This window comes from Streptomyces sp. TRM70350 (assembly GCF_019219825.1).
Classification (GTDB): Bacteria; Actinomycetota; Actinomycetes; order Streptomycetales; family Streptomycetaceae; genus Streptomyces.
Genome location: NZ_JAHUXH010000015.1, coordinates 1 through 56,824 on the forward strand (window position 1 = coordinate 1; position 56,824 = coordinate 56,824).

At 72.6% G+C, this 56,824-nt stretch carries 49 protein-coding genes and 4 pseudogenes (1 of these 53 cut by a window edge); 20 read left to right on the forward strand and 33 right to left on the reverse strand.

Going from position 1 to position 56,824, the window contains the following annotated elements; all coding sequences use genetic code 11:
• The coding region (locus KWI83_RS22370) for a maltotransferase domain-containing protein (RefSeq protein ID WP_218516158.1) at window positions 1-527 on the reverse strand (527 nt) is incomplete at its 3' end.
• A gap of 69 nt (window positions 528-596) precedes the next feature.
• Window positions 597-893, reverse strand: a complete 297-nt coding sequence (locus KWI83_RS22375; RefSeq protein ID WP_218516159.1) for a DUF5133 domain-containing protein — start codon at window positions 891-893, stop codon at window positions 597-599.
• A 300-nt stretch (window positions 894-1,193) separates the two neighbouring features.
• Here KWI83_RS22375 and KWI83_RS22380 point away from each other — a divergent pair, with 300 nt between their 5' ends.
• Together KWI83_RS22380 and glgX are read left to right on the forward strand one after the other, a co-directional pair.
• Window positions 1,194-1,706, forward strand: a complete 513-nt coding sequence (locus tag KWI83_RS22380; RefSeq protein ID WP_218516160.1) for a pep a2 — start codon at window positions 1,194-1,196, stop codon at window positions 1,704-1,706.
• Window positions 1,707-1,732: 26 nt separating this feature from the next.
• Window positions 1,733-3,856 (forward strand): glycogen debranching protein GlgX, encoded by a 2,124-nt coding sequence (gene glgX / locus KWI83_RS22385; protein ID WP_374106351.1) that lies wholly within the window; start codon window positions 1,733-1,735, stop codon window positions 3,854-3,856.
• A 30-nt stretch (window positions 3,857-3,886) separates the two neighbouring features.
• Here glgX and KWI83_RS22390 read toward each other — a convergent pair whose 3' ends face one another.
• On the reverse strand, window positions 3,887-4,690 hold the full coding sequence (locus tag KWI83_RS22390; protein WP_218516162.1) for a VOC family protein: 804 nt from the start codon (window positions 4,688-4,690) through the stop codon (window positions 3,887-3,889).
• 124 nt (window positions 4,691-4,814) lie between these two features.
• Between KWI83_RS22390 and KWI83_RS22395 the strand changes: the two genes are divergently transcribed.
• The gene (locus KWI83_RS22395; protein ID WP_308122135.1) at window positions 4,815-5,147 is read left to right on the forward strand and encodes an ANTAR domain-containing protein; all 333 of its coding nucleotides are present in this window, start codon (window positions 4,815-4,817) and stop codon (window positions 5,145-5,147) included.
• A gap of 30 nt (window positions 5,148-5,177) precedes the next feature.
• On the opposite strand, the gene KWI83_RS22400 is transcribed toward KWI83_RS22395, so the two are convergent.
• Window positions 5,178-5,972, reverse strand: a complete 795-nt coding sequence (locus KWI83_RS22400; RefSeq protein WP_218516163.1) for a SigB/SigF/SigG family RNA polymerase sigma factor — start codon at window positions 5,970-5,972, stop codon at window positions 5,178-5,180.
• A gap of 203 nt (window positions 5,973-6,175) precedes the next feature.
• On the opposite strand from KWI83_RS22400, the pseudogene KWI83_RS22405 reads away from it, so the two are divergent.
• Window positions 6,176-6,705: pseudogene (locus tag KWI83_RS22405) on the forward strand (ABC transporter permease); the annotation flags it as partial.
• Between the two features lie 178 nt (window positions 6,706-6,883).
• A complete protein-coding gene (locus KWI83_RS22410; RefSeq protein WP_218516164.1) occupies window positions 6,884-7,405 on the forward strand; it encodes a hypothetical protein in 522 nt (173 codons plus the stop codon).
• Between the two features lie 8 nt (window positions 7,406-7,413).
• On the opposite strand, the gene hemC is transcribed toward KWI83_RS22410, so the two are convergent.
• From hemC to KWI83_RS22430, 4 genes are all read right to left on the reverse strand, one after another.
• Window positions 7,414-8,346, reverse strand: a complete 933-nt coding sequence (hemC, locus tag KWI83_RS22415) for a hydroxymethylbilane synthase (protein WP_218516165.1) — start codon at window positions 8,344-8,346, stop codon at window positions 7,414-7,416.
• Window positions 8,347-8,390: 44 nt separating this feature from the next.
• Entirely contained in the window at window positions 8,391-9,167 is a 777-nt protein-coding gene (locus KWI83_RS22420; protein WP_218516166.1) for an NPP1 family protein, read from the reverse strand.
• Between the two features lie 145 nt (window positions 9,168-9,312).
• Window positions 9,313-10,296 carry an ATP-dependent DNA ligase gene (locus KWI83_RS22425; RefSeq protein ID WP_218516167.1) on the reverse strand — a complete coding sequence of 328 codons (984 nt, stop codon included), beginning with the start codon at window positions 10,294-10,296 and terminating at the stop codon, window positions 9,313-9,315.
• Between the two features lie 73 nt (window positions 10,297-10,369).
• Window positions 10,370-11,059, reverse strand: coding sequence for a response regulator transcription factor (locus tag KWI83_RS22430; protein WP_218516168.1), 690 nt, complete (start codon window positions 11,057-11,059; stop codon window positions 10,370-10,372).
• A gap of 188 nt (window positions 11,060-11,247) precedes the next feature.
• On the opposite strand from KWI83_RS22430, the pseudogene KWI83_RS22435 reads away from it, so the two are divergent.
• The 3 genes and pseudogenes from KWI83_RS22435 (at window position 11,248) to KWI83_RS22445 (ending at window position 13,199) form a co-directional block, all read left to right on the forward strand.
• Window positions 11,248-11,590: pseudogene (locus tag KWI83_RS22435) on the forward strand (MarR family transcriptional regulator).
• A gap of 67 nt (window positions 11,591-11,657) precedes the next feature.
• Window positions 11,658-12,143, forward strand: coding sequence for a peroxiredoxin (locus tag KWI83_RS22440; protein WP_308122136.1), 486 nt, complete (start codon window positions 11,658-11,660; stop codon window positions 12,141-12,143).
• Between the two features lie 27 nt (window positions 12,144-12,170).
• Window positions 12,171-13,199 carry a S9 family peptidase gene (locus KWI83_RS22445; protein ID WP_256362660.1) on the forward strand — a complete coding sequence of 343 codons (1,029 nt, stop codon included), beginning with the start codon at window positions 12,171-12,173 and terminating at the stop codon, window positions 13,197-13,199.
• 13 nt (window positions 13,200-13,212) lie between these two features.
• On the opposite strand, the gene KWI83_RS22450 is transcribed toward KWI83_RS22445, so the two are convergent.
• Window positions 13,213-13,818: a DNA polymerase ligase N-terminal domain-containing protein gene (locus KWI83_RS22450; RefSeq protein WP_218516169.1), complete on the reverse strand. Its 606-nt coding sequence runs from the start codon at window positions 13,816-13,818 to the stop codon at window positions 13,213-13,215.
• A gap of 52 nt (window positions 13,819-13,870) precedes the next feature.
• Window positions 13,871-14,701 (reverse strand): aldo/keto reductase, encoded by an 831-nt coding sequence (locus KWI83_RS22455; protein ID WP_218516170.1) that lies wholly within the window; start codon window positions 14,699-14,701, stop codon window positions 13,871-13,873.
• Between the two features lie 256 nt (window positions 14,702-14,957).
• Between KWI83_RS22455 and KWI83_RS22460 the strand changes: the two genes are divergently transcribed.
• The gene (locus tag KWI83_RS22460; RefSeq protein WP_218516171.1) at window positions 14,958-16,016 is read left to right on the forward strand and encodes a LacI family DNA-binding transcriptional regulator; all 1,059 of its coding nucleotides are present in this window, start codon (window positions 14,958-14,960) and stop codon (window positions 16,014-16,016) included.
• Here KWI83_RS22460 and KWI83_RS22465 read toward each other — a convergent pair.
• The 4 genes from KWI83_RS22465 to KWI83_RS22480 are packed head-to-tail and all read right to left on the reverse strand — an operon-like array spanning window position 15,979 to window position 20,552.
• The gene (locus KWI83_RS22465) at window positions 15,979-17,331 is read right to left on the reverse strand and encodes a glycoside hydrolase family 32 protein (protein WP_218516172.1); all 1,353 of its coding nucleotides are present in this window, start codon (window positions 17,329-17,331) and stop codon (window positions 15,979-15,981) included. The genes KWI83_RS22460 and KWI83_RS22465 overlap by 38 nt on opposite strands.
• On the reverse strand, window positions 17,328-18,182 hold the full coding sequence (locus tag KWI83_RS22470; RefSeq protein WP_218516173.1) for a carbohydrate ABC transporter permease: 855 nt from the start codon (window positions 18,180-18,182) through the stop codon (window positions 17,328-17,330). The genes KWI83_RS22465 and KWI83_RS22470 overlap by 4 nt, the downstream gene beginning before the upstream one ends.
• 13 nt (window positions 18,183-18,195) lie before the next feature.
• Window positions 18,196-19,146: a carbohydrate ABC transporter permease gene (locus KWI83_RS22475; RefSeq protein ID WP_218516174.1), complete on the reverse strand. Its 951-nt coding sequence runs from the start codon at window positions 19,144-19,146 to the stop codon at window positions 18,196-18,198.
• Window positions 19,143-20,552, reverse strand: a complete 1,410-nt coding sequence (locus KWI83_RS22480; RefSeq protein WP_218516175.1) for an extracellular solute-binding protein — start codon at window positions 20,550-20,552, stop codon at window positions 19,143-19,145. The genes KWI83_RS22475 and KWI83_RS22480 overlap by 4 nt, the downstream gene beginning before the upstream one ends.
• Before the next feature lie 157 nt (window positions 20,553-20,709).
• Between KWI83_RS22480 and KWI83_RS22485 the strand changes: the two genes are divergently transcribed.
• Together KWI83_RS22485 and KWI83_RS22490 are read left to right on the forward strand one after the other, a co-directional pair.
• Window positions 20,710-22,251: a glycoside hydrolase family 32 protein gene (locus KWI83_RS22485; RefSeq protein ID WP_218516176.1), complete on the forward strand. Its 1,542-nt coding sequence runs from the start codon at window positions 20,710-20,712 to the stop codon at window positions 22,249-22,251.
• Window positions 22,252-22,478: 227 nt separating this feature from the next.
• Window positions 22,479-23,164, forward strand: a pseudogene (locus KWI83_RS22490) (TauD/TfdA dioxygenase family protein).
• A 15-nt stretch (window positions 23,165-23,179) separates the two neighbouring features.
• Here KWI83_RS22490 and KWI83_RS22495 read toward each other — a convergent pair.
• The 3 genes from KWI83_RS22495 to KWI83_RS22505 form a co-directional block, all read right to left on the reverse strand.
• On the reverse strand, window positions 23,180-24,379 hold the full coding sequence (locus tag KWI83_RS22495) for a glycoside hydrolase family 64 protein (protein WP_218516177.1): 1,200 nt from the start codon (window positions 24,377-24,379) through the stop codon (window positions 23,180-23,182).
• Window positions 24,380-24,529: 150 nt separating this feature from the next.
• Entirely contained in the window at window positions 24,530-25,285 is a 756-nt protein-coding gene (locus tag KWI83_RS22500; protein WP_218516178.1) for a dienelactone hydrolase family protein, read from the reverse strand.
• 134 nt (window positions 25,286-25,419) lie between these two features.
• Window positions 25,420-26,040: an L-threonylcarbamoyladenylate synthase gene (locus tag KWI83_RS22505; protein WP_218516179.1), complete on the reverse strand. Its 621-nt coding sequence runs from the start codon at window positions 26,038-26,040 to the stop codon at window positions 25,420-25,422.
• A 304-nt stretch (window positions 26,041-26,344) separates the two neighbouring features.
• Here KWI83_RS22505 and KWI83_RS22510 point away from each other — a divergent pair, with 304 nt between their 5' ends.
• Complete coding sequence (locus tag KWI83_RS22510; RefSeq protein ID WP_218516180.1) at window positions 26,345-27,868, forward strand: helix-turn-helix domain-containing protein; 1,524 nt, start codon at window positions 26,345-26,347, stop codon at window positions 27,866-27,868.
• 127 nt (window positions 27,869-27,995) lie between these two features.
• On the opposite strand, the gene KWI83_RS22515 is transcribed toward KWI83_RS22510, so the two are convergent.
• The 7 genes from KWI83_RS22515 to KWI83_RS22545 all read right to left on the reverse strand — a co-directional run bounded on the left by KWI83_RS22515 (window position 27,996) and on the right by KWI83_RS22545 (window position 34,129).
• Window positions 27,996-29,231, reverse strand: a complete 1,236-nt coding sequence (locus tag KWI83_RS22515; RefSeq protein WP_218516181.1) for a cytochrome P450 — start codon at window positions 29,229-29,231, stop codon at window positions 27,996-27,998.
• Window positions 29,228-30,466 carry a cytochrome P450 gene (locus KWI83_RS22520; protein WP_218516182.1) on the reverse strand — a complete coding sequence of 413 codons (1,239 nt, stop codon included), beginning with the start codon at window positions 30,464-30,466 and terminating at the stop codon, window positions 29,228-29,230. Before KWI83_RS22520 ends, KWI83_RS22515 begins: the two co-directional genes overlap by 4 nt.
• Entirely contained in the window at window positions 30,463-31,065 is a 603-nt protein-coding gene (locus KWI83_RS22525) for an ATP/GTP-binding protein (protein WP_218516183.1), read from the reverse strand. The genes KWI83_RS22520 and KWI83_RS22525 overlap by 4 nt, the downstream gene beginning before the upstream one ends.
• Before the next feature lie 217 nt (window positions 31,066-31,282).
• Window positions 31,283-31,645, reverse strand: a complete 363-nt coding sequence (locus tag KWI83_RS22530) for a DUF742 domain-containing protein (RefSeq protein ID WP_218516184.1) — start codon at window positions 31,643-31,645, stop codon at window positions 31,283-31,285.
• Entirely contained in the window at window positions 31,642-32,064 is a 423-nt protein-coding gene (locus KWI83_RS22535) for a roadblock/LC7 domain-containing protein (RefSeq protein ID WP_218516185.1), read from the reverse strand. The genes KWI83_RS22530 and KWI83_RS22535 overlap by 4 nt, the downstream gene beginning before the upstream one ends.
• Window positions 32,061-33,458 (reverse strand): ATP-binding protein, encoded by a 1,398-nt coding sequence (locus KWI83_RS22540; RefSeq protein ID WP_218516186.1) that lies wholly within the window; start codon window positions 33,456-33,458, stop codon window positions 32,061-32,063. The genes KWI83_RS22535 and KWI83_RS22540 overlap by 4 nt, the downstream gene beginning before the upstream one ends.
• A gap of 203 nt (window positions 33,459-33,661) precedes the next feature.
• Window positions 33,662-34,129, reverse strand: a complete 468-nt coding sequence (locus KWI83_RS22545) for a hypothetical protein (RefSeq protein ID WP_218516187.1) — start codon at window positions 34,127-34,129, stop codon at window positions 33,662-33,664.
• A 253-nt stretch (window positions 34,130-34,382) separates the two neighbouring features.
• On the opposite strand from KWI83_RS22545, the gene KWI83_RS22550 reads away from it, so the two are divergent.
• The gene (locus KWI83_RS22550; RefSeq protein ID WP_218516188.1) at window positions 34,383-34,619 is read left to right on the forward strand and encodes a hypothetical protein; all 237 of its coding nucleotides are present in this window, start codon (window positions 34,383-34,385) and stop codon (window positions 34,617-34,619) included.
• Between the two features lie 146 nt (window positions 34,620-34,765).
• Here the strand turns inward: KWI83_RS22550 and KWI83_RS22555 are convergent, their stop codons facing one another.
• The 4 genes from KWI83_RS22555 to KWI83_RS22570 form a co-directional block, all read right to left on the reverse strand.
• Window positions 34,766-37,561 (reverse strand): SpoIIE family protein phosphatase, encoded by a 2,796-nt coding sequence (locus tag KWI83_RS22555; protein ID WP_218516189.1) that lies wholly within the window; start codon window positions 37,559-37,561, stop codon window positions 34,766-34,768.
• A 41-nt stretch (window positions 37,562-37,602) separates the two neighbouring features.
• Window positions 37,603-40,170: a SpoIIE family protein phosphatase gene (locus KWI83_RS22560; protein ID WP_218516190.1), complete on the reverse strand. Its 2,568-nt coding sequence runs from the start codon at window positions 40,168-40,170 to the stop codon at window positions 37,603-37,605.
• 520 nt (window positions 40,171-40,690) lie between these two features.
• Window positions 40,691-41,371, reverse strand: a complete 681-nt coding sequence (locus tag KWI83_RS22565; protein WP_218516191.1) for a lipoprotein — start codon at window positions 41,369-41,371, stop codon at window positions 40,691-40,693.
• 74 nt (window positions 41,372-41,445) lie between these two features.
• A complete protein-coding gene (locus KWI83_RS22570; protein ID WP_308122137.1) occupies window positions 41,446-42,312 on the reverse strand; it encodes a fructosamine kinase family protein in 867 nt (288 codons plus the stop codon).
• Window positions 42,313-42,442: 130 nt separating this feature from the next.
• On the opposite strand from KWI83_RS22570, the gene KWI83_RS22575 reads away from it, so the two are divergent.
• Together KWI83_RS22575 and KWI83_RS22580 are read left to right on the forward strand one after the other, a co-directional pair.
• Window positions 42,443-43,078 carry a bifunctional 2-polyprenyl-6-hydroxyphenol methylase/3-demethylubiquinol 3-O-methyltransferase UbiG gene (locus KWI83_RS22575; protein WP_218516193.1) on the forward strand — a complete coding sequence of 212 codons (636 nt, stop codon included), beginning with the start codon at window positions 42,443-42,445 and terminating at the stop codon, window positions 43,076-43,078.
• An 80-nt stretch (window positions 43,079-43,158) separates the two neighbouring features.
• The gene (locus KWI83_RS22580) at window positions 43,159-44,691 is read left to right on the forward strand and encodes an FAD-dependent oxidoreductase (RefSeq protein ID WP_218516194.1); all 1,533 of its coding nucleotides are present in this window, start codon (window positions 43,159-43,161) and stop codon (window positions 44,689-44,691) included.
• A gap of 56 nt (window positions 44,692-44,747) precedes the next feature.
• Here KWI83_RS22580 and KWI83_RS22585 read toward each other — a convergent pair whose 3' ends face one another.
• Entirely contained in the window at window positions 44,748-45,356 is a 609-nt protein-coding gene (locus KWI83_RS22585) for a TetR/AcrR family transcriptional regulator (protein WP_218516195.1), read from the reverse strand.
• A 269-nt stretch (window positions 45,357-45,625) separates the two neighbouring features.
• On the opposite strand from KWI83_RS22585, the pseudogene KWI83_RS22590 reads away from it, so the two are divergent.
• From KWI83_RS22590 to KWI83_RS22600, 3 genes and pseudogenes are all read left to right on the forward strand, one after another.
• Window positions 45,626-47,095, forward strand: a pseudogene (locus tag KWI83_RS22590) (APC family permease); the annotation flags it as partial.
• A 120-nt stretch (window positions 47,096-47,215) separates the two neighbouring features.
• On the forward strand, window positions 47,216-48,784 hold the full coding sequence (locus tag KWI83_RS22595; RefSeq protein WP_218516249.1) for an amidohydrolase: 1,569 nt from the start codon (window positions 47,216-47,218) through the stop codon (window positions 48,782-48,784).
• A gap of 79 nt (window positions 48,785-48,863) precedes the next feature.
• Window positions 48,864-49,037: a CsbD family protein gene (locus KWI83_RS22600; RefSeq protein ID WP_218516196.1), complete on the forward strand. Its 174-nt coding sequence runs from the start codon at window positions 48,864-48,866 to the stop codon at window positions 49,035-49,037.
• An 87-nt stretch (window positions 49,038-49,124) separates the two neighbouring features.
• Here the strand turns inward: KWI83_RS22600 and KWI83_RS22605 are convergent, their stop codons facing one another.
• On the reverse strand, window positions 49,125-49,862 hold the full coding sequence (locus tag KWI83_RS22605; protein ID WP_218516197.1) for a D-Ala-D-Ala carboxypeptidase family metallohydrolase: 738 nt from the start codon (window positions 49,860-49,862) through the stop codon (window positions 49,125-49,127).
• A 164-nt stretch (window positions 49,863-50,026) separates the two neighbouring features.
• Window positions 50,027-50,953 (reverse strand): peptidoglycan-binding protein, encoded by a 927-nt coding sequence (locus tag KWI83_RS22610; protein ID WP_218516198.1) that lies wholly within the window; start codon window positions 50,951-50,953, stop codon window positions 50,027-50,029.
• A 250-nt stretch (window positions 50,954-51,203) separates the two neighbouring features.
• On the opposite strand from KWI83_RS22610, the gene KWI83_RS22615 reads away from it, so the two are divergent.
• On the forward strand, window positions 51,204-51,914 hold the full coding sequence (locus KWI83_RS22615; RefSeq protein WP_256362661.1) for a tRNA-dependent cyclodipeptide synthase: 711 nt from the start codon (window positions 51,204-51,206) through the stop codon (window positions 51,912-51,914).
• Window positions 51,911-53,119, forward strand: coding sequence for a cytochrome P450 (locus KWI83_RS22620; RefSeq protein ID WP_218516199.1), 1,209 nt, complete (start codon window positions 51,911-51,913; stop codon window positions 53,117-53,119). Before KWI83_RS22615 ends, KWI83_RS22620 begins: the two co-directional genes overlap by 4 nt.
• A 50-nt stretch (window positions 53,120-53,169) precedes the next feature.
• Here the strand turns inward: KWI83_RS22620 and KWI83_RS22625 are convergent, their stop codons facing one another.
• Entirely contained in the window at window positions 53,170-54,726 is a 1,557-nt protein-coding gene (locus tag KWI83_RS22625; protein ID WP_218516200.1) for an APC family permease, read from the reverse strand.
• Between the two features lie 250 nt (window positions 54,727-54,976).
• Window positions 54,977-56,824, reverse strand: the 3' portion of a protein-coding gene (locus KWI83_RS22630; protein ID WP_218516201.1) for a catalase. The gene runs 429 nt beyond the window's last position; 1,848 of the gene's 2,277 nt are visible here — the last part of the coding sequence; the start codon falls outside the window, past its right edge — the gene reads right to left on this strand; it ends in the stop codon at window positions 54,977-54,979.

The window sequence follows — 56,824 nt, forward strand, 5'->3', positions numbered from 1 at the left end:
CGGGACAGCACCGCGTCCACCTCCGGCGTCAACGCCGCCGCGAGGCGGGTGGCGACCGGCAGCGAGTCGTCCCGGAGGGTCCGCGCGGCGGCCAGCACCACCGTGCGGGCCGCCCGGTCGGGCACGTCGGCGGCGGCCCGCTCGTACAGCCCGGCGCCCTCTTCGAGGACCAGGCCGGTGTCGATGCCCGCGGGCACCTTGATGGTGGCGATGTGCCGCCAGGTGGTGATCGGGTCGCTCCACGCCTCGACGGAGTACGTCCACAGGCCCACGGCGTCCGGCGTGACCTCGGCGCCCCAGCGGTCGGTGCCGGGGGCGAGTTCGCGCATCGGCGTCCAGGGGCCGGGGCGGCCCTGAGGATCCCTCAGCACGACATTGGCGGCGACCGCGTCATGGCCCTCACGGAACACGGTGGCCGTGACCTGGAACGTCTCTCCAGGGACGGCCTTCGCCGGACGCCTGCCGCACTCCACCGCGGGATGGACGTCCCGGACCGGAATGCGGCCGATGGCCTCAGTCGTACTCATGGGTCTCACCTCCGTCGTACTCAGAGCCGGGCCCCTCGGCCCGGCTCGGGATCCTGCACCAGAAGGGGGCTAGCGTCCCGCCCGGGAACGCCGGCCCGACGGGGGTCCCCGCCGGGGGACGCGGCCCGAACGTGGACGGCAGGACTCGTCCCGCAGGTAGGTGGCCAGCGTGGTGCGCAGATAGCGCTCGGCCGCCTCGGCGGCCTCGCGCGCGCAGCGCTTCCCCATCAGCACGCAGAGGGTGTAGCCCGAGTCCTCGAAGCCGGTCCGCACCGCGCTGTCGGCGGGGGCCGCGAGCATCGCGCGCTCCCAGGCCCGGTACCGCCGCAGCTGCCGGGTGACTTCGGCTCTGGCGGGTAGCAGCATGGCGCCGTTCACCTTCCGGGCGCTCGATGGGCACGTTCCCGACGGTCGGGCCGGTGGCCGTGCCGCGAGGGGGCACGGATCCGTTACGGCGATCGAGGCCTTCACTCATGGTGCACGTACTGCGACTCAGCGTCTTGTTAGAGCTTCAACCATCTCGGGCGGTTGCCTCGTGTTGCACGAATGGGCTAGCGCCCGCACTGTTGATGTGACTCAGAAGCGATCGGTATTCACGCTTCGTGTTCGGGGGGTCGGCCCGCTAGGGCGAGGGAGCGAGAGCCTCGCCGGTGAGGAGCCACGACGATGAAGACCGCAGTGCCCTGCTACTACCACCTCGATGTGGAAGTCAGCCCGGAACGCGTCGGACAGGTCAGCCGCATCCTCGCGGCCCACCTGAAGTACTGGGACCTCGAACCGCTCGTCAAGCCCGTCTGCCGCAGCGCCGAGCTGCTGCTGAAGGCCATCGACGAGCACGCGACGGACAAGCACACGTCGATCGAGATGTGGTGGAACGGCCAGCACCTGATCACCGCCGTCGGGGACAACGACCGGGAACTCCGCCCCGACCAGGACCTGCGGGCGTGCCTGGAGCACATCGCCGCGGTGAGCGACGGCTGGGGCTGCTGCGCCACCGACACCGGCAGCAAGGTCATCTGGTTCTCGCAGCGGGCCCGCGCCGGCCAGCGCGTCCCGCTGGTGCCGAAGGCGCCCGCGCCCAGCCTGCGCGAGGGGCTGCAGGTGCCCCGCGAGATCCCGGTCGCGGCCCTGGCCACCCCGGCGAAACCGGCCGACGGCGCCTTGGAGGACGCGCGGTGACGAAGCAGCCGAACCGGAAGGACGGGGTGCCCGCCTGGAGCGGGCACCCCTACCCCTTGGGCGCCGCCTACGACGGCAAGGGCACGAACTTCGCGCTGTTCAGCGAGGTCGCCGAACGCGTCGAACTCGTCCTGGTCGACGACCACGGCAGCCACCGTAACGTCCCCCTGACCGAGGTCGACGGATTCGTCTGGCACGGCTATCTGCCCGGCGTCGGGCCCGGCCAGCGCTACGGGTACCGGGTGCACGGCCCCTGGCACCCGGCCGCCGGCCAGCGCTGCAACCCCGCGAAGCTGCTGCTCGACCCGTACGCCACCGCCGTGGACGGGCAGATCGACAACCACCCCTCGCTGTACGAGCGCTCGGCGTCCGGCCCCGACCCGGCGGACAGCGCCGGGCACACCATGCTGGGCGTGGTCACCGACCCGGCGTTCGACTGGGGCGACGACCGCCCGATCGGGCGGCCGTACGCCGACACCGCGATCTACGAGGCGCACGTCCGCGGACTCAGCCGAACGCACCCCGACGTGCCGCCCGAACTGCGCGGCACCTACGCCGGACTCGCCCACCCCGCGATCGTCGACCACCTCACGTCGCTCGGCGTGACCGCCGTCGAGCTGATGCCGGTGCACCAGTTCGTGCAGGACGGCGTGCTCCAGGACCGCGGTCTGTCCAACTACTGGGGCTACAACACCATCGGCTTCTTCGCGCCGCACAACGCCTACGCCGCGCACGGCACCCGCGGCGGGCAGGTCGCCGAGTTCAAGTCGATGGTCAAGGCCCTGCACGCGGCCGGGCTCGAAGTGATCCTCGACGTGGTCTACAACCACACCGCCGAGGGCAACGAGAAGGGCCCCACGCTCTCCTTCCGGGGCATCGACAACTCCTCGTACTACCGTCTGGTCGACGGCGACTTCAGGCACTACTACGACACCACCGGCACCGGCAACAGCCTGCTCATGCGGCACCCCTACGTCCTGCAGCTGATCATGGACTCGCTGCGGTACTGGGTCACCGAGATGCACGTCGACGGCTTCCGCTTCGACCTCGCGGCCACGCTGGCCCGGCAGTTCCACGAGGTGGACCGGCTGTCGGCGTTCTTCGACCTGATCCAGCAGGATCCCGTCATCAGCAGGGTCAAGCTGATCGCCGAGCCCTGGGACGTCGGCGAGGGCGGCTACCAGGTGGGCAACTTCCCGCCGCTGTGGTCGGAGTGGAACGGCAAGTACCGCGACGCCGTACGGGACTTCTGGCGCGGCGAGGAACACACGCTCGGCGAGTTCGCCTCCCGGCTGACCGGCTCCTCCGACCTGTACCAGCACAGCCGGCGCCGGCCGCGCGCCAGCGTCAACTTCGTCACCGCGCACGACGGATTCACCCTGCGCGACCTCGTGTCGTACAACGACAAGCACAACGAGGCCAACGGCGAGGGCAACCGGGACGGCGAGAGCGACAACCGGTCCTGGAACTGCGGCGCCGAGGGCGAGACGGACGACCCGGCGGTACTGGAGCTGCGCGCCCGCCAGCAGCGCAACTTCCTCGCCACCCTGCTGCTGTCCCAGGGCATCCCGATGCTCTGCCACGGCGACGAGATCGGGCGCACCCAGGGCGGCAACAACAACGCCTACTGCCAGGACAACGAGGTCTCCTGGATCGACTGGCGGCTGACCGAGGAGCAGCGGGACCTGCGGGACTTCACGCGGTACGTCATCGCGCTGCGCGCCGCCCACCCGGTGCTGCGCCGCCGGCGGTTCTTCCGGGGCGAGACGGTCACGCACGCCGGGCAGCCGCTGCCCGACCTGGTGTGGCTGCAGCCGGACGCCACCGAGATGTCGGACGAGGACTGGCAGCGCTCCGACGCGCACTCCGTCGGCGTCTTCCTCAACGGCGACGCCATCGCCGAACCGGACGCCTACGGCCGCCGCGTGGTCGACGACTCCTTCCTGCTGCTCCTCAACAGCTACTGGGGGCCGGTGGACTTCCGACTGCCGGACCGCACGTACGGCGAGCGCTGGACCACCCTCATCGACACCGCCGACCCGCAGGGCCCGCCGGACGAGACCGAGCACAAGGCGGGGACCGGGCTCACGGTTCAGGCACGCAGCCTCGTCGTGCTGTCGCGGCCGTCGCGGAACGTCCCGCCCAGGTAGCCCGAACGGTGGAATGGGGGAGGCGTGTCCTCACCGCTTCCGGCGCGCCGTCACCGTGAACTGCGCGCCGTCGGGATCCCGCAGCACCGCCTCGTCGGCGTCCAGCCGCAGCACGCTGCCGCCGTGCTGCTCCGCCGCCCGGGCGCAGGCCGCCACATCGGCGACGGCGAAGTGGATCTGCCAGTGCGGCCGGATGGTCGGGTCGGGCGCAGCCCCCAGGGCGCCGGACTCGATGCGGGCCACCACCTCGCCACCGCTGCGCAGGACGACCTCCTCGCCCTCGTAGGTGACCTCGCAGCAGCCGGGGCTCGCCGACGCCCACTCCAGGACCTCGCCGTAGAAGATCGCGGCGTCGAACGCGTCCCGGGTGTGCAGCCGGATGAAGGCCGGCGAGGCGCGGCGCCAGGTCTCCCAGTCGGTGACCAGCTCGCCCTCCCAGATGCCGAAGGTGGCTCCGTCCCGGTCGGCGAGCAGTGCCGCCCGGCCGGGCGGCAGGGCGATCGGCCCGACCGCCGCCGTGCCGCCGCGCTCCTGCGCCCGGCCCACCGCCTCGTCCGCGCTGCGCACGGCGAAGTACGGCGTCCAGGCGACGGCCATGTGCCACATGGCGGCGACCGCGGCGATCCCGGCGACCGGCGCGCCGTTCGCCAGGGCGATCCGGAAGTGGTCGCCGAGCTTGGCCTTCCGCCACTCCCAGCCCAGTACGGCCGTGTAGAACTCCTCGGTGGCCCGCAGATCGCGGCTGGTGAGGCTCACCCAGCAGGGCGCACCGAAGACGGTGTGTGTGGAGACGACGTCCGTCGTACGGGTCGTGGGTGTCGTGTCACGTTGCATGGCAGTCGTCCTGGTCTCGTCGACCGGCAGCCACCGGTTCGACACCAGTGTCCAACCGGAACCGGTCATGGCGCCTGCCGAGTACCCCGGTGGCACGCGTCAGTCGCGGTGGGAGGATGTAAGGGTGGCACGAGGACCGCAGGAGCACGCCGGCGACACGGACCGCCTGCGCGCGCTGGAGGACGAGGTCGCCCAGCTCAAGGAGGCCATCAGTTCCCATGCCGTGGTCGACCAGGCCATCGGCATGATCGTGGCGCTCGGCAGGGTGACGCCGGACCAGGGGTGGGCGGTGCTGAAGGAGGTCTCCCAGCACACGAACATCAAGCTCCGCACGATCGCGGAGCTGATTCTGATCTGGGGCCGCGACGGGGAGATGCCCCCGGAGATCCGCGCCGAGCTGGAGGACGCCCTCGACCGGTACGGTCCGACGCAGATCCCCGGTGCACCTGTGGAGTGACTCCTCCTCGTGGCCGGATGCGGGCGGGCCTCAGCGGGCCGCCCCGGAGAGCAGTTCCTCGCGCAGCCGGGCGAAGCAGGCGCTGAGGAGCCGGGAGACGTGCATCTGCGAGATGCCCAGCTGCTCCGCGATGCAGCTCTGGGTCATGCCCCGGAAGAAGCGCAGGTAGAGGATGGTCCGCTCGCGCTCCGGCAGGGCCTGCAGGCAGGGGGCCACGGCGACCCGGTCGACGACCACGTCGTAGCGCGGGTCGAGCCCGCCGATCGCGTCCGCGAGGGCGTAGCCGTCGGTCCCCGGCATCTCCGCCTCCAGGGACAGCGCGGTGAAGCACTCCAGGGCCTCCATCCCGGTGCGCACCTCGCTCTCGCTGAGCTCCGCGTACTCGGCGATCTCGGCGACGGTGGGGGGCCGGCCGGGTGTCGTCTGCGCGAGTTCCTTCGCGGCGCGCCGCACCCGGTTGCGCAGGTCCTGGACGCGGCGCGGGACGTGCAGCGTCCACATGTGGTCACGGAAGTGGCGCTTGATCTCGCCGGTGACCGTCGGTACGGCGTACGCCTCGAAGGCGCGGCCGCGTGACGGGTCGTAGTGGTCGACGGCCTTGACCAGGCCGAGGGCGGCCACCTGGTAGAGGTCCTCCAGGGCCTCCCCGCGGCCCCGGAAGCGCACGGCGATCCGCTCCGCCATGGGCAGCCAGGCCCGCACCAGCTCGTCACGCAGGGCCTTGCGTTGCGGGCCGTCGGGGAGCTGCCGGAGACGTTCGAAGTCCGCGGCCGTGTCGGGGGCGTCGTCGTGGGGGTGTTGCTTCGCTCTGCTGGCGGTACGCATGATGCGCGCCTCCCTCAGCAGGTGCCGGGTGGACAGACACCGTGGGTGGCGCGCCCGGACCGCACGCAGGAGCCAGGCGGGTCGGCGTGCCGGGACCCACGGGCGTGCCTCCTGTCCGAAGCACTTGAATGTGGATTCCCTGGACAAACACGTACGAAACACACTTCAGGTCAACGGCGGAGATTCCTCGCCGGGTACAGCTCTCTGGCGGCGTCCGAGATGCCGATGCCGGGGCGGTCGGTGACCAGGCGCAGCAGTTCCACTGTGGCATTGCGATCTTCTACGGCATCCAGATCATCTGGGAGTGTGACGCCGATGTCCTCAACAAGCTGCTCGTCACCCCCACGCCACGCTCCGCCCTGATCACGGGCAAGGCGTTCGCGTCCGGGGTGAAGGCACTGATCCAGGCCGTGGTCGTGATCGTCATCGCGGCCGCCGTCGTCCTCGGCTCGTCGCGGGCATCGTGCTCAGCCGGGACCGGCTGATGGGCTTCGGTCAGGCGATCACCATGCCGCTGTTCCTCGGCTCCACCGCCCTCTACCCGCTGTCGGTCATGCCGGGCCGGCTCCAGGCGGTCAGCAAGGTGAACCCGCTCAGCTACCCGGTCGACGCGCTGCGGGGGCTGCTGCTCGGCACGCCCGCCCATCTCGCGACGGACTTCGCGGTGCCGGCCGTGGCCGCCGCGCTGGGCATCGCGGCCGCTTCCTCACTGCTGGGCCGACTGGCCCGCTGATCACGGGCCCGGACGTGATGTGCGGCACGCCCGGAAACCGACCGGTGCGGATTCTCCCTGCGCACGGCTTGATCACCGATCACGTCAGGGAAATCCCTGGCCACAGCCCATTCCGCTCATTTGACAGTGCGCTCGGCCCACGGATAGGAAGCACCTTCGAGAGGTCGAGAGGTGGAGCGTGTACGAGCCGAACGTGGTCGGGGACTGGCAGGAGTACGAGGAGCATGCCGGTCTGCGCGTTCGCGTCCACCGTCTCGAACGGGCCGACCCCCCGCGCGGACGCGACGACGCCGCCGAGGGGCTGACGTACTTCCGGCTGCGGGTGACCGTCGAGAACCGCGGTGACCGCTGCTTCGGCGTCCACCTGGAGGACGGCCAGATCGACGTACGGATCGGCCCCGACGGGGAGAGCGCGTTCCTGGACTGGCGCAACTCGCAGTTCATCGAGGGCTACGACGTCTACCCGCTGCGCCGGGCCACCGCCGTGCTGTACGCGGCCGGACCGGAGGCCGCCCTGGGACAGGTGGACGTCCAGATCCAGCTGCGGGTGGACGACGACTGGACCGACCGCCGACTGTGGGCGGGCGGCATCGGACTGCACGAGGCCACCGCCTGCGCCCCCGCCGGAGCCGGCCGGGAGAGCCTGGCCCACCAGGTGAGCAACTTCCTGCGGGACCAGGCCGAGGAGGGCACCGCCTGACCGGAGGGTCAGTGCGGGATGCCGTCGATGATCTCGCGGGCGCCCTGCCGCAGCAGCGCCACGGCGACCGACGTGCCCAGCGTGGCCGGATCGAGGCGGCCCGCCCACTCGTGGGCGTTGAGACGGATCTTGCCGTCCGGCGTGAACACACAGGCCCGCAGGGACAGTTCGCCGTGGTCCACCCGCGCGAACCCGGCGATCGGGCTGTTGCAGTGCCCCTGCAGCACATGCAGGAACATCCGCTCCGCCGTCGCCTCCCGATGCGTGTCCGGATCGCCGAGCTCGCTGACGGCGTCGATGAGGTCGGTGTCGCCCTCGCGGCACTGCAGGGCGAGGATGCCCGCGCCGATGGGCGGCATCATCACCTCGGGGGAGAGGACCTCGCTGATCACGTCCCGGCGGCCGATGCGCTCCAGACCGGAGACGGCCAGCAGCAGCGCGTCCGCCTCACCGGCGGCGAGCTTCGCCAGTCGGCGATTGGCGTTCCCGCGGAACGGCACGCACTCCAGATGCGGGTGGGTGGCGGCCAGCTGGGCGACCCGGCGCACCGAGGAGGTGCCGATCCTGGTACCGGCCGGAAGGGCGTCCAGGGTGAGCCCGCCCGGATGCACCAGGGCGTCGCGGATGTCGTCCCGCTTCAGGAACGCGGCGAACACCGTGCCCGCCGGAAGCGGCCGGTCGGCGGGCACGTCCTTGACGCAGTGCACCGCGAGATCGGCCGCACCGGCCAGCAGCGCCGCGTCGACCTCCTTGGTGAACGCGCCCTTGCCCTCGACCTCGGCGAGATCGCCCAGCCACTTGTCACCGGTGGTCTTCACCGGCACGACCTCGGTTCTCACCCCGGGGAAGCGGGCGTCCAACTCTGTCTGCACCCGCGCCACTTGGGCGAGCGCCATGGGGGAGTCACGGGAGACGATGCGGATCAGTTCGGGGACCGGCATGCGGACACGATAGACCGCCCCCGGCCCCCGCCGCTCAAGCGCGGTCAGGCGTTCGGGTCGAACGCGATGCCCGACGGCTTGGCCGAGGCCAGGTGGGAGGTGAAGCTGCCGTCCTTCAGACCGAAGTTGGCGCTGCCGAAGTTGTACGACGTCAGCTTGTCCCGCACGCCCGCCGGATAGCCGTTCCAGCCGACCAGCGGCGGGTACTGCCACGCTCCCCTGTGGTTCTCCGGCGGCTCGTCGTTGGCGTTCGCCGCACGGAAGCAGTGCGTGCTGATGCCGTCCTTGTGGTACACGATCTTCGCGTGGGTGCCGTCGAAGCGGATCGCCGAGGCGTTGTGCACCGTGAACGACCCGTGGTTCGAGGTCGAGACGTACTTGACCTGGCTGCTCTGCACCCACACCACGACGTGCTCCCAGTCGTGGCGGTGCCCGCCGATGCTGCTGCCCGGCAGGGCCTGGTCCTTCTCGAAGTACAGGCCGTACATGAAGGCGCACCAGCCGTTGTTGCACTTGTAGCGCGAGTAGCTGTTGGTGTTGTCCAGGTCCGAGGCGTCCCGGCAGCTGCCGTTGAGCGCCCCGGTCGGCTTGAGGCCGCCGTTGACGGTGCCGTCGGCGCTGATGGCGGGCGTCGAGTAGCAGCCGTCCGTGTCGTAGTCGAAGGCCGGCTGGTACGTCCGCTCCAGGCTGTCGGCGTTGGCGGGCAGTGCGGGCGGCGGGGCGGCGAAGGCGGTGGCGGGGAAGGCGACGACGAGCGCGACGGCTCCACCGAGGACGGTGAGCGATCTCCTGCGGTGCAGGGCGGACTTCTGCGACGACACTGCGTCCTCCTCATGGTTCCGGGACACAGCCCAACGGCCGTGGGGGAAAGGGAAGTTCAGCTTCCCCGGGATTCCCGTCCGGGCCAAGAGGTCACAGGCGTCCCGTTGGTGAAGGACAGCCCAATACTTGTCCGCTGATACGCCGTCAGGCGAGGTGGTCCGGCAGGTCGGCCGTGGACTCCTCGGGCGGGAGGTCGGGCCGCAGCCGCAGCCAGGACGGCTGACGCAGCAGCCCCGCCCTGGTGCGGGTGCTGTAGCGGACCTCGCCGACCAGCCGGGGCAGCACCCAGCGCGCGCCCGGCGCCGACGGCACCGGATCGAAGGGGCAGACGTCACTCGCGTGCTCCCGCAGCAGCGCCGCGAGTTCCGTGCGCTCCGTCTCGCTCCAGCCGGTGCCGACGCTACCGACGTACCGCAGCCGCCCGGCCGCGTCGCGCTGGCCGACCAGCACCGCGCCGGGCAGGCCGGTCAGCCGGCCCTTGCCGGGCTGCCAGCCGCCCACGACGACGTCCTCGCCGCGCATGTTGCGGATCTTGATCCAGGCGCGGGAGCGCACACCCGGCTCGTACACCGAGTCCAGCCGCTTGCAGACCAGGCCCTCCAGACCGTGGTCGAGGGTGGCCTGCAGGGCCTGGGCGCCGTGGCCCACCAGCGCGCCCGGCGTGGACCAGAACGGCCCGGCGAGGCCCAGCTCCTCCAACTGGGCGCGCCGACGGGCGTAGGACTGCCCGATCAGGGAGCGCCCCGCCAGGTGCATCACGTCGAACAGCACCAGGTGCACCGGCACCCGGGCCGCCCGCCGCGCCGCCCGCACCGGCGCGTGGGCGAGGCCCATCCGCGACTGGAGCAACTGGAAGTGGGCGCGTCCCTGTTCGTCCAGGGCCAGCACCTCCCCGTCCAGCACCGCGGGCGTGCCGCCGAGGGCGCCGCCGAGGGGCCGCAGTTCGGGGTAGGCGGCGGTGATCTCCTCACCGGACCTGGCGCGCAGCACCAGGCCGCCGTCGCCGGGGAGATACACCACCGCACGCTGGCCGTCCTGCTTGGTCTCGTACGCCCACCGCGCGTCCTGGGCGGCGGGCGGCAGGGTGCCGGGCGTGGCGAGCATGGGGGCGATCAGCGGCAGGGTCACGGCTTGAGGTGTCGACGGGGCGGGGCGGCGCCACGCTCCCCGCCCGCAGGTTTCCCCTGAACGGCGGGTGAGGTCAGAGCGCCCCGGACGGTGGCGGCGCGGCTCGCACCAGCCCGGACTGGTAGGCGATGACGACCAGTTGGGCCCGGTCCCGGGCGCCCAGCTTCGTCATCGCCTCGCACACGTGCGTGCGGACGGCCGACGTGCCGACGGAGAGTTTCTCCGCGATCTCCTCGTTGGAGTGACCCTCGGCCACCCGGCCCAGCACCTCGCGCTCCTGCGCGGTCAGCGCGGCGAGGTCCTCGGGAGCCGCGAGCCGGGAGCCCTCGGCGGGAGTGACCAGGAACCGTGTGATCAGGGCGCGGGTGGCGAGCGGGGAGAGCAGGGCCTCGCCGGCCGCCACGGTCCGGATGCCGTCGAGCAGCACATCGGCGGTGACCTCCTTGCCGAGGAGCCCGCTCGCCCCGGCCCGCAGCGCCTCGGCGACGTCCTCGTCGATCTCGGAGGCGGCGAGGACCAGCACGCGGGTCGCGGACAGCTCCGGGTCCGCGCAGATGGCGGTCGTGGCGGCCAGTCCGTCGCCGCCGGGCAGGCGGATGTCCATCAGGACGAGGTCGGGCCGGTGGGCGCGGGCGAGCTCGATCGCCCGGGCACCGTCGGTGGCCTCGCCCACCACCTCCATGTCGTCACAGGAGTCGATCATGATCCGGAAGGCGGCCCGCAGCAGGGCCTGGTCGTCGGCGAGCAGCACACGGATGGTCATGATGTGCGTTCTTCCCTTGCCTGGCAGGTGGTGTACGGCGGCAGTCGGGTGGTGACCTCTCACGGTGATCGTCGGGTGGTCGGGATCCCCGGTCGGGGGCCTGGTCCCATGGTGGGCGATCTGCACCGGGAGAGACCGGCGGTGGCGGCCCGTGTCACGGGACGGCGACCGCACCCTGCTCGCCGAAGCTGCCGTCGATCGGGCGCAGCAACTACTTGAGTCAGGTGCCGCTGGACCGCGCCGCCGTGGCGCTGCTGCGGCAGGTCGCGGACTCCGAGCCGCTGCGCCCGGGGTAGCTCGCCCACCGCCTCGGCGTGGAGGCCTCCCACGTCACGCGTACGGTGCAGCATCTGCAGCGCGCCGGGTACGTACGTCGGGGCCCGCGACATGCAGCTGGCCCTGGCCGACTGGTCGCCCGAGGAGCTGGGTCGGCTCGCGACGCTGTTCCACCGTATGGCCGACGACGTCCTCGCGATGGCGGTCGACGACGACTCCGGCCGGCGGGCCACCGCCCGGGCGGGCACCTCCTGAAGCACCGGGTGCCGCCCGCGATGTGCCGCCCAGTAGGATCGCGCGGCAGGCGACCCCAGGAGGAACCGTGCCCCCGTCCCAGCCGATCGTCGGCGACAAGATCGAGGACTTCGAGCTGCCGGACGAGACGGGAACACCCCGCCGCCTGTCCGAACTGCTCGCCGACGGACCGGTCGTGCTGTTCTTCTACCCCGCCGCCCTCACCCCCGGCTGCACCGCCGAGGCCTGCCACTTCCGAGATCTGGCCGCCGAGTTCGCCGCGGTCGGCGCACGGCCCGTCGGCATCAGCGGCGACCCGGTCGAGCGGCAGGCGGAGTTCGTCGGACGGCACACGCTCGGCATGCCGCTGCTGTCCGACGTGGACGGCGCGATCCGCGAACGCTTCGGGGTGAAGCGGGGCTTCCAGCTGGCCTCCACCAAGCGGGTCACCTTCGTCATCGCCCAGGACCGCACGGTCCTGGAGGTCGTCCGCAGCGAACTGCGCATGAGCGCTCACGCCGACCGGGCGCTGGCGGCGCTGCGCGCACACCGGGACCCGGAAGCCACTGACTGACGGAGCCGCGTCCGCGATACCGGCCCCATGCCGCTGCGAGGCAAGGCCTGCGTCACCGTCTGTCTGGTGCTGGCGGCCGCGGTCGGCTGCACGAGCGGCGACGGCGACGCCGCCCGCACCGACCCGCCCACCCCGGCCCCGACCAGCACCGAACGCCCGAGCACCGGCGCACCGACGTCGAAACCGCCCCACCCCGTGTCCCTCCCTGGCCTCATCGCCCGCGAGCACCGGGGCTCCGGCCTCCGCCTCGGCGCCGTACGCGCCCGAACCGACGCCTACATCCAGTACGCGGTCACCTACGAGGCCAACGGCCTGACCATCTCCGGCCTCATGAACGTGCCCGAGGGCAGGGGCCCCTTCCCGGCGCTGGTCCTCGCGCACGGCTACATCGACCCCGCCGTCTGCACCACCGGCCGCGGACTCGCCCGCGAACAGGACCTCCTCGCCCGGAGCGGCTACGTCGTCCTGCACACCGACTACCGCGACCACGCCGGTTCCGACGACGACCCCGACAACGACGTGAACCTCCGCCTCGGCTACACCGAGGACGTCATCGCCGCCGTCAAGGCCCTGCGCGACTCCGGCCGCCCGGAGGTCGACGGCGACCGGATCGGCCTGCTGGGCCGCTCGATGGGCGGCGGCGTCGTGTACAACACGCTGGTGGTGGCGCCGGGCCTGGTGGACGCGGCCGTGGTCCACGCCCCGGTCAGCTCGCGTCCCGAGGAGAACATCGACCAGTTCCAGCGCCGCAACGGCGACCCGGTCGTCGCCGAGATCGAGGCCCAGCACGGCAGCCCCGAGGAGAACCCCGCCTTCTGGCGGGAGGTCTCACCGATCACCTACGTCGACCGGGTGACCGAGCCGCTCCTCATCCGGCACGGCACCGCCGACGAGACCTGCCCCCTGGAGTGGTCCGAGCGGACCACGGCCGCGTTCGAGGCGGCGGGCAAAGATGTCCGGCTGGTGAAGCAGCCGGGGAAGGGGCACACGTTCTACGCCCGGTGGCGGACCTCCATGGACACCACCATGGGCTTCTTCGACCGCCGCCTGCGCTGACACCCGGCCGGGGTCAGTCCTGTCGGCCGCCCGCCGCGACCTGGGCGAGCGTACGGCCGCTGCGCACCGAGCGGGCCCGCCGCGGATCCGGCGTACCGCGGCCCGCGCGCCGGTGCCCGGCCTTCACCAGCAGCCACGCCTCGGCCTCGCCCTCACCACCACGGAACCGGGTGAGCGCGTACTCGCCGCGCAGCTTCGCCCCGGTGAGCCGGAACGTGGCGTGCCCGCGCCGAAGCGACTCCGCGAAGTCGACCGGCCGCCCCTTGCGGTCATGGCTCAGCGGCTCGTACGTGCCGCGATCCCAGACGATCACCGTGCCGCCGCCGTACTCGCCCGCCGGGATCACGCCCTCGAACTCCTCGTACTCCAGCGGATGGTCCTCCGTCGGCACGGCGAGCCGCTTGTCCTTCGGGTCGGCCGACGGCCCCCTCGGGACCGACCAGGACTTCAGGACGTCACCGACCTGCAGCCGGAAGTCGAAGTGCAGGGTGCTCGCGTCATGGATCTGCACCACGAAACGGGGTGCGTCGCCCGAGGTCCCCGCACGCCCCTCGGGCTCGGCGGTCCGCCCGAAATCGCGTCTGCCGCGGTAGGTCCGCAGCCGGTCGTCGTCACCCACCCCGCGACTCCTTCCGTGCGCCCGACGCACCGGGTACCCCGGGCCGCCGGGGTCAGAACTCCTCGTGGACCTCGGGGTCACCGCCGGTGCGCCGGGGCACGCGGTCGGCGATGGCCAGCATCTGGGCGGGGGCCAGCGTGAACCCGAAGAGGTCGAGGTTCTGCCGCTGCCGCTCGGCGTCGGCCGACTTGGGGATGGGCAGCGCGCCCAGCTGGGTGTGCCAGCGCAGCACGACCTGACCGGGTGTCACCCCGTGGGCCTCGGCGATGGTGACGACGACGGGGTCCTGGAGCAGCCCGGTGCCACGGCCGAGCGGCGTCCAGCTCTCGGTGACGATGTTCCTCTCGGCGTGGAAGGCCCGCAGCTCCTCCTGCGGGAGGTAGGGGTGCAGCTCGATCTGGTTCACGGCGGGCAGCGCGCCCGTCTCCTTCCCCAGCCGCTCGATGTGCTCGATGGTGAAGTTGGAGACCCCGATCGACCGGACCAGGCCCTCCTCGCGAAGTCTGATCATGGCCCGCCAGGAGTCGACGTACTTGCCGACGCGGGGGAGCGGCCAGTGGATCAGATACAGGTCGACCTGCTCCAGCCCCAGCCGGCGCCGGGACTCCTCGAAGGAGGCGAGGGTCTCCTCGTAGCCGTGGTGCCGGCCCGGGAGCTTCGTCGTCACCACGATCTCCTCGCGCGGGACACCGCTGCGGGCGATCGCCCGGCCCACGCCCGTCTCGTTGCGGTAGTTCGCCGCCGTGTCGATCAGGCGATAGCCCAGGTCCAGGGCGGTGCGCACCGCCCGCTCCGCCTGTGCGTCGTCCATCGGCCAGGTGCCCAGGCCGATGGCGGGGAGCGTCGCGCCGTCGTTGAGCGTGTGCGCCGGAATGCCGCTCACGGTCCACCCTTCCGCTCGACTGTGCCGTACCGACAGTATGGGCGGGCCCGGTCATGCCCGCCGCCGCGGTGGGCGTCCAGCTGCAAGGCGGAGGAGGGCGCCGATGCGGAGCATCGGCAACCGACGACAACGCCGCTGGGGTCCCCCCTCTGGGGGAGGGCGTGCCAGACCCCGCGTCTGGGGCATGATCCGCCGGACAGGCCCTAGGCTGAGGAGTGATCAACCGGACCGGCGGGGGAAGAGGGCAGCGGACGCCATGGCCAGGGCCGAGGACCAGCACACGACGGGACGTCCCACGTCACGGGACGTCGCCCGGCTCGCCGGTGTCTCGCACACCGCCGTCTCCTTCGTCTTCAACGGACGCGCCGAGGGCAACCTCTCGCCCGCCACCCAGGAACGCATCCGCCAGGCCGCCGCCCAGCTCGGCTACCGGCCCGACCCCGTCGCCCGCGGCCTGCGCCGCCGCCGGACCGCCGTCATCGGCCTGGTCACGGACGAGATCGCCTCCTCGCCGTTCGCGGGCCGACTGCTGCGCGGCGCCATGGAGACCGCCTGGGACCACGAGCACCTCGTCCTCACCGTCGACTCCGGCGGCGACCCGGCCAAGGAGGACGCCGCCGTCGCCGAACTCCTCGACCGGCGTGTCGACGGCATCATCTACGCCGCCATGTCCCTGCGCCGGGTCCGCGTCCCCGAAGGCCTGCACCGCACCCACTCCGTCCTCGCCAACTGCCTGCCCGAGGACGACTCCCTGCCCGCCGTCATCCCCGCCGAACGCGCCGGCGGCCGTACGGCGGCCCGGTTGCTCCTCGACCAGGGGCACCGCCGGGTCGCGCACATCGGCGGGATGGACGACATCGCGTCGGTCGAACGGCTGCGCGGCTTCCGCGACGCGCTGCGCGCCGAGGGGATCACCGTGCCCAAAGAGTGGGTGGTACGCGTAGGGGGCGAGATCTCCGGCGGTTACCAGGGTGCGCTGCGGCTGCTGGACGGCGTCGCCCCGGACCGCCGCCCCACCGGCATCTTCTGCTTCAACGACCGGGTCGCGGCGGGCGTCCTGCACGCCGCGACCCGGCTCGGCATCGCCGTACCCGGCGACCTGTCGGTGGTCGGCTACGACGACCAGGAGCACATGGCGGCCTTCCTCGCCCCGCCGCTCACCTCGGTCGCCCTGCCGCACCGCGCGATGGGTGAGGCCGCCGCCCGGCTGCTCCTGGACGCCATCGGCACCGGCCGCACCCCGGCGGCGACCACCAGGCGCCTGGCCTGCCCGGTCGTCAGCCGCGCGTCGGTGGGACCAGCTCCCACCCGGTGACGACCGCCCCGGCGCCCGTCACGACCAGCTCCGGAGCGTCCCCGGAACGCCGGTACACGCGCTGGGTCACCGTGGCCCGGTCGCCGACGAACACCTCGTACAGCGAGCCGTCGACGAGAACCCGGACGGTCGGCTCCTCGCTGTCCTGCAGGGGCACCACGACCGGCGCGGAATCCTCGTAGCGCACGGTCACCGCGCGGCCGTCCGGGTCCAGGCCGATCGTCAGCCGCTCGCCCGACACCCGCACGGTCGTCAGCCCCCGTGCCGCCGTGACCAGCAGGTCGTACGCCTGCGGCAGCGGCGTCCGGCCGGGTGCGGTGACGAACGGCTCGGGCCCGCGCAGGAGTTCGAGCTCGGGGGCGGGTACGACGCGCAGGGCCCCGTCGGGGCGGACGTCGACGACCCTCGGCGCGGTGAGGACACCGGCCCAGCCTGCCGGACGCGGGTCGCGTGCCTCCCAGGACCAGCCCCACATCAGCGTGCGGTCCGCCTCCTGGAGGAGGGCCGGAGCGTAGAAGTCGCGGCCGTGGTCCAGCCGACCGCCGACGCGGGCCTCGAACGCCAGGCCGTCGTCGACGGACAGCAGGCGACCCGTCAGATACCCCGTGGAACAGGGATCCCCGTCCCACAGCGACACCACCAGCATCCACTCCCCGCCCGGCGTCACAGACAGCTGCGGGCACTCCCAGCCCACCGCCTTGTCACCGAACGCCTCCGCCGCCACCGGGTCGTCGCCGTCCACGAGGACCCCGGCGAACCGCCAGTCGGCCAGGTCCCGGCAGTCGTACAGCAGCACCGACGGCGTACCGTTCGCATGCCCCGCGCCCACGAGCGCCCAGCGCCGGCCCACGTGCCGGAAGACGAACGGGTCGCGGAACATCGTCACGTCCTCACCGGCGGGCGGACCGGGCACCACCGGCGTGGGCAGCGGTTGCCACCCGATCAGGTCGGGGTCCGTGGCCCTGGCCAGGCAGATGCTCCCGAGGCCGGTGTGGTGGCGGTCGACGCCGGTGTACACGGCGGTCGGCACGCCGCCGTCGTCGACCACGCAGCCGGACCAGCACCCCGCCTCGTCCGGGCCGCCCGGCGTCGGCGTGAGCGCGATCGGATGGTGCTCCCAGTGGACGAGGTCGGGGCTGGAGACATGGCCCCAGTGGATGTTGGTGTGCACGGGCGCGTCGGGGTTGTGCTGGTAGAAGAGGTGGTAGCGGCCCCGCCAACGGAACGGGCCGTTGGGGTCGTTGATCCAGTGGGCGGGCGGACGGACCCGGAAGCGGGGGGCGTCGGGGTCCTGGACGGGAGCGGCGAGGCTCAACGGTTGACTCCTGCGGAGGTGATGCCCTCGCGGAGAGGACGCTGGCCGACGACGAACACGGCGACGGCGGGGAGCATGGACAGCACGACACCGGCGAGGACCACGGAGATGGAGCCGGTGCCGAGGTTGCCCTGGAGCGAGACCAGGCCCAGCGGCAGCGTGTAGTTCTGGCTGGAGGTTTCGAGGATCAGCGGGCGGAAGAACTCGTTCCAGTGGTAGTTGAAGGCCAGGACGCCGACGATCGCGAGCCCGGGCGCGGCCAGCGGGGCGTACACGGACCGGAAGATCCGCCACGGCCCGGCCCCGTCCAGCATCGCCGCCTCGCCCAGGTCCTTGGGCATGCCCAGGAAGTACTGGCGCATCAGGAAGGTGCCGAACGCGGTCGGGAACGCCGGGATGATCAGCCCGAGCAGGGTGTCGGTCAGGCCCATCGACTTCAGCACCAGGAACACCGGCACGATGGTGACCTGCAACGGCACCATCATGGTCGCCAGGACCAGCGCGAACAGCGGCTTCTTGAACCGGAACTCCAGGCGCGCGAAGGCGTACCCGGCCAGGCCCGCGGTGATCATCTGGCCGACCGCGATCAGCGCGGTCACCAGCGTCGAGTTCAGCGCGAGCAGCCATACGTCGATCTGGTCGAAGACCCCGCGGTACGCCTCGGCGGTCGGGTCCGTCGGGATGATCCTCGGCGGCAGCTCGAACGACTCGGCGGGGGTGCGCAGCGAGGTGGAGACCGTCCAGATGACCGGGCCGAGGGTCAGCAGGGCACAGACGGCCAGGGCGGTGATCCGCGCCCACGGTCCCAGGGAGTACCGCAGGCGGCTGGGGGAGAGGGTCGCTTGGCTCATGGGACTTCCCGGCTCACTGGTAGTGGACGAAACGCCGGCTGAGCCGGAACTGGAGGGCGGTGACCGCCATGATCAGCACGAACAGCAGCACACCCACCGCGGACGCCGTGCCGAAACGGAGCTGTTCGAACGCGGTCTCGTAGATGACCATCACGACCGTGCGGGTGGAGTCGCCGGGCCCGCCGTCGGTGAGGACGTACGGCTGCTCGAACACCTGGAGCGCGTTGATGATGCCGACCACCGACGCGACCAGCAGCGTGGGCGACAGCAGCGGCAGCGTGATGTGGAGGTGCTTGCGCAGGCCGGTGGCGCCGTCGAGGGCGGCGGCCTCGTGGACCTCCTTGGGGACGTTGTTCAGCCCGCCGACGAACAGCAGGAACGAGAAGCCGAACTGCTGCCAGACATAGACCAGGATCACCGTGGCCATCGCCCCGTTCTCCGAGGTCAGCCACGGCACCGGGGCGACACCGACCAGGCCGAGCAGCCAGTTCACCACCCCGAAGTCCTGGTTGAACAGGTACTTCATCACCACCGAGATGGACGCGGCGGAGAGCACCAGCGGGAAGAAGAACGCCGAGCGGAACACCGACCGCAGCCACACCGGCATCCGCCCGTTGACCGCGAGCGCCAGCACCAGGGCGACGAGCAGTTGCAGCGCGACCGCCACCACCATGAAGACCAGGGTGTTGCGGAAGGACACCAGGACGGTCGAATCCCCCGCCAGCTCACGGTAGTTGGCGGCCCCGGCGAAGCGCGGGGAGTCGATCACGTTCCAGTGGAACAGGCTCAGCACCACCGACCCGACGATCGGCACGACCGTGAACACGACGATGCCGACAACGGTCGGCGCCAGGAACAGGGCCGCCAGCAGCCGGGTGCCGCGGTCCCGCACGGAGGGCCGGGGAGCGGGCATGGGCGGCGGTGCGGGACGCGGTCGTACGGCGGGGATCTGGATGTTCGTCATACGTCACGCTCCATGGCCTTCTCCAGGTCGCCCTGCATCCGGCGCAGCGCGGGGCGCACCGAGCGCGGCGAGGACAGTGCGGTGCCGGTGTGCTTCAGCAGCACCTGCTCCACCTCGGCGACCTGCGGCGGCGCCGGGATCGGCGCGGTGTCGGGGAACCGGTCGAGGGTGTCGTAGAAGACCCGCCAGTGCGCCGGACCGGTCTCGGCGTAGCGGGCGGGGGTGAGCATCGAGCGGCGGGCCGGGGTCGTCTGGTTGGTCTCGAACAACCGGGTCAGGGTGTCCCGGCGGGCGGCGTACTTGATGAACTCCCAGGCCTCGTCCTGTCTCCTGGACGTGCGCAGCAGCGCGTAGCCCGCCGCGCCGAACTGCATGCGCTGGGTGCGCCAGCGCGGGAAGAACTGCACGTCGAACGAGCCGGGCCGCATGCCCGCCAGATGCAGACCGCCCGCCCAGAAGCCGCCCGCGGGGGTGACGCCGACCCGGCCGGTGGAGAACACGCCGATGAGGTTCTGCCCGTTGCCGCCCTCGGGTCGGGTGCACAGGCCCTCCTGGATGAGGGAGGCGAGATAGTCGTACGCCTCCTCCACGCGGGGCTCGCTCGCCTGCGGGGTGGTCCACCGGAAGCCGCCACCGCGTCCGGCCCGCTGGGCGGCCGGGTAGAAGGTGTCCCACAACCAGGAGCCGCCGGGCGCCTTGGACTCGGCGAGGAGATTGGTGTCGTTGGCGAACAGCCACGGCACCACACCGCCCCACAGCCGGTTGGTCCAGAAGTACGGCGTGAACCGGGACCCGCTCGATGTCTTCATGTCCCGCAGCAGCGCCGTGAAGTCGTCACGGGTCCAGTCGGCCGCGGGGAAGCCCGCGCCCGCCCGATCGAGCACCTGGTTGTTGAGGTAGATGTCGGCGGCGTTGAACTCGACCGGAAGCTGGTACAGGCTGCCCTCGTACATCATCGACTCCACCAGCGCCGGATGGACGTCGGCGAAGTACTCGCGCAGCTCGGCCGCGTCCCGCTTCACCCACCGGTCCAGCGGCACGCCGAGCCGCCGTGCGAACAACTGCACGCCCTCCGTGGCCACATAGACGAGGTCGGGGGCGGTGCCCGCCGCGATCTGGGTGAGGATCTTCGCGAAGAAGTCCGACCAGTCGACGGCCTGCACCGCGTTGATCCGGACCTTGATGTCGGGGTGCAGCCGCTGAAAGCCCTCGGTGAGGGTGCGTATGGCGGCGGGGCCGTAGGCGGGGCCGAGGGTGGCGACGACGAGGGAGCCGTCGTCACGGCCGGGGATGTCGGCTCCGGTGAGCCGGTCCCAGCTCGCGGCGGTACCGGCCAGCGCGGCGGCTCCCGCGCCGTAGGCGCCGTACCGCAACAGCGCGCGGCGGGTGAGGTGCGAGTCGGTCATCGACGGGCCTAACTCGTGTTAGATCAGGGTTGATGACCCAGATGATGGAAACCGCGTTTGTTCCCTGTCAAGGGTCGCGAAGCCTTGACCTTTAACGAGTTAGGTCTACAGTCCTGGTCCACATGAGCTGCCGTTCTCGCGAGAGGAACGATGTCTGATGCCTGGAATGTCCAGGAGAGCGCTGTTCGCCGGTACGGCCGTGGGGGCGACGGCCACGCTGCTGCCCGCGCCGCCCGCCGCCGCGCGGGCCGCGGCCTGCGCCCGCTACCGGGCGGCGTACCACTTCACGGTCCCCGACCAGTGGAAGAACGACCCGCAGCGCCCGGTCTGGATCGACGGCGAGTACCACTACTACTACCTGTACAACCCGGACTACTTCACCGGCGGCACCACCGCGGGCACCGCCTGGCGCCTGGCCACCAGCACCGACCTGGTTCGCTTCCGGGACCGGGGCATCGCCGTGCCGAAGGACACCACGCCGAACGGCGACGTCTGGTCGGGCTGCGCTGTCGTCGACACGGACGGCACGGCCGGGTTCGGCAGGGGCGCGGTCGTCGTGCTGGCCACCATGGAGCCGGTGGAGGGCGCCCACACCCAGGCCCAGTACCTGTACTACTCCACCGACGGCGGCCGCACCTTCACCCACCACGGCACCGACCCGGTGCTGCCCAACCCCGGCGTGCGGGACTTCCGCGACCCCAAGGTGATCCGCGACGAGGAACGCGGCCGATGGGTGATGGCGCTCGCCGAGAACAACAAGGTCGGCTTCTACCACTCCGCCGACCTCAGGTCCTGGACGTACGTGGGCGGTTTCGTCAAGGACGGCATCGGCGTGCTGGAGTGCCCCGACCTGTTCCGCATCAGGGCCGACGACGGGACCGTGAAGTGGGTGCTCGGGGTGAGCGCCAACGGCAAGGGCTCCGGACTGCCCCACACGTACGCGTACTGGACCGGCGCCTTCGACGGCACCACCTTCACGCCGGACGCGCCCGAGCCGCAGTGGCTGGACCACGGCTGGGACTGGTACGGGGCGGTGACCTTCGAGAAGCGGGACAGAGGCGGACGGCTCGACGAGGGGACGCGGTACGCGATCGGCTGGCTGAACAACTGGGACTATCCCAACACCACGCCCACGATCGACAGCGACGGCTTCAACGGCACCGACTCGATCGTCCGCGAGGTCACGCTGCAGCGGGCCGCATCAGGCACGTACCACCTCGCCTCACGGCCCGTCGCCGCCCTGGACTCGTACGTCTCCCGGACGGTGAACCTGGGTGACCTGGAAGTCGACGGCACCCGCCTCCTCGACTACCGGGGCCTGTCCTACGAGGTCAGCTGCGAGATCACCTGGGAGATGCTCACCGGCGCGGGCCTCCAGCTGCGCCGGTCCCCCGACGGGGTCCGTCACATCGACGCCGGTGTCTACGGCGACTACGCGTTCCTCAACCGCCGGACGACCGTGAATCCGGACGCCTCGGGCCGATGGCAGGAGAGCAAGAGCCCGTTCGACCCGTCCGCGCGGGGTGTGCGGCTGCGGATCCTGGTCGACCGGACCTCGGTGGAGATGTTCGTGGACGACGGCCGGTACGTGCACTCGTCGGAGGTGTTCCCGTATCTCATCGACGACCGGCTCGCGCTGTTCACGATCGGCGGGCGGGCGGTGTTCCGGAACACGGTGATCAGGGAGTTCACGCTCTGAGACCGGCGTTCCGGGAAGCGGGGCGAGGTGGACGCGGGCGACGCGTTCACCGCGCGCACGGCCCGCGGCGGGCAGGCCGGAGCCGTGCCGGTGGGGCCGATCCGCCCGTGCTCGTCGGCCCACAGCACGTCGTGCGGGCGGGGCGCTGTCGCCACGGCGGCGGATCGCTGTCACGAACGTTCGTGGAGCGGGCGGCGGAAGCGACCAGGGCGGCCATCGGAGCGCGCATGTCGACGGACAGGGCCATGGCGGGGGAGCGGGCCGCGGGTGTCGAGGTGAAACCCGTCGCCGGACACATCGGAGCCGAGATCACGGGTGTCGACGTGGCCGGTGAGCCGGACGACGCCATTCCGCGGGCAGCGGCTGGACCACGCCGCGCAGGTGGCGTTCGCACGGCGGTTCGGTGAGCCGGTGCTGCTGGGGCGGCGGGGCGGCGGGGCGGCGCCTCCCCGGCCGACTTCCCGGAGGTCGAGACGACCGCCGACCGGCTGGAGCTGGGCGGGCGGTTTCGGCATGGAGCACGAGGAGTGGCTGCGGCGCCGTCGGCACACGTTGCTGCGTGGCCGGCGCTGCGACCACGGCGCCCGCGTCGACCCGTAGGCCGCGACCGTCCTGCGCGCGGAGACCGTCCCCCCGTACGGCGGTGACACCACCTGGTCGAATCCGGCGGCGGCGTACGCCGCACTGTCCGCGTCGGTACGGGAGTTCGTGGACGGGCTGCGGGCCGAGCCCGGCTCGGCGTCGGCTACCAGCCCCGCACCGGCGAGAGATCACCGACGTCTCCCGCCCCGGGAGCCTGGGACAGCCGCGCCACCATCCAGCTGGCCGGGTGATGCTCGCCGGGGACGTCCCGGTCGGCGTGGACGGCAAGCCGTCGGAGCCGGTCGTCGGCACCGAGCCGGGACGCTGGTGACACCCCTGGCGCACGTCAGTCGAACGGATCCAGTGTCAGATACGCCTGCCGCGGACCGCCGTCGTGGACGAGGGACTCGTGGTGGCCGACGTCGTCGAAGGCGAACGCGTACGCCTTCCCGTCGGCCATCCGGTCATGGATGATCCGGGCGTAGTGGTTGGTCACCGCGTCCTGGTAGAAGTCCGCCGACGAGGTGTCCGGCTGGTTCGGGTTGGTGAGCAGCGTCGAGCGGTTGAAACCCGCGCACAGCGTGCGGGAGATCGGGCCGCGCACCTGGTCGTTGGGGGCGTCGAGCAGCCGGTGGCAACCGAGGACACTGCTCGCGTCGGGCTTCCGGAAGCTGGTGACGACCGCGCCGGAGCTGTTGGTGAAGTTCATGACACCGCCCAAGACCCGCCCGTAGTACTTCGTGTCGGGCTGGTCGGCGAACGGCGTGACGGTGAGCGTCGTCGTGGCGTACTTCTGCCAGACCCGGTCGATGTAGCCGTTCATGACCGACGCCGGAAGGGCCCCGGTCTCCAGCCCGTACAGCGGTGACAACGCCCGCAGCACGGTGCCGTCCGGCCGCGTCTGGATCAGCCCGCCCCAGCCGCCCTGCTGGGCCCGCAGCGCGTTGAACACCCCGTTGTAGCCGCCCGACGTGAGCCGCCCGGTGCTGCTCACGCTGCCGTCGGCGCGCTGCACCCCGACCGCGTACGGCGCCGAGAACATGTCGACCTGTGTGCTGTTGAGCCACAGACCGGAGTCGTTGAGGGTGTACTCGGACCAGTTGAAGAGGATGTCGCGGTTCGGGTCGCTCGGGTTCTGCACGGCCGGCTGCACCAGACCGCCCGTGGTGAGGCGGAAGTCGAGCTTCTGGCCGTACGAGAAGTAGATCCGGCCGGAGAGCTTGGGGATCCGGATCGTCTTGGACTGCCCGGCGGCCGGGCCGGGGATCGACGCGTCCGGCGCCGGGGTCGGTGGGGTGCCTCCGGGCGGCCAGGCGTGGAAGGTGCCGCTCGCGTCGGCCCAGCCCTGCTGACCCGTGGTCAGCGAGGTTCCCAGTGTGTAGAGGTACACCGGTTCGCCGCGGCCGGAGTTGTTGGTGATCTTCAGGGGGATGGTGGCGGGCACCGCGGCGTCCGCGGGCGGTGAGGAGCCGAACGTGAGCAGGGCGCCGAGCAGGGTGGCCGCCGCGGCCGCCGTGAGGAGCCGGTGTGTGAGGCTGGCGAGCACTCTCCACCTCCGTACGGTGTGGGGGGAGTTGGTCCGTACCTGTTTCTGAGAGCGCTCTCAGCGTTGCGCCGGGGCGCGTGCATGTCAATGTCTGCGGCACACGAAAGGGCGGTGCCCCCGTCCAGGGTCACCGCCCCTTGCCGGATCCCGTCAGAACGTGCGCTCCAGGAGGTCCAGCAGTGCCGCCCAGTGCCGCTTGTCGCCCTCCGCGTGGTACGACGCGGTGTCGGCCTGCGTGAACCCGTGCGGCGCGTCCGGATAGACCTCGCAGCGGTGCCGTACCCCCGCCGCGGTGAGAGCGTCCTCAAGGCGCTGGATCTGCTCGGGCGGCATGGACGGGTCCTGGTCGGCGTGCCCGAAGTACAGTTCCGCGGTGACCCGGTCGGCCACCAGGTGCGGACTGTCCGGCGCCCCGGTCGCCAGCTGTCCGCCGTGGAAACCAGCGGCCGCCGCGACACGCTCCGGATACGTCCCGGCGGTGAGCAGCGACAGCCGCGCGCCGAAGCAGTAGCCGGTCACCGCGACCGGGCCGTCCGCCACCTCGGGGCGCTCCGCCAGCCGGCGCAGATACGCGCCGGCGTCGCGCATCGCGAGCTCGGGCGTCAGGGCCTGCCCCATCGGCATGATCTGCTGGAGCAGCTGGCCGCGTGAGGCGTTGTCGATGAACCCGGGCAGCTCCACGACCGGGGCGCGCCCGTGACGGTAGAAGACGTTCGGCACCAGGACGGCGTACCCGGCCTCGGCCAGCCGGTCGGCCATCGACTTCAGCTGCGGCCGCAGCCCGAAGGCGTCCATGTAGAACAGGACCGCCGGGCGCGGGCCGCCGTCGCCGGGGTGGGTCAGAAAGGCGTCGGCGGTGCCGTCCTCGGTGGGGATGTCAACGTCCGTTCCCTGTACGGCTGTCATGGCTGGGCTGCCTCTCTGCGCGGTCGACGACGAGGGGCCCGCCGACTCGACGGGCCCGACGGCGGCCATCGTGACACGCGCGGGTAAGACCCCTAAGAAGCCCTGTTGGCCGCCGCGCCCGCCGCCTGCCCGACCTACTCGAACCGCGTCGTGTCACCCGCTCCGCGCCGTACGATCTCGGCCTCGCCCTCCGAGAAGTCGATCACCGTCGTCGGTTCCGTCCCGCAGTCCCCGGAGTCGACCACCCCGTCCAGGACGTGGTCGAGCCGGTCCTTGATCTCCCAGCCCTGCGTCATCGGCTCCTCCTCGTCGGGTAGGAGCAGCGTGCTGGACAGCAGCGGCTCACCGAGCTCGGCGAGCAGCGCCTGGGTGACGACGTGGTCGGGGATGCGCACGCCGACCGTCTTCTTCTTGGGGTGCTGGAGCATGCGCGGCACCTCCTTCGTCGCCGGCAGGATGAACGTGTAGCTGCCCGGCGTGGACGCCTTGACCGCGCGGAACACGTCGTTGTCGACCCGCACGAACTGGCCGAGCTGCGCGAAGTCCTGGCACACGAGGGTGAAGTGGTGCCGGTCGTCCAGTCGGCGGATGGAGCGGATCCGGTCGATGCCGTCCTTGCTGCCCAGACGGCAGCCGAGCGCGTAGCAGGAGTCGGTGGGGTATGCGATGAGCGCCCCCGACCGGACACTGTCGGCGACCTGGGCGATGGTGCGCGGCTGGGGGTTGTCGGGGTGCACGTCGTAGTACTTCGCCATCTGCCGAGCTTATGCCGGGGTCCCCACTTCGACACACCGTGGCCTGGCGAACTCGCGGCCTGCCTGCCTGCGCTGCCTCGGGCGCTGGACCGCCGGGTTGCGCGGGACTGCCCCCACCTCCGTGGAACCCACCGCCCCGCCCGCCCGCGTGGCGGTCCCGCCCTCACCCACCTGCCCGTTTCCCGCTCCCACCGCCCGGACCACCCCGCGAAGGTCCCGGCCCACCGCGGCTCACCGTGGGGTAAGGTCCCCGACCGATGTGCCCGACGCGACGTGAAGCGGGCGAAGGAGGCAGGGAGAGGACGTGGCCGGCCGAGAGGGTGAGGGCCGTCGCGCGGACGGAGCGGACGGCGTGGACGCGACATGGGCGCAGGAGTTGCTCGACCACCTGCGGCCGTCCGGGCGTGACGTCCGCCGGGTCGTCGCCTGGCTCGCCGACGCCGCGCACGCCGACGTGGCGCTCCAGGACGACACCGGTACCCTCCTCGCCGGTACCCGCACGCCCCTCGACGAGGCCCTGGTCGCCGACATCACCACCGGCCGGCTCGCCTCCGCCGCGCTCCAGGACCACGGACGCCACCTGAGGCTGGTCAGGGTCGAGCTCCCGCACCCCGCGACGGCGGGCGTCCTGGCGGTCTCCCGCCCCGCCCCCTTCGACCGGCGCACCGCCGACATCGTCACCCACACCGCAGGCGTCCTCGAACTCCTGCTGCGCGCCCGGGAGAGCGCCGCGGCCGGACACCGCCTGCGCCGCGCCACGTCGGATCTGCGGCTGGCGATCCTGCAACTGCTCATGGTCGAGGACACCGTCTCCGCCCGCCGGGTCGCCGCCGGTCTCTGGCCCGGTCTCCTCGACACGGACACGGCCTGCGTCTACGTCGCCGAGAGCCGCCCCGAGGACCGCGACCGGCTCGCCGAGGAGTGCCTCGCCGCCACGTCGGAGCAGGCCCTCGTCGTGCGCTGCCCGGCCGTCGACTCGCATGTGATCGTCGTGACGCCCGGCGAGGCCGCCGCCGCCGAACTGCGCGCGCTGGTCGGCGGCCGCCCCGGCACCTTCCTCGGCGGCAGCGCCCGGCAGAGCCTCGCCCGGACCGCGACCGCGTACGGCCAGGCCATCAGCGCCCTCGCCGTCGCGCACTTCCGCCCGGACAAGGCGGCGGTGTACGCCGAACGCACGCACCCCGAACGCCTCATGGACCCGGCCGCCCTCCGCGACTGGGCGGCCCGTGTCCTGCGCCCCCTGGACGCGCTGCCGCACCACACCCGCGCCGAACTCCTCGCCACCACCCGCCTCGGCCTGGAGTTCACCGCCGTCAACGCGGCCGCGGTGCTCGGCGTCAGCCGCAACACCGTCCGCGCCCGCATGGAACGCGTCGAGGGCCTGCTCGGCACCGACCTGTCCGACCTCACCGTCCGGGCCGCGGTCCACCTGGCCCTGAACACCCAGGCCGGCCTCGACCAGCAGCCCGGCGGCCACGGCGGCGCGGACACCCGGCTGGCCGATCTGCTGGCCGGGCCCGCCCTGCACACCTGGGCCCACCAGTTGCTGAGCCGCCTGGACAGCGACAGCCGGAACCCGCGCCGCACCCTGCGCACCTGGATCGCGGCCGGCGGCAACGCCGAACGAGCCGCGCACCTCCTGGGCGTCCATGCCCAGACCGTGCGCGAGCACGTGCGCGGGGCCGAGCCCGTCCTCGAACGCCAGCTTCTCGCCGGGGGCAGCGACCTCTACGAGGTGGTGCTCGCCCATCTGGCGCTCGGCGACCTCGACCTGCCCGCCCTGCCCGGGGCGAATCCGGGCCATCCGGACGCACCTGTGCACGGTTGAGTCCTCCGGGCACCCGAACGGGCATGGATGCGGTTCCCAATGAGCCGACCCGGCACGTAGGTTCGTCGCCAGCCGCAGGGGCACGACCGGAACGGGGGACCGGTCGCGCCCCCAGCGGCACCCCACCTCACCCCCGCAGCCGTACCGGCACCTGCTGCCAGCCGAACGCGATGAACGACGGCACCTGCCGCAACTCGCCCTCGGCCAGCCGGATCTGCGGGAAGCGGTCGAACAGCGCGGGCAGCGCGGTCAGCGCCTCCATCCGGGCCAGCGGCGCGCCGATGCACCGGTGCACACCGATCCCGAACGCCAGATGGTCCTCCGCGCCGCGCGTGGCGTCGAAGACGTCCGCGTCCGGCCCGTAGCGCGCGGGATCGACACCGGCGGCGGCGTACGTCGTGATGATGGCGTCCCCGGCCGGAATGGTCACGTCCCCGACCTTGATGTCGGTCACCGCGAACCGCAGCGGCAGTGAGGCGATGGACGGGTGCACCCGCAGCGTCTCGTCCACGACCGCGTCCCAGCCGATCTCCCCGGCCCGCACCGCCGCGAGCTGCTCGGGACGCCGCAGCAGGGCGACCACCGCGTTCCCGATCAGATTGACGGTCGTCTCGAACCCGGCGCCGATCACCAGCAGCAGCGTGTACAGCAGCTCCTCGTCGCTGAGCCGGTCGCCGTCCTCGTCGCGCACCCGGATCAGCTCGGTGGTCAGATCGTCACCGGGGTGCTCACTGCGGTGGGCGATCAGCGCGGGCAGCACCGTACCGATCTGCTGCTGCACGAACGCCGCGTGCTCCGGACTGGGGTCGGACGTGTCCATGATCGCCGCGATCAGCCGCGCGGTGCCGTCCCGCATCCCGTCCGGCACCCCGAACAGATCGCAGATGATCCGCATCGGCAGCGGATGGGCGAATCCGGCCTTCACGTCCACCACGTCACCACCGGCCCCGGCCGCCGCCAGCGCGTCGAGCAGCTCGGCGGTGACCGCCTCGACGCGCGGGCGCATCGCCTCGGTGCGCCGGTGCGTGAAGCTCGGCGAGACCAGTTTGCGCAGCCGGGCGTGGTCGGCGCCGTACGTGGAGAGCATGTTGACCACGCCGACCCAGCCGAGGATCCAGCCCCAGGACGGGTGTTCGCCGATCTGGGGCCACAACCGCCAGTGCAGCCGCGGGTCCTTGCTGACCTGCGGGTCGAGGATCAGTTCCTTGAGCACGTCGTAGCGGGTGGGCGCCCAGGCGGGTATGCCGCCGGGCAGCTCCACGGGCACCACGGGGCCGAGGGCGCGTAAGCGGGCGCTCTCGGCGGGGATGTCGGCGCCGAACGGATCGATGACGAAGCGGTCGAAGCGGTCGGTCGCGGTCATGGGCGGTCTCCTGGCTGGTCGGGGGAGCGAGGGGTGAAACGCACGGGCAGCGCGGTCAGCGACCGGTGGAAGGGGCCCGGCCGCCAGGTCAGGCGGTCCCGGGGCAGGACGGGTTCGAGGTCGGGCAGCCACTGGGTGAGCCGCTCGATCGCCTCCGTGGCGATCAGCAGGGTGTGCTGTTTGACCGGGCAGGCGTGCGGGCCCGCCGACCAGGACAGGTGCGAGGCGTCCCCGGGGTGCCGTTCGTCGCCGTGCTCCTGCTCGGCGAAGTACGCCAGCGCGCCGTAGGAGACGACCACCGGTACCGCCGCCCGGATCCACACGCCGTGGAAGGAGACGGGCCTGCGGGCGTAGTGGATGCCGTAGTTGGCGAGCGGCGTCTCGTGGTGCAGCACCTCCACCACCGCGTCCATCACGGGCCGGGCGCCACTGGTGAGCGTGGAGTAGTAGTCCGGGTTGCCGAGGATCCGCGACAGCGCGTTCGACACCAGGTTCGCGGTGGGTTCGTGTCCGGCGCCGAGGGTGAGGAACACCTGCCAGGTGACCTCTTCCGGGGTGAGTCCCGCCGGGTGGTCCAGGAGCCGGCTCGGCAGGTCGTCGCCGCGCTGCTCGGCCTTGGCCGCGATCAGTTCGAGGACGTACCCGCCGTACTCCGCCTCGCCCTCGGCGGCCCCGGCGCCGCCCTCCATCATCGTGCCGAGGGCGGCGTTGAGCCGTTCGCTCTGGCTGTCCGGCAGCCCGAACAGGCTGTTGAACACCAGCGCCATCAGCGGACGGGCGAAGTCGCCCACCAGATCGGCCTCGCCGCGCGGCCCGAACCGGCTCACCAGCACATGCACCGCCCGGTGCACCCGGGCCCGCAGATCGTGCGGCTCGACCAGGTCGAAGGTGTCGATCAGCGTGGTGCGGTAGCGCACGTGGTCGGCGCCGTCGGCGAACAGGGTGTTGGGCCGCCAGCGCATCATGCCGAGGACCGGCGAGTCGTCGGCGACGGTCGCCTCCCACGGCCGCGGGTCGTGCGAGAACGTCTCCGTGTCGTGCAGCAGCTCCAGCGCGGCCCGCCGGTCGACGACGACGTACGCCGGTACGCCCGGCGCCAGTTCGGCCCAGCCGATCGGGCCCTGGGCGCGCAGGTCGGCGTAGTAGCGGTACGGATCCAGCGCGAAGCCGTCCTCCCACAGCCGCACGGGCACCGAGCGGGAGAAGGCCTGCTGGGCAGGGGGGTAGGTGGTCACCGGGGCTCCGGGGGGTGGCGGTCGATCAGATGCTGGACCAGGGCGAGCAGCGCGTCGATGGACGAGTCCCGCTCCCGGGCGTCGCACGTCACCATCGGCGTGCCCGCGTCCAGGTCCAGGGCGGTGCGCAGCTGCTCCTCGGTGTGGTGGCGGGGCGCGTCCGGGAAGGCGTTGAAGGCGACCGCGTACGGCAGCCCGCTCTCCTCCACCAGCCCGAGCACGTCGAACGAGGCGTCGATCCGGCGGCTGTCCACCAGCACGAGCGCGCCGAGCGCCCCGTACGCGATGTCGTCCCACAGCGAGCGGAACCGCTCCTGTCCGGGCGTGCCGAACAGATACAGGACGATCCCGCCGGGCAGGCTGATCCGGCCGAAGTCGATGGCGACGGTGGTCGTCGACTTCTCCCGCACCCCGGCGAGGTCGTCCACCGTCGCGGACGCCTCGGTGAGGTGCTCCTCCGTGTGCAGCGGCCGGATCTCGGACACGGAGTCGATCAGAGTCGTCTTGCCCACCCCGAACGGGCCCGCGACCAGGATCTTCACCAGCTCGCGGGCGGTGTCGGGGAGGTGGATGCCGCTAGGGCCTGTCCGGCGGATCACGTCGCAGGAAATCGGCGGCTCCTTTGAGCGCAGGTGAGCGGGGTCTGGTGCGTCCAGCTGCAAGGCGGAGGAGGGCGGCGACGCGCTGGGGGTCCCCCCGCTCGAGCGAAGTCGAGAGTGGGGGAGTCGGCAACCGACGACAACGCCGCTGGGGGTCCCCCCTCTGGGGGAGGGCGTGCCAGACCTCGCGTCCGCGGCATGATCCGCCGGACAGGTCCTAGTCGTGCTTGAGGGCGCGCAGGCCATCGGCCACTCTCTTCAGCAGGTCGGGGTCGAACCGTTCGGCGGGCGGGATCGGCGCGCGGGCGAGCACCAGGTTCCGGTCGACGAGAGCGGCCGCCAGCACCCGCACCGCGGAGACCGGCAGCCGCAGCAGCGCCGCGGCCTCCACCACCGTCAGCGCGCCGTCGGCCAGTTCGTCCAGCAGGGCCCGTTGCGCGGTCGGCAGCTCGGCGGGCGCGACCTCGCCGGTGCCGGTGAGCACCGAGAGCCGCTCCAGCCGGGGACGGCTCGGCCGGGCCACGCCGCCCGTCGACAGATACGCGGGAACCAGGGGGCGGCCGCCTGGGCGGCCGGTCATGCCGACGGGGCGCCGTCGGCTCCTCGGGGCGCCGCGGCCATCGCCTTCTCACCGAGCCGCGCCACCTGCGAGTGCACCCGGTGCGCCAGCAGGTCCAGGCGCACCTCGGCATCCCCGTACGCGGCGACGACGGTGCCGTGGTCGGTCGGCACGATCAGGACGTAACCGTGGTCGGACTCGATGACGACCTGGCGTACCTCGGCCCGCTCCCGGTCGGCGAACGCCGCCGCGGCCGTCCGGCACGCGCCCTGCACGGTGCTGGTGATGGCGGCCACCCGCTCGGCCGACGGCTGCGACAGCGCGTCGGTGTACCCGGTGACGAGGCCGTCCCGGGTGAGCAGGACGGCGGCCACGACGTGCGGTACCTGCAGGATCGGTTCCAGCACCCACGCCGTGTCGCCCGCATCGCGGCTGGTCATCGAGCCGCTCCCCCTTCGTAGTCGGTCTGTTCGGTGTCGCTGGTCGCCTCGCCGGACCGTTCGGGCCCGCCGTCCCGGGCGACGGCCCGCGCCGCCGCCGTACCGGACTGCAGCGCGCCCAGAGCGGCCGCGGCCTCCTCGGGTCGCCGCGCCGGTCCGCGGGTCGCGGGCTCGCTGTCGGCGGTGGCCCGGTTCCGGCGCCGCCGCTGCGGCAGCCCTCCGGAGTCCCGCGGTCCGTCGTGCCGGGATACGGCACCGGAGGCGGCGTCGTCCGGTTCGGCGCCGTACGCGTGGGCCGGGGCGGGCGCGTCCTGCTCGGCCCGGCGGGTCGAGCGCGGGGCGCTGGCGGCGGGCGGCCGCTCCTCGGGGTCGATCCGGCTCAGCAGGTGGCTGTCGACCAGCAGCACCGCGCGCACCCCGCCGTACGGAGAGGGCGAGGACAGATCCACGCTCAGGTCGAACTGCCGGGTGAGCTGGCCGATCGCGGCGAGCCCCATGCGCGGCGGATCGCCGAGGTCGGTCAGCAGGATCGGCTCGGAACCGGCCACCAGCCGCTGGGCGCGGGCCCGTTCGTCCTGGGTCATGCCGAGCCCGGCGTCATCGACGGTCACGCACACGCCGTGGTGGACGTGCTCCAGGTTGACCGTCACGTCAGTGTCCGGAGCGGAGTGCCGCAGCGCGTTGTCCAGCAGCTCGGCGACGATGATCGCGACCGGTTCGACGGCGTGCGAGACCAGTGCGGTGCCCGGCCGAAGATGGTTGTGCACCCGGACCCGGTGGTAGCCCGCGAGCCGGGCCTGACCACCCGTCACCGCGTCCACCAGGTGGGAGTCCTCGCGGGCCAGTCCCACCCACGCCCCGCACACCACCGCGGCGACCTGTGCCCGGCGCAGCGACTGCTCGTTCTCGTGGTCGAGTTCGAACAGGGTCTGCGCCAATTCGGGGTCGTCATAGCGCTGTTGCAGCGCCCGCAGGGCGTCCTGCAAGCGGTACAGGGCCGCCTGGATCTCCCGGGTGGCGCCGCGCATCCCGGCCTGCGCGGCCGCGTCGATGCGGGTGCGCTGCGCGGTCAGCTCCACGCGCAGCGCGGCCAGGACGTCCTCCATCGCTCCGCCCAGTGGGGTGCCGGTGAGATGCGGCTGCCGTGGGCCGGGCACCGTGACGTGCGGGTGCGTCAGCTGCCGGGCGGCGGCCGGCATGCGCTGTGCGGCGAGGTGCCCGATCTCCGCGGTGAACGCGTGCAGGGTGCCGTCGAGTTGGCGGCGCAGCGCGGCGATCTCGGCCTGTTGCCGGGCCTGTAGGCGGCGGGACCGCATCAGCCCGGCACCGAGGGCGAGCGCGGACAGTGTGGCGGCGGCGAGCGCGCCGGCAACCAGGTCCGGTAATTCGATCATCGAAACGGTTCCAGGAGAGGGCGGGCAGGACGGAATCCGAAGCCCCGGTGGCGAGGCACTCGCAGCACAGTACAACCGACAGCGACCGATCTCGCACGATGAGCTGAGACTTGGCTTCGAATCGGCCCGCTCTCTGTTCGCTTCTGTGGCAACTGTCTGAATTGCCGTGTGTGGCAAGCGAGTTGATGCCCCTGGTGAGTCCGTTACGTGCCGCAGAGCGGCGCCAGCACCGACAGGCTGCTGTTCGCCTGCCGCAGTGCCAGTTCCAGGGTGGTCGGCGAGTGCAGCGTGCCCGTGCCGTCGGGCGGGATGAGCCACTCCAGGCACCGGGTGGACCGGTACGGCGGCGGCACCGCCACCCAGGACCCCCGGCCCGCGTGCCGCAGACCGGCGCCGATCCACTTGCTGTCGGGGTCCGGCGGCAGGAAGAAGCCGACCCGGTGGGCGGCGGTGTCCACCAGCGTCGGCCCCGGCACCGGCAGCGCGGGCCGCCACAGCAGGTCCAGCGTGAGCAGGCCCAGCTGGTCGGGAACGCTCAGCACGTCCCAGAAGCGTCCTGCCTCCAGCAGGACGACGCCCTCACCCCGGTCCCAGTCCCGCTTGCACACCCTGGGATCGGGCGCGGCCGCGGCCAGCCATTCCACTCCGCGCGTCCAGACGAAATCGCTCATGTTCCGCTCCGGGGGATGTCCGCTCGGCCCCGGTGGAGGCCGATCCGGCATATGCATGCTGGTAGATATTTCTATCCGGCGGAAGGGGTGGCGCGGGCTGGCGTTTGCGGCGGTTGCGTTCGAAAGTCGTCGCCGCGTTCGACGTACGACGTGGTGACCTGCCGGTGTGCCCGGCGGCCGGCGGGGTACCCGTGCCGCGCTGAGGGGTCCGAGCCCGAAGGACCCCGGTGAACCGGCGAAGGAGGAGGCCCGGATGACCAGTGGCACGGAGACCGGCGGCGTGACCGGCACGCCGGACAAGGACTACAACCTGATCTGGTACGTGGAGGCGTGTCTGAACAACGCGCTGCGCCTGGAGACGTACATCCAGGACGCGGAGCGCGACAAGGACACGGAGCTCGCGGACCTGTTCCGCAAGGCCCAGGCGGACAGCCGCAAGGGCGCCGAACTGGGCAAGGCCCTCCTGCGCTCCCGGCTCGACGGCGGCTGATCCAGGCCTGCCGGACGGCCGGGCCCGGACACCGACGCGCACGCCGGTGTCCGGGCCCTCGCGCGTGCGGGGCGCCGTCAGGGGGTCGAGGCGGAGCAGAACCCGAGGGCGGTGCAGCCGCGGCCGTCGCCGACGGTATGGCCGCCTTACGGCAACGGCTGTTCGGCCCAGATCACCTTGCCGCCGGGCAGATAACGGGTGCCCCAGCGTTCGGCGAGCTGCGCGACCAGGAACAGACCGCGCCCGCCCTCGTCCGTCATCGCCGCGTACCGCAGATGCGGGGCCGTGTTGCTGCTGTCGAACACCTCGCAGATCAGGCTCCGGTCGCGCAGCACCCGCACCCGGATCGGCACCCCGCCGTAGCGGATCGCGTTGGTGACCAGCTCGCTGAGGATCAGCTCCGTGGTGAACCCCAGGTCCTGAAGGCCCCACTCCGTCAGCCGCCGGGTGACCGAGGCACGTACCTCGGCGACGGCCGCCGGATCGGACGGCACGTCCCAGGCGGACACCCGGTCGGGCCCCAGGGCCTGGGTACGGGCGACGAGCAGGGCGATGTCGTCGCTCGGCCGGGCCGCCAGCCGCGAGTCCAGCACCGCCCGGCAGGTGTCCTCCGGCGACGGCCCCGCCTGCTCCAGGGCGGCGCGCAGCAGGTCGAGGCCGACGTCGATGTCCCGCTCCCGGTCCTCCACCAGCCCGTCGGTGTACAGGACCAGCCGGGTGCCCTCCGCCACCTCCACCTCCGCCGTCTCGAACGGCAGACCGCCCAGCCCCAGCGGGGGACCGGCGGACACGTCGGGGAACTCCACGCTGCCGTCCGGGCGGACCAGCGCCGGCGGCGGATGCCCGGCGCGGGCGATCGCGCAGCGCCGCACCACCGGGTCGTAGATCGCGTACAGGCAGGTCGCGCCGGTGATGGGGGCGCTGCCGCCCTCCGCCGCCTCGTCCTGGTCGATCCGGGCGACCAGTTCGTCGAGCAGCCCGAGCAGCTCGTCGGGTGCGAGGTCCAGGGAGGAGAAGTTGTGCACCGCCGTGCGCAGCCGGCCCATCGTCGCGGCGGCGTGCAGCCCGTGCCCCACCACGTCTCCGACGACCAGGGCGACCCGGGCCCCGGACAGCGGCAGTACGTCGAACCAGTCGCCGCCGACCCCGGCCTGGGCCGGCAGATAGCGGTAGGCGATCTCCAGGGCGCTCTGCTCGGGCAGCGTGCGCGGCAGCAGACTGCGCTGCAGCGTCACCGCCATGGTGTGCTCGCGCGTGTAGCGGCGGGCGTTGTCGATGGACACGGCGGCCCGGGCGACCAGCTCCTCGGCGAGGGCCAGGTCCTCCGCGTCGAAGGGCTCGGGGTTGTCCGCACGCCAGAAGGTGACCATCCCGAGGATCAGGGAGCCCGCCCGCAGGGGCGCCGTGATCAGTGAGTGGATGCCGTATTCCAGGGCCTGCGAGGTGAGTTCGAAATCCTGCGCCTGCCAGCCGGGGGCCTCCCGCAGACGGGGCTCCAGGGTCGCCCGCCCGGCGCGCAGACTGCGGGCCTGCGGCGAGGACGGGACGAACCGGATCCGCTCGCCCACCGGATACAGCGGCGGATCCTTGCCCACGCCCGCCAGGGCCGTCCGGCGCAGCTGGGTCCCGACCTCCGGCTGCTCACCGCTCAGCACGGCGTCGAACAGGTCCACGGTCACGAAGTCCGCGAACCGCGGCACGGCCAGATCGGCCAGCTCCTCGGCGGTCCGGGTGACGTCCAGGCTGGTGCCGATGCCCACACCGGCCGCGTACAGCATGTCGAGACGCTCCCGCGCCACCTCGGCCCGGCCCGACAGGGCCCGCAGTTCGGTCGAGTCGCGCAGGGTCGCGACGCTGCCGTGCGGGCCGCCGCGCAGATGGGTGGGCCGCTGGTTGATCGCCAGCAGCCGGTCCTTGACCAGCCGCACCTCGTCCGTGGCGACCCGCCCCGACGCCAGCAGCTCGGCGGTGTCCGCAGGCAGCCCCAGGTCCAGGACCCGGCGGCCCTCGGCGTCGTCGGGCAGACCGAGCAGCCGGCGTGCCTCGTCGTTGGCGAGCAGCAGGGCGCCGTCGCCGTCGACGATGATCACCCCCTCCCGTACGGCGTGCAGCACCGCGTCGTGGTGCTCGTACATCCGGGTCATCTCACGTGGCCCGAGGCCCCGCGTCTGGCGCAGCAGCCGGCGGCTCACCAGCGCCGTGCCCGCCGTGGCCATCACCAGTGCGCCGGCCGCGGTGAACAGCACCATCGGCAGCTGCCGGTTGGCCGCGCCGCCCACGTGCTCGGTGGTGATGCCGGCCGACACCAGGCCGACCACCCTGCCGTCGGGCGCCTTGACCGGCACCACGGCCTGCACCAGCGGACCTATCGTCCCGGTGATGTGCTCGACGACGGTCCCACCGGCCAGCGCGGGCTGAATGGTGCCGACGAACCGATGGCCGATCCGGTCCGGGACGGGATGCGTGTAGCGAATGCCGTCGGTGTTCATCACCACGATGAAGTCGACCTTCGCCGCCTCGCGGGCCGCCTCGGCCCGTGGCTGCAGGATGGCCGTGGGGTCGGGGCTGGTCAGCGCCTCGCGGGTGCCCGGTGCGTTGGCGAAGGTCTCGGCGACCGCCAGGGACCGGTTACGGGCCTCCATGGTGCTGTCGCTGCGGCTCTGCACCACCAGCGCCACCACGGCCACCACGACCAGCAGCAGCACGATCACGACCTGGAAGACGAACACCTGGCCGGCCACACTGCGTCCGCTGAGCGCCGACCGTATGGTCGTGGCGGGACTCCACCGTGACCGGTGGCCGTGCCGCCGCCCGTCCGGCCCGCCGTCCGCGGCGGACCGCGCCCGCCGCTCGCTCACCTCGGAGGCAGGCGTGCGGGCGGCGCGCGCTGTTGCGGGGGGACGCGTGGGCCGAGTCCGGGATCGGCCCAATTGCCGGACCATGTGCCCTGTCTACACTCCCGAGCCCGAGGAGGCGAGGGAAGTCACGCAGTGCGGTGAGGTGTGTGTGTCGGGTGACGGAGTTCGCGGTACAGTGCTCCGCCCTCCGTCCCGGAGCGGCGGGCGGCGAGCAGCAGCGCGATGTCGTCGGGCCGGTCCGCGGCGTGCCGGGCGGTGGCCGTGAGCCGGTCGGCGACGGTGACCAGGGAACGGCCGCCCGGCCGGCCCACCGAGGCACCGGCCCTGGCCAGCGCCACCCGCAGGGCGCTGATCCCGTCGTCGATGTCGCCGCCCGGCCGCTCGACGAGCCCGTCCGTGTACAGCGCGAGCACGGCACCGGGGTCCATCACCAGCTCGGTCACCGGGTACTGGGCGAGCGGGTCCACCCCGAGCACCACACCGCCGGGAATGTCCAGCACGAGCGTACGGCCGCCCGGGCGGCGCAGCAGCGGCGGCAGGTGCCCCGCGCGAGCCACCATGGCGCGGCCGGTGACGGGGTCGAGCCGGACGTAGCAGCAGGTCGCGAACTGGCCGGGGTCGAGGTCGATGAGCAGATGGTTGGTGCCGCTCAACACCTCGTCCGGCGGCCGGTCGTCCAGCGCGAACGCGCGCACCGCGCTGCGCAGCTGCCCCATGGTCGCCGCCGCCTGCGCCCCGTGCCCCTGCACGTCGCCGATCACCAGGGCGAGCCCGTCCCCGGCCTCGACCACGTCGTACCAGTCGCCGCCCACGTCCATGCCCTGCGTGCCCGGCAGATACCGGCCCGCCGTCTCCACCCGGGGATGGACCGGCAGCCGCCGGGGGAGCAGGGCACGCTGCAGTCCGCGAGCGAGCGCCGCCTCGGTCTCGTAGCGCTGTGCCTTCTCCATGGCGTGCGCGATCAGCCCGGCGAGCGCGGTGAGGACCGTCCTCTCCTCGGTGCTGAAGCTGCGGGGCCGGTCGAAGCCGAGGATGCAGGAGCCGACCGGCCGCCCCGACGCGATCAGCGGCAGAAACGCGCGGGCCCCCTCGGTGGCGTCCAGCGGGATGCCGGGGTAGGCGTCCGCCAGCTGCTGCATCGAGTCGAAGAACAGGGGCTGGCCGGTCGTCAGCGTCTCCACGCCGGGCAGCCGGGCGTCGAGGCCCACGCCCTCGAAGGGCGCGAGGAACCCGGGCGGGAAGCCGGTCTCCCAGGCCAGGTACAGGTGCCGGTCCTGGAGCAGGTAGATGGCGAGACGGCGGCCGCCGAACGCGGGCAGCAGCTCCTGCATGACGACGGCGGAGACCTGCCGCGCGGTGGTCGCCTCGGTCAGCGCGATGGCGAGGACGATCGGCCGGTGCACCGGCGAGGTCGCCGCCACGCCGGTGCCGGCGGCCTCGTCGGTGGCCTCGGGCGCGACCGGAGCCTGCGAGCCGCGATGGGCGGGGCCGATGGTACAGGTCAGAAAGTCCGGGCCGGGATGGACGGAGACGGACAGCCAGTCCCCGCCGTACGGCTCGAACTGCTGGGTGCCGCTCTCCCGCCCGCCGGGCGGCGGCCGTCTGATGTGGAAGTGCACCGGCTGCGGGGACAGCAGCGCCGCCCGCAGATGGTCCTCGCAGGCCGGCTGGCTCAGCCAGGGCACGCCCTCCCACAGCGCACGCCCCAGGAAGCGTGCCCGCGGCTCGCCCAGCAACTCGGCGGCGCGCGGATTGGCGTACACGATCAGCCCCAGCCGGTCCAGGCAGAACACCCCTTGGGGCAGCTGGTCGGCGGCCGCGTCGGCCACCGAGGCCGCGTCGAGCACGATCCCGCTGATCGGCTGGTCCGGGCCGTGGACGGTGGCATCCGGGCTCCACAGCTCCACCAGCCGGGGCGCGCCCTCGGCGGTCCGCACCTGCAGCGGCCCGGACGGCTGCTTACCGGCGGCCGCCTCCCGCAGCAGGTCCACGAGCCGGTTCGTGTCCTCCGCGGCCACGGCCCGGACCAGCGCGTCCGCGCCCCAGGGCCGGTCCTCGGCGGCCAGCCGCAGCAGCAGCCGCGCGTTGTCGTCCGCCGTGAGCAGGTCGGTCGTGGGCTGCCAGGTGAAACACCCCACCCGGCCCGACGGCGGGCGCGTTCCGGGCGGTCGGACGCACAGCGGCTCCTCCTCCCAGACGAGCGGCACCCCCGCCGCCTCCAGCCGCCGCACGGCGGCCCCCAGCTCCTCGGCGATCTCGGCCACCCGATCCCGCTCGGCCAGCACCTCGGTGATGTCGGAGGCGGGCGGCAGCAGCACGGTCAGGACGCCGAAGGGTCCCGACGACCCCATGACGGGCACGTTGATCGTGCCCACCGGGAACGGCAGTCCGGCCGCGAACTGCGGATAGCGGCGCATGCTCTCGGTGGTGTTCGGCAGGACGACGTTCACGCCGAGCCGGTAGGCGTCGGCGACCGGGAACCGGCGGTCCACGTGCAGCCGCCACCAGGGCCGGTACAGCCGCCCCGGCAGCCCCACCAGGACGGCGAGCCGCAGGACGCCGGGTGTGCCGGACGGCATGTAGACGCCCGCGGCGCGGCCCTTGGTGGCGCGGACCGCCTCGGCCGCGGCGTCGGCCAGCAGCGTGGCCAGCCCGCCGGGCGTTCCTTTCCGGCCCTCGGCGCTCGCAGTCATCGGCCCTACCTCGTCCATGCGCGCCGTTGCGCAGGCGACACAGCAAGAATGCGCCACGACGGCCCTTGCCCGCACCTGGGCGGGCGCGAATCCGGAGCGTACGCCATGGGCAGGCGGAGGGGACCTGTCCCGACAGCCCCTTCTGCCGAAGCGGCGGCCGGACGGGCCGAGCGGGGGCGTCGACAGCGGCCCGCCTTGAGAGGTGGGCCGAGCATGGCGTCGAGGGGGTGGGCCGGGTTGTGGGATGGCCCGAGCGGGGTCTGGCGGGTGTCGAGGTGTGGCCGTGTTTGTGGGTGGCCGAGTAGGGCCGAGTGGTGGCTGCCGGGGGTGGCACCGGCTCGGCGGGTGGGCCGAGCGGGGACCAGTGGGTGTCGAGGTGTGGCCGTGTTTGTGGGGTGGGCCGAGTAGGGCCGAGTGGTGGCTGCGAGGGGCGGCCCCGGCTCGGCGGGTGGGCCGAGTAGGGGCCGACCGGTGCTTTCGAGGAGCTGGGGGCAGGGCTCGCCCCGTGCCCCGCGCGGGCTCAGGATGCCCGCAACGTCCGCTTGGCGAGCTCGTACGCCGGGAGCATCGCCTCGTGCTCCGCGGTGTCCAGCCCGCCGAGGTGCAGGACGACCGGGCCGTCCGGAGTGGTGACGGCGAGGGCGCGCTCCGCCTTGGGCTCGTCCGTCAGCTCGCTCTCGTACAGGTACCCCACCTCCGCACCGGCGAGGTCGCCCGCCTCGAACGGCCGGTACTTCTCCCCGCTGACGCCCTTCTCGGCGGCCAGGAACTCTTCCAGGACGGCACGCGCGTCGGTGTTGCCCGGCTCGCCGGTCCAGACCCGCAGGAAGCCGATGTGACCGGCGGGCTTGGCGTCCACCTCGCACGCGGCGGTCAACGGCCCCTGCCGCCACACCATGTCGGCGACCTCCTCCGGCATGTCCTCCGAGGCGCCGGCGACGGACTCCGCCTCCCACTTCGCGGCGATGTCGAAGGTGACGGGCAGCTCGCAGGCCGACCCCGCCGCCCCGATGGCGCCACCGCTCTCGACGCCCTTGGCGGCCGATTCCGCCGTGGTCGCCTTGTCCGCCCCGCCCGCTGCCGAGGCGCTCGCGGTCGCCTGGGCAGCGTCCTCCGCCGCTTCCCCACAGCCCGTCAACAGACCCGCCACCAACGCCACGTGGACCAGCCCCCGCCACGCGTTCCCCGCCCCGACCTGCACCGCGGTGTCTCCTCTCGGTTGAGGCGGGCACTGTATCCCGGCGCCCCCCGGGCAGCGCACGGGGGCCCCGTGGCTCAGCGGGCCAGCGTGGCCCGGGCCGCCTCCAGCGCCTGCACGGCGTAGGACCGGCCGAACAGCACGGCGTGCACGAGGAGCGGAAAGAGCTGGTGCAGCGCGACGCGGTCCCGCCAGCCGTCGGCCGGCGGGGCGGCCTCCTGGTAGCCGTCGAGCACCTCGTCGAGGTGGGGGCAGCCGAAGAGACGGAGCATGGCGAGGTCGGTCTCGCGGTGCCCGCCGTGCGCGGCCGGGTCGATGAGCCAGGCGTGCCCGTCGGCGCCCCACAGCACATTGCCGTTCCAGAGGTCGCCGTGCAGCCGGGCGGGCGGCTCGGCGGGTCCCGCGAGTTCAGGGAGCCGCTCGCAGACCCGCTCGACGATGCTCGCCTCGGCGGCGCGCACGATCCCGTCGTCCACGGCACGCCGCAGATACGGCAGCACGCGGTGCTCGGCGTACCAGGTGGGCCAGTCGGTGCCGGGGACGTTGCGCATCGGGGCGAGCCCGATCGACGCGTCCCTCGGGCCGCCCGGCGGCGGAGCCCCGAACGCCTCCGCGCCGGAGGCGTGCAGCGCGGCCAGGTCACGCCCGAAGCGCACCGCCGCCCGCCCGCTGGGCCGCCCGTCCGGCACCCGGTCGGTCACCAGCCACCGCCCGTCATGACCGTGCACGGCCGGGACCCGCACCGAGCCCGCCGCGCCGAGCCACCGCAGTCCCGCCGCCTCGGCCCCCACTCCGCCCGGCGCGTCCTGGCGTTTCGCCATCACCACCCGCCCGTCGTCGAGGGTGACCTCGGCGAGCGTGCCGGACACCGGTCGCACGCCGGTCACCGCCCGCCCGGTGAACCGGGCCGCCGCGGCCCCGGGCTCCTGGTCGCTGCTCTGCACGGCCCCCACCGTACGACAGGGCGGGACCGGCCATTTGCGGTATCGGCAAAGGCGTTTGTCCCGCAGCCACGGCCGGGCGAGGCTCGGTCCGAGGACGCCGACCCGGCATCGAAACCCCCGAGGAGACGCCATGACCGAACTCCCCGCACCCATCGAGCCCGCCGCCTTCTGGGAGGCCCGCTACCGCGACACCGACCGCGTCTGGAGCGGCCGCCCCAACGCCCTGCTCGTCAGCGAGGTCGCCGACCTGCACCCCGGCACCGCCCTCGACCTGGGCTGCGGCGAGGGCGCCGACGCGGTGTGGCTGGCCTCCCGCGGCTGGCAGGTCACCGGCGTCGACATCTCGGCCACCGCCCTGGAACGCGCCGCCCTGCACGCCGCCGACGCCGGGGTCGGCGACCGCACCGCCTGGGAACGGCACGAACTCGGCCGCACCTTCCCCGAGGGCGCCTACGACCTGGTCAACGCCCAGTATCTGCAGTCGCCGGTGGCCTTCGACCAGCAGGGGGTGCTGCGACGCGCCGCCGAGGCCGTCGCCGCGCACGGCACGCTCCTGATCGTGATGCACGCCGGCTGGCCGTCCTGGCAGACGGAACCGCCGTTCGAGGCCGTCTTCCCCACGCTGGAGAGCGTCCTGGCCGAACTGGCGCTGCCCGACGCGGACTGGAGCATCGAGACGGCGGAGACGGTACGGCGGACGAGCGTCTCACCCGATGGGGAGGAGGGCGTCCGCGACGACAACGTGTGGCGCGTCCGGCGCGTTTGACAACCTGCGTTCGTGGAGGCACCGGCACCTCACACGGACGGCTCCGTGTGACCGGCACCCGCCCCGGGAACTCGGCGGCCATGACCGAGCAGGCAGCACTCCACGCGTCGTACTGGCTCGACACCCTCCCGCCCGGCGACCCGGCGCCCCCGCCCGTCGGCGACTTCCAGGTGGACGTCGCCGTCATCGGCGGCGGCATGGCCGGGCTGAGCACGGCCTGGGAACTGACCCGGCGCGGCCACGGGGTCGCCGTACTGGAGGCCGACCGGATCGCCGCCGGCGTCACCGGGCACACCACCGCCAAGCTCAGCGCCCAGCACACCCTGATCTACGACCGGCTCCGCCGCACCCGCGGCACCGACGGGGCACGCCTGTACGCGCGCTCGCAGACGGAGGCCATCCACCACGCCGCCGAGATCGTCCACGAACTGGGCATCGAGTGCGACTGGGAGGACACCGCCGCCTACACCTTCGCCCACGGCCGCCGCCGCATCCCCGAGCTGCGGGCCGAGGCGGAGGCGGCCAAGGAGGCGGGTCTAACCGCCGAGTTCGTCACGGAGACGGACCTGCCGTTCCCGGTCGCGGGGGCGGTGCGGGTCGCGGACCAGGCCCAGTTCCATCCGCGCAAGTACCTGCTGGCGCTGGCCGACGCCATCCGCGGCGGGGGAGGGCAGCTGTACGAGGGGACACGCGTCCTCGGGCTCACCGAGGGGGAGCCGTGCGAGCTGACCACTCAGGAGGGCACCCGGGTGACCGCCCGGGCGGTCGTGGTCGCCACGCACTACCCGGTCTTCGACCGCGCCCTGCTCTTCACCCGCCTCGCACCCCGCCGGGAGGTCGTCGTGGCGGCCCCCGTCGACGCGGCCAAGGCCCCCGTGGGCATGTACATCACGCCCGAGCACCACACCCGCTCGGTGCGCACGGCGCCGTACGCCGACGGCAAACGGCTGCTCATCGTGACCGGCGAGCACTTCACCCCGGGCAGCGGCCGGGACTCCGAGGAGCGGTTCGCGACCCTCACCAGCTGGGCCGAACGCCACTTCGGCACGCTGCACCTCAGCCACCGGTGGGCCACCCAGGACAACGACTCCACCGACCACGTCCCGCTGGTGGGCCTGCTGCACCCGGCGAGCCGTCACGTCCACGTCGCCACCGGCTTCGGCGGCTGGGGCATGACCGGCGGGATCATGGCGGGTCGGTTGCTCTGCGACCAGATCACCGGGCGTGAGGCGGCGCCGTGGAGCGAGCTGTACGACCCGCGCCGCATCGCCCCCGTGCTGCGCGAGGGCGGCCAGTTCATCCGCCACCAGGCCAACGTCGCCCGCCACTTCATCGGCGACCGGCTCCCGGCCCTGACCCGGCCGGGCCTGGACGACCTCGCCCCCGGCGACGGCGCCGTGGTGCACATCGGCGGCCGTCGCTGCGCGGTCCACCGCGACGACGACGGACGGCTGCACGCCGTGTCCGCCCGCTGCACCCATCTGGGCTGCATCGTGGCGTTCAACCGCGCCGAACAGGCCTGGGAGTGCCCCTGCCACGGCTCCCGCTTCGCCCCCGACGGCCAGGTGCTGCAAGGTCCGGCGGTACGACCACTGGAACAGCGGGACATCTGACACGACGGCCTCCGGCCCGCTCGGCGGGGCCCGCCGAGCGGTGCACGGACGTCCTCCTACCGGCCCTCCCTCACATCCCGCACAAGCCTCATGAACGCCGCCAGCCCCACCTCGAACGCCCGGTCCGCGCGGCCCTCGCCCACCGCCGCGAGCACCCGGGCGAGGCGGGGCGTGCGGGCCCGGTCCGTCAGTTCCCACATCGTCTCCGGCGCCGCGAGGTCGAGCGCCGAACCCAGCACCAGGTTCTCCAGCGCGATCAGCAGCGGCATCACCTCGGCGTCGGCGAAACCGGCGTCCAGCAGCAGGCCCACCGCCCGCTCGTACTGCTCCAGCACCCGAGGCGCCCGCACCGGTGACGTCATCAGCAGCGGGATGGCCCTCGGGTGCGCGGCGAAGGCGGCACGGTAGGACCGCGCCCAGGCCTGGAGCGCCTCGTCCCAGGGCGTGAGATCCAGGGTCCCCGGGTCGATCGCCGACGTGACCCGCTCGCGCAGCAGCTCCACGATGCCGTCCCGGCCGTCCACATGGTGGTACACCGACCCGGTCTGCGCCCCCAGCCGCCGGGCGATCTGCGGCACGCTGAAGTCGCCCTGCTCGTCGATCAGTTGGAGCGCGGTCGTGGTGATGCGCTCACGATCGAGCAGCGGTGTGCGCGGCCGTCCCATGGTCGGTGTTCTCCCTGAGGTCTTCCCGGATGCCCAACGGCAGGTTACATTGCGGAAACCGAAACCCTTTAGGTTTACGTCGCTCCGGAGCACACGTCGTCCGGCACGGGCCCGTCGTCCGGCACGGCCCGTCGTCCGGCACGGGCCCGTCGTCCGTCCGGAACACGTCGCCCATGGTGCGCCGGAACACCCTCCCGCGCCCCCTCCCGGCCACCCGCACCCACCCGTGCCGCCGCCCGAAGACCCGCCGCTCGAAGGGCCAGACACGCATGACGACCCCGACCACCCCCGACGCCCCCGCCGAGAGAGCACCGGCCCCCACGGCCACCCTCCGCTCCGGTTCCCTCGGCACCTCCGACATCGCCTTCTTCGTGGTCTCGGCCGCCGCCCCGCTCACCGTGATGGCAGGTGTCGCCCCGCTGGCGATCCTGCTCGGCGGCACAGGCGCCCCCGTCGGCTACCTCCTCGCCGGCGTCACCCTCGCCGTCTTCGCCGTCGGCTTCACCACCATGAGCCGGCACGTCCGCGGCGGCGGCGCCTTCTACGCCTTCATCACCCGCGGCCTCGGCCGCCGCGTCGGCATCGGCGCCGCCCTGCTCGCCCTGGTCGGCTACAACGGCATGGAGATCGGCGTCTACGGCCTCCTCGGCACCGCCACCCAGGACACCGCCCACGCCCTCTTCGGCGCCGACCTCCCCTGGCTGCCGGTCTCCCTGGCGGGCCTGCTGCTCATCGGCTACGGCGGCTACCGCTCCATCCACTTCGGCGCCAAGGTCCTCGGCGTCCTGCTGATCGCCGAGACCGGCATCCTCGTCCTGCTCGCCGCCGGCGTCCTGCTCCAGGGCGGCGCCCACGGTCTGTCCGCCGCGTCCCTCGCCCCCGGCAACGTCCTCGTCCCCGGCACCGCCGCCGTGCTCGCCTTCGCCTTCGCGGCGTTCACCGGCTTCGAGTCGACCGTCATCTACCGCCGCGAGGCACGCCACCCCGACCGCACGGTCCCGCGCGCCACCTACCTCGCCGTCGGCTTCCTCGGCGTCTTCTACGCGTTCACCGTCTGGATCGTCATCCAGGCCTTCGGCGACGAGCAGGTCCTGCGGGCGGCGGGCGAGGACCCGGGCGCGCTGTTCTTCACCGCCATCACCACCTACGTCGGCGGCTGGGCGGCGGACCTGATGCACCTCTTCATCGTCACCAGCGTCCTCGCCTCCCTCCTCGCCTTCCACAACGCCATCAACCGCTACGCCCTCGCCCTCGCCGAAGAAGGCGTCCTGCCGCGCGCGTTGGCCCGCGTCCACCCCCGCCACGGCTCCCCGTACGTGGCGGGCATCGCCCAGACCGTCCTCGGCGCGCTCGTCGTCCTCGCCTTCTGGGCGGCGGACGCCGACCCGTACGGTCAGCTGCTGCTGTGGGTCAACACGCCCGGCATGATCGGCCTGATGGTGCTGCAACTGCTCGCCGCGATCGCCATCCCCTGCTACTTCCGCCGCGTCCGCCACCAGGAGGGCGCCCTGCGCACCCTCGTGGCCCCCGTCCTCGCCACCGTCCTGCTGGCCACGGCGATCGTCCTGGTCGTGACCCACATCGACCACTTCACGGGCGCGTCCCCGACCGTGAACACCCTCCTGGTCGCCGTGGCCCCCGCCGCCTTCGCCGCCGGCCTCCCGCTCGCGTGGTGGCTGCGCCGCAGGCGCCCCGAGGTGTACGAGGCGTTCGCCGCCGAGCCGGAGGAAGCCGCCGACGGCACCCGACCCGCCAAGGAGCCACAGCGTCCACGCCCGCCGAAGAACCCTCCGCACAGCCCTCCGCACAGCCCTCCGCACAGCCCTCCGCATAGCCCTCCGCGACAAGGGAGTTCCCGCATGCCCACCGCCGACCTCGTCCTCACCGGCGCCCGGGTCCGCACCCTCGACCCCGCCCGCCCCACGGCCACCGCCGTCGCCGTGCGCGACGGGGTCGTCACGGCGGTCGGCGACGAGAGCGACGTACCCGACTGGCGCGGTCCGGGCACGGAGGTCGTACCGCTCGACGGTGCCCACCTCGTGCCCGGCCTGGTGGACGCCCACAGCCACCCGGTGTGGGGCCTGGACATGGCGACCGGTACGGATCTGTCCGCCGTGCGCGACCTGTCCGGCCTGCGCGCCGCGCTCGCCTCGGCGGCCCGCGTCGACGGCTGGGTGATCGGTTTCGGCCTGGATCACAACGCCTTCGAGGGCCGGACCGTCGACCGCGCCCTGATCGAGGACGCCCTCGGCGGAGCCCCGGCCTTCCTGCGGCTGTACGACGGCCACTCCGCCCTGGCCAGCGGCGCGGCGCTCGGCGCGGCGGGCGTGAGGGGCCCGCGCGCCTTCGCGCAGCGCTCGGAGGTCGTCTGCGACGCCACCGGCCGCCCGACCGGGCATCTCGTCGAGCACGCGGCGATGGACCTGGTGACGTCGGTGATGCCCCGCCCGACGTACGCCGAGCGCCGCGCCCGCCTGGTGGAGCTGCTCTCGGCGATGGCGGCGACCGGCCTGACCGGCGCCCATGTGATGGACGGCGGGGACCTGGACCTCGTCGAATCGGTGGCCCGCGAGACCGTCCTGCCGGTGCGGCTGCGGTTCGCGCCCTGGTGCATGCCCGGCGCGGCCAAGGAGGACCTGGACGAGCTGATCGACGTACAGGGGCGGGGCGGGCGGCACTGGCTGGTCGGCGGGGTGAAGTTCTTCATGGACGGCACCGTCGAGGGCGGCACCGCCTGGCTGGAGCACCCGGACTGCCACGGCCGGGGCACGGAGGCGTTCTGGCCGGACCCCGAGGCGTACGCCGCCGCCGTACGGCATCTGCACGCGGCCGGTGTCCGCACCGCCACGCACGCCATCGGCGACGCGGCGGTGCGCCACGTCCTCGACGTGGTGGCCGCCCTGGGGCCCGGCGCCCGCGGGGCACACCGCGTCGAGCACATCGAGACGGCACCGGACGACCTGCTGCCGCGCTTCGCCGCACTGGGCGTGACGGCGTCCATGCAACCGCCCCACACCGCCTACACCCGCCCCGACGGCACCGACGAGTGGTCCCGCCGCCTGGGCGCCGACCGTGCCGCGCAGGCCTGGCGGTTGCGTGACCTGCGGGACGCGGGCGCGACGGTCGCCCTCGGCTCGGACTGGCCGATCGCCCACTACGACGCCCGGGCCGTGCTGGCCACGGCCCGCAACCCCAAGGGCGTGGCCTCGCACCGCGCGGGCCTCACCGGCCTGGAGGCTCTGGAGGGCTGCACGACCCACGCGGCGTACGCCGCCGGTGAGTCCGGCACGGCGGGCCGGATCACCCCCGGCTTCCGCGCCGACCTCACGGCCCTCGCCGTGGACCCGGTCGCGGCCCCGGCCGACGAACTGGCTCAGGCGCCGGTGTGCCTCACGGTGACCGGCGGGCACGTGGTCCACCGGGCGTGAGCGACCGGCGTTTGGGACGCGCGTATCGGGCCACACGGAGAGTGACAGCGAACGCCCCCGATGGCTGGAGTGAACGATCGTGGCGCGAGAGAAGAAGGCCAAGGCCAAGATGGACCAGGCCAAGGGCAAGGCCAAGGAGGCGGCCGGCCGCGCGGTCGGCAACGAGCGGATGTCCGCCGAGGGCAAGATGGAACAGTCCAAGGGCGACGCCCGCCAGGCGAAGGAGAAGACCAAGGACACGTTCAAACACTGACCGGTGCGGCAAGCACTGACGGTGCAGTACGACGAGCGGGTTCCCGTGGGTGCGGGAAACCCGCTCGCCCTCTGTCCGTGCGGCGGCTCAGATCCCGCAGGAGGACGCGGACCAGAACCGGCTGTCGCGGTGGTCGAGGTGCGTGTGGTCGTTGTGACCGGGGTAGCCCGGGCCGAGGATGCCCCGGAAACCGTGGTAGCGGGCCTGCTTGGCCAGCGTGCACAGGGAGTGCGGGCCGGCCCCGAGGTCGGCGGCGTCCCCGTACAGGTGGCGGCTGTTACTGGCGCCGCCCACCGCGTTGTTGCAGGCGTAGGAGCGGAATCCGCTGGTCACCGTGATGGGCCGGTCGCCGAGCGCGTGCCGCATGGCTTCCAGCTTCCACATGGTGCGCAGCGCGTTCGCCTTGGCCGTCGAGGCGCTGACCGCACCGCCGGACCAGGTGGTGTTGCAGTCGTTCAGCTCGCTGTACGAGAAGTGGATCGGTGTGCAGTCGTCGTCCTGCAGGGCGTAGAGCTTGTTGAAGGTGTTCGGTCCGGCGACGCCGTCGGCGGTCAGGCCGTACGCCGACTGGAAGCGCTTGAGGGCGGCCTCGGTGGCCGGTCCGAAGGCGCCGTCGACGGCCAGTACGGCGCCGTAGCCGGGGTAGCCGCCGAGGCGGATCTGCAGCTGGGTGACGTCGGCTCCCGAGGAGCCGCGGGAGAGGGTGCGGTTCCAGGTGTAGCAGCCGTCCGCGTGTGCGGTGCCTGCGGTGGCGAGGGTGCCCGCCCAGGCGCCAGCCATGACCATGACAAAAGCGACGAGAAGTCGAACGGTCCGTCCGAACATGTGATCTCCATGCGGGGGAGACGTGGGTGTTGCCGAGCGTGCAGGGGTGTGTGACGCGCGTCAACGATGAGGCATGCCCCTGCGGGCGCGCAAGGGCGGGACCGCGCGTTGCCCGGACGGTCACCGCCCCGTGCCGCGCTCTTCACCACGGCGCACCCGGCAGGTCAGGAGAACAGCAGCCGCCAGGTCAGCGGGCCGGGGTAACCGTCCGCGTCACCGCGCAGCTCCGTGCGGGACTTCTGGAAGTCGCGCACGTTCAGCCGGTCCGCCTCGCCCCACGTCCGGCTGGGACCGACCCGGTAGTGGTCACCGAAGCCCCGCTTCACCAACTGCCTGCCGAGCTGGAGGACGTACGCGTTCGACGCCCCGTCCCGGAAGTGCTTGCGGCCCGGGAACGCGGGAATCCTCGGCTTGCTCGGCGTCGGCGGCTTGGTGTCCCCGGTGTCGTCGTCCCCCACGTCGAGGTCGGCCCTGGCGTACTTGAGGATCCGGGCGAAGTCGATCGCACCCGGGTCGCCGTGCGAGTTCTCCGGCACGTGCATGTGCCCGCACACGCCCCTGAAGTCCGACCACCTGGCCCCCGACATCCGCTGCCCGGCGCCGTTGGCGTACGACGACGGATACGCCGGCCACTGCTTCGGCCCCGACAGCGGCAGGCCGTGCTCCTCGTGCATCCATGCCAGGAACCGGGCGACGCCGCGCAGCGCCCAGTCCGGCGCGTCCGGCCAGTAGAGGTGGCTCTGCCCGGCGCTCTGCCACTTCGCGTGCGTCTTGGGGTCGCAGGTGCCGACCAGCTCGACCTGGCACACGTTGAGGGTGTTGGTCTCGACGCCGCCCCTCAGGTTCTGCAGGGCCCTGGAGGAGGTCTCGATGTCGAAGTGCTGGTACCACTTCAGCTTCTTCGCCGCCAGGTCCGGCACCGCCGTCAGGTTGGGCGCCGAGGAACCCCCGCCGTAGCCGGGCAGGGAACGGCCCTCGGTGGTGTGCAGCACGACGACGTTGACCTCCATCGCCGTCCCGCCGAAGTCGTCCTGGTACCAGTTGGCCCGGCTCGCGCCCGGGAACCGCTGGGGTCCTGTCTTCTTGCTCAACTCGTTTTCCCCCGTGGAAGTTGACTACTGATCAGGAACATTGGTCGCTGATCGGAACGAGGAACGCGCGCGAACGGTTCCGCCCTCTTTCCGACGATCCCGGCGCTCGACCTTTGATACGAACGTTTTCAGCCAAACTCACAGCGTGACTAGGCGGGCACGTCCCGTGCGGATAGCGTGAGCCCGCCGCGTCGCCACACCGGGGGCACAGGGCCCCGCAGGGACTTGCGCGCGGCGGAGGATTACCCCCTTGACCACAGCATCCGTGCTGATGGCCGACGTCTTCCAGGTTCAGCCCTACACGTCCCACTGCGAGGTGATCTACGCCGAGGGCGCACACGCCGTCATCGGCGTGTCGCCGGGCAACAGTTACTTTTCCGCCCGGCGTCTGCACGACCTCGCCCGCTGGGGGCTGGACCACTTCGAGAAGGCCGACTTCGTCTACACCGACCTGTACCTGGCCGAGATGTACGAGGCGTCCGGCTACGCCCCCGACGACGCCCGCAGAAAGGCGGTGAAGAACCTCAGGGGCGTCCGCGCGAAAGTCCGCGACGCGGTCACCGCCGCCGACCCGGAGGGGGCGCGGCTGCGCTGGCGGCCCATGTCCGACTTCCGGACCAATCCGTCGTACCAGGAGATCCACCGGCATCTGCAGCGCCGGCTGGTCACCGACGACGACTTCCGCGCCGTGTGCGAGACCCTCGTGAGCCGGTTCCTGACCGCCCGCGGGGAAGCGGCGAGTGAGCGGCAGCGAGCGGTCTGCCTGGAGTACGTGTGCGCCGAGGCCCCGCTGTTCCTCGACACCCCCGCGATCCTCGGCGTGCCGTCCTCGCTCAACTGTTACCACCAGCTCCTGCCGATGGCGGAACTGCTCTACTCGCGCGGCGCCGGGCTGCGCGCCTCCCGCAACCAGGGCCACGCCGTCGTCACCCCCGCCGCCCCCGAAGGAGCCGCCGCATGACCACCGCCCTTGACGCCGCCCGCGCCACGGACATCCTCGACTTCCCGTTCTCGTGGGACGGGACGCGGGTGCCCGCCGCGGTGGAGGAACTGCGCGCCACGACCCCGGTGCGGCGGGTCCGGACCATCGCCGGCGACGAGGCCTGGCTGGTGTCCTCGCACAGCCTGTGCCGAAAGGTCCTGGAGGACGACCGGTTCTCCCTGAAGGACACCTCCGCCCCCGGCGTCCCGCGCCAGTACGCCCTGACGATCCCGCCCGAGGTCGTGAACAACATGGGCAACATCACCGGCGCCGGCCTGCGCCGGGCGGTGATGAAGGCGCTCAACCCCAAGGCGCCGGGCCTGACCGACTGGATGCGCGCCGAGGCCGAGCGCCTCGTCGACGGCCTCGTCGAGGCCGGGCCCACCGCGGATCTGCGGGCCGCGTTCTGCGATCCGTACTCGGCCGGGATGCACTGCCGGATCCTCGGCATCCCGCAGAGCGAGTCGCCGCGGTTCCTGCGCAGCCTCGACATCGCGTTCATGAACTCGCCGTGCCCCGTCACCGGCGCGAAGATCAACTGGGACCGGGACATCTGCAGCATGACCGCGCTGCTGAACGATCCCGCGACCCAGGGCCTGATGGGCGAGCTCGCCACCCTGCGCGACGACCCCGACTACGCGCACCTGACGGACGAGATGCTGGCCACCGTCGGCGTCACCATGTTCGGCGCGGGCGTCATCTCCACCTCCGGCTTCCTCGCCATGGCGCTGGTCCACCTGCTCGTCCACCGCGCCACCTGGGACGTGCTGCGCGACCACCCGGAACTGCTCGACCGAGGGGTGGAGGAGCTGCTGCGGGTCAACCTCTCCATCGGTGACGCCCTGCCCCGCCTGGCACTCGCCGACATCCGGCTGGGCGACGTGGAGGTGAGGCGGGGCGAGCTCGTCCTGGTCCTGGTCGAGGGCGCCAACCTCGACCCGGAGAAGTTCCCCAACCCGCACCGCTTCGACGTGCACCGCGAGAACGCCGCCGACCACCTCTCCTTCGGCGGCGGCTCCCACTACTGCCCGGCGACCGCCCTGGGCCGCGCCCACGCCCGGATCGCACTGGAGGTGCTCCAGCGGCGGCTGCCGGACCTGAGTCTCGCCGTGCCGGTGGAGCAGCTCGTGTGGCGTACGGGCTTCATGAAGCGCATCCCCGAGCGGCTGCCGGTGGCCTGGTAGCACGGCGTCGTCCCCGTCCCGCCGTCCCTGGGACGGGGACGCCCCGCTCGTCAGTCCTCGGCGACCAGCGCCGGTGTCGACGGCGTCAGCACCTCACCGCGGAAGAACGCCGGGCTGCGGTACCGCATCACCGACATGATCACCAGGCCGAGGGCCAGCAGCCCCACGCCGATCACGAACACCGACCCCACACCCAGCACGGACGAGCCGCTGCCGTACGCCGGGTCCCGCATGTCGACCAGCGTCTTGCCGAACACCGCCGCCAGCAGCACCCCGCCGACCACCGGGAACAGCCCCTTGAACACCAGGTCGCGGCCGGAGCGCAGCAGCTCCGCACGGAAGTACCAGGCGCAGGCGAAGGCCGTCAGGGCGTAGTAGAAGCAGATCATCAGGCCGAGCGCGTAGATGGTGTCCACCAGCACGTGCTCGCTGACCAGCGTCATCACCGTGTAGAACACGCCGGTCGCGACACCCGCGGTCACCGTGGCCCGCCCGGGCGTCCTGAAGCGCCGGTGCACCCGGGCGTACGAGGCCGGCAGCGCCTCGTACGTCGACATCGCCAGCACCGTACGCGCCACCGGGATGAACGTGGTCTGCAGGCTGGCCGCGGCCGAGGCGAGCACCGCGACGAAGAGGAGGACGCCGAGCGCGGGGCCCATCACGGGGCCCGCCAGCGCGGCGAAGACGTTGCCGGAGGTCTCCGGGTTGGCGAGGCCGAGCCCCTGGTCGCCGGAGCCGACGACCATCTGCGCCGCCACACCGGTGGCCAGGTACGAGCCCACCAGCACCACCATGGCGACCAGCGCCGCGCGGCCGGGGGTGCGGCTGCTGCCGCTGGTCTCCTCGTTGGCGGTCAGGCAGGCGTCCCAGCCCCAGTACATGAAGATCGACAGCGACAGACCGGCGGTGAACGCGGCGAAGGACTGCACGGCGAACGGATTCAGCCACGACCACGAGAAGTCCGCCGAGGTCGGGAACTCGGCGCTCCCCGCCTTCCCGAAGGCCATCGCCACGAAGACCGCCAGCACCAGCAGCTGCAACGCCACCAGCGCGTACTGCACACCCTTGGTCGCGGTCATGCCCCGGTAGCTGATCACCGTCGCCACCGCGATCAGAGCCAGACAGGTCACGATGTGGACGGCCTTGTTCCCGTCCAGCGCGGCGACGGACTCACTGCCCGTGATCTCGCCCGCGAGCAGCCAGAAGTACGAGGTGGCCACACCGGCCAGGTTGGACAGCACGATGATCGTGGCGATCACCAGCCCCCAGCCGCACATCCAGCCCACGCGCGGCCCGAACGCCTTCACCGTCCAGGTGAACGAGGTGCCGCAGTCCGGCATCGCCTTGTTCAGCTCGCGGTACGCGAAGGCCACCAGCAGCATCGGCAGAAAGCCCGCGAGGAACACGGCGGGCATCTGCACGCCCACCTCGCCCGCCGTGGAGCCGAGCGTCGAGGTGAGGCAGTACACCGGGGCCACGGTGGACACTCCGATGACCGCGCTGCCCAGCAGGCCGACGGAGTTCCCGCTCAGGCCCTTGGCGCGCATCCCCCCGGCGGGGGGCGCACCCATGTCTCCGGCCCGGGGCCGTACGTCCAGCTGAGTCATGAACAGGACGTTAAATCCTGCGGTTTCCGTGCCCACTCGACGTGACGTCAGCCCGGCTGGCGGCTCAAAACTCGATCATTCGATGGCGTAACGCGAATCAATCCTTCGATTGAAAGGCTAGTGATAGGGGTTGTGTCGGACTTCCAAAGTCGACTTCCCGGTGTCCGATATTCGGTAATCGCAGCGAGGCCCGATGTGGCGCGTTGCGGCCTTTCCGTGTGATCCGCGCCACACCGGGTCTCGCGCCCGTTCACACACGTGCGGCGAACCGCTCCCACACCCGGTGGCTCTTCATCAGCCCCGTGACCTCCTCCAGCACTCCGGTGCCGGTCTCACCGGTCACCACGCCGGGCGCGTCGGCGGGGACGCCCGCCGCCTCCAGCGCGGACCGCGCGCCCGCCCAGCCGCCGATCGCCTTGCCGTGCCGGAACGCCTCGCCCAGCATCAGCAGTACCCGCGGGTCCGTGGGCCGCGCGCCGTTCGGCTCGCCGTTGCCCGCCTTGGCGTCCCGGGAGCCGTAGGCGTCGCCGCCCGGCCCCGGCACGCCCGCCAGCAGCAGGGCGTCGAACTCGATCGAGCGGGCCGTGGCGAACGTCCGCTGCACGGTGATCGGCTCCCCCTCGGGGTCGAGCTTGCCGCCGGAGGGAGCGATCACCAGGGGCACCATCCCGCCCCTCAGCACGATCTCGCGCACCACGCGCACCCCGTCCAGGTCGCCCGCCCCGTCGGTGACGATCCCGACGATCCGGCCGTCCAGCGGCCAGGCGCGGCCGACCTGGGACAGTGCCGGAGACGGCTCGACGGCCTCGATCGGCACCGTCGGCTCGGGCGCCGGCAGCCCCAGACCGGCGGCGACGGGCTGGCACAGCTCGGGGTCGATATTGGCCAGCACCTGCAGCCCCCGCTCCTTGATGGCCTGCTCGTAGCACTTGCCCAGCTCGAAGGTGTACGCGGCGACGATGTGCTCCCGCTCCACCGGGCTCATGCTCCGCCAGAACCGCCGGGGCTGGCTGAAGTGGTCCGCGAACGACGCCGGTGCCTCCCGGACCTTCTGCGCCCGCGGCACCGTCACCGGCGCCTCGATGTAGGCGTGGGTGTCCGCACCCGCCAGGAACGGGCAGCCGCCGTCCAGCGAGTTCGGCCGGTAGGGTGCCGCCCCGCTGTGCACGGCCGTCTGGTGCATGCCGTCGCGCAGCATGTCGTTGATCGGCGCGTGCGGGCGGTTGACCGGGATCTGCGCGAAGTTCGGCCCGCCCAGGCGGGTGATCTGCGTGTCCAGATAGGAGAACAGCCGCCCCGCCAGCAGCGGGTCGTCGGTGATGTCGATGCCGGGCACGAGATGGCCGGGGTGGAAGGCCACCTGCTCCGTCTCGGCGAAGAAGTTGGTCGGATTGGCGTTCAGCGTCAGCAGCCCGACCGGCTGCACCGGCGCCAGCTCCTCGGGGACGATGTTCGTCGGGTCCAGCAGATCGATGCCCTCGAACGTCTGCTCGGGCGTGTCCGGGAACGTCTGGATGCCCAGCTCCCACTGCGGGTACGCCCCCGCCTCGATGGCGTCGGCGAGATCACGCCGGTGGAAGTCGGGGTCGACGCCGCCCGCGATCTGGGCCTCCTCCCACACCAGGGAGTGCACGCCCAGCTTCGGCTTCCAGTGGAACTTCACCAGCGTGGTCGCGCCCTCGGCGTTCACCAGCCGGAAGGTGTGCACCCCGAAGCCCTCCATCATGCGGAACGACCTGGGGATGCCCCGGTCGGACATGTTCCACAGCGTGTGGTGGGTGGCCTCGGTGTGCAGGGTGACGAAGTCCCAGAACGTGTCGTGCGCGCTCTGCGCCTGCGGGATCTCCCGGTCCGGATGCGGCTTCCCGGCGTGGATGATGTCGGGGAACTTGATCGCGTCCTGGATGAAGAACACCGGGATGTTGTTGCCGACCAGGTCGAAGACGCCCTCACCGGTGTAGAACTTCGTCGCGAATCCCCGGGTGTCGCGGACCGTGTCGGCCGAGCCGCGCGAGCCCAGCACGGTGGAGAACCGCACGAACACCGGCGTCTCGGCGTCCTTCTGCAGGAAGGCGGCCTTGGTGACGCTCGCCGCGCT

Excerpts from the sequence above, each read along its gene's own strand:
- KWI83_RS22375 (WP_218516159.1), bottom strand. The coding sequence starts at position 893 with ATGCTGCTACCCGCCAGAGCCGAAGTCACCCGGCAGCTGCGGCGGTAC.
- KWI83_RS22380 (WP_218516160.1), top strand. The coding sequence starts at position 1,194 with ATGAAGACCGCAGTGCCCTGCTACTACCACCTCGATGTGGAAGTCAGC.
- KWI83_RS22390 (WP_218516162.1), bottom strand. The coding sequence starts at position 4,690 with ATGCAACGTGACACGACACCCACGACCCGTACGACGGACGTCGTCTCC.
- KWI83_RS22400 (WP_218516163.1), bottom strand. The coding sequence starts at position 5,972 with ATGCGTACCGCCAGCAGAGCGAAGCAACACCCCCACGACGACGCCCCC.
- hemC (WP_218516165.1), bottom strand. The coding sequence starts at position 8,346 with ATGCCGGTCCCCGAACTGATCCGCATCGTCTCCCGTGACTCCCCCATG.
- KWI83_RS22430 (WP_218516168.1), bottom strand. The coding sequence starts at position 11,059 with ATGACCATCCGTGTGCTGCTCGCCGACGACCAGGCCCTGCTGCGGGCC.
- KWI83_RS22445 (WP_256362660.1), top strand. The coding sequence starts at position 12,171 with ATGCCGCTGCGAGGCAAGGCCTGCGTCACCGTCTGTCTGGTGCTGGCG.
- KWI83_RS22460 (WP_218516171.1), top strand. The coding sequence starts at position 14,958 with ATGGCCAGGGCCGAGGACCAGCACACGACGGGACGTCCCACGTCACGG.
- KWI83_RS22470 (WP_218516173.1), bottom strand. The coding sequence starts at position 18,182 with ATGAGCCAAGCGACCCTCTCCCCCAGCCGCCTGCGGTACTCCCTGGGA.
- KWI83_RS22475 (WP_218516174.1), bottom strand. The coding sequence starts at position 19,146 with ATGACGAACATCCAGATCCCCGCCGTACGACCGCGTCCCGCACCGCCG.
- KWI83_RS22480 (WP_218516175.1), bottom strand. The coding sequence starts at position 20,552 with ATGACCGACTCGCACCTCACCCGCCGCGCGCTGTTGCGGTACGGCGCC.
- KWI83_RS22485 (WP_218516176.1), top strand. The coding sequence starts at position 20,710 with ATGCCTGGAATGTCCAGGAGAGCGCTGTTCGCCGGTACGGCCGTGGGG.
- KWI83_RS22500 (WP_218516178.1), bottom strand. The coding sequence starts at position 25,285 with ATGACAGCCGTACAGGGAACGGACGTTGACATCCCCACCGAGGACGGC.
- KWI83_RS22505 (WP_218516179.1), bottom strand. The coding sequence starts at position 26,040 with ATGGCGAAGTACTACGACGTGCACCCCGACAACCCCCAGCCGCGCACC.
- KWI83_RS22515 (WP_218516181.1), bottom strand. The coding sequence starts at position 29,231 with ATGACCGCGACCGACCGCTTCGACCGCTTCGTCATCGATCCGTTCGGC.
- KWI83_RS22530 (WP_218516184.1), bottom strand. The coding sequence starts at position 31,645 with ATGACCGGCCGCCCAGGCGGCCGCCCCCTGGTTCCCGCGTATCTGTCG.
- KWI83_RS22535 (WP_218516185.1), bottom strand. The coding sequence starts at position 32,064 with ATGACCAGCCGCGATGCGGGCGACACGGCGTGGGTGCTGGAACCGATC.
- KWI83_RS22540 (WP_218516186.1), bottom strand. The coding sequence starts at position 33,458 with ATGATCGAATTACCGGACCTGGTTGCCGGCGCGCTCGCCGCCGCCACA.
- KWI83_RS22545 (WP_218516187.1), bottom strand. The coding sequence starts at position 34,129 with ATGAGCGATTTCGTCTGGACGCGCGGAGTGGAATGGCTGGCCGCGGCC.
- KWI83_RS22550 (WP_218516188.1), top strand. The coding sequence starts at position 34,383 with ATGACCAGTGGCACGGAGACCGGCGGCGTGACCGGCACGCCGGACAAG.
- KWI83_RS22555 (WP_218516189.1), bottom strand. The coding sequence starts at position 37,561 with ATGGTCCGGCAATTGGGCCGATCCCGGACTCGGCCCACGCGTCCCCCC.
- KWI83_RS22560 (WP_218516190.1), bottom strand. The coding sequence starts at position 40,170 with ATGACTGCGAGCGCCGAGGGCCGGAAAGGAACGCCCGGCGGGCTGGCC.
- KWI83_RS22575 (WP_218516193.1), top strand. The coding sequence starts at position 42,443 with ATGACCGAACTCCCCGCACCCATCGAGCCCGCCGCCTTCTGGGAGGCC.
- KWI83_RS22580 (WP_218516194.1), top strand. The coding sequence starts at position 43,159 with ATGACCGAGCAGGCAGCACTCCACGCGTCGTACTGGCTCGACACCCTC.
- KWI83_RS22585 (WP_218516195.1), bottom strand. The coding sequence starts at position 45,356 with ATGGGACGGCCGCGCACACCGCTGCTCGATCGTGAGCGCATCACCACG.
- KWI83_RS22595 (WP_218516249.1), top strand. The coding sequence starts at position 47,216 with ATGCCCACCGCCGACCTCGTCCTCACCGGCGCCCGGGTCCGCACCCTC.
- KWI83_RS22605 (WP_218516197.1), bottom strand. The coding sequence starts at position 49,862 with ATGTTCGGACGGACCGTTCGACTTCTCGTCGCTTTTGTCATGGTCATG.
- KWI83_RS22620 (WP_218516199.1), top strand. The coding sequence starts at position 51,911 with ATGACCACCGCCCTTGACGCCGCCCGCGCCACGGACATCCTCGACTTC.
- KWI83_RS22625 (WP_218516200.1), bottom strand. The coding sequence starts at position 54,726 with ATGACTCAGCTGGACGTACGGCCCCGGGCCGGAGACATGGGTGCGCCC.